Here is a 56,768-nt window from a genome sequence, read left to right on the forward strand (position 1 = left end):
GGTATGGCTCGCCTGCGGGCGGTGCTCGGCGCGCATGATGCGGTAGAGACGCGATTGCTGGCAGCCTTGGCGCCCAATGACGACACAGAGATCCGGAGGCGTGCATGAGCGGGTTTGGCGCGTTGTACCGGAAAGAACTGCGCACGGATTTCGGAGCGCCGGTCGCCCTGGCGGTAGTGGCGGTGTTCTGGGCGCTGGCGGGTTATCTGTTCAGCTTCAATCTGTTTTTTGTGAGCACGGGACAGATGGTGACCTCGTTTCACAACATGACGATCTTGCTGATTCTGGTCATGCCGCTGGTCAGCATGCGGGCATTCGCCGAGGAGGCCCGTCAGGGGACGCTGGAACTGCTGCTGACCCTGCCGTTGTCGGATGCAACGCTGGTCGCCGCCAAGTTCGCAGCCGGGCTGACGATGCTGGCGTTGATGCTGGCGGGCACCATGGTGGCCGTGTTGCCGTTGGCGTGGTACGGGCAGCCGGATTATGGCCCCATCGTGGGCGGCTATATCGGCGTGTTCCTGTATGGCGCGCTGTTCCTGTCCATAGGCATTGCCGTGTCCAGCGTCTGTTCGAACCAGATCGTGGCGGCCAGCGCCACCTGGGGCATCCTGGTCCTGCTGTGGTTTATCGATTATCCCGCCGCGCTGGATGCGCTGCCGGCGTTGTCGCCGCTGTTCCAGGCTTTGTCGCTGTCGGCCCAGCATGTGGATTTCATCCGCGGGGTGCTGCCTGGGCCGGCCACCGTCATGCTGCTCAGCTTGGCCTTGCTGGCCTTGATGGTGGCCGCGGTAAACCTGAAACGCTGGAGGCTGCGATGAGCCGCGCGTCTGGCATGCGGCGCGTCGGACGGCGCTGGCTGTTGTGGCTGCCGGTCGTGGCGACGGGCGCGGTATTGCTGGCGCTGAACCTCTGGGCGACGCGCAGCCTGGGCCGGCTGGACCTGACCGCGCAACGGGTGTACAGCCTGTCTGAGGAAAGCCTGGAGGCGGCGCGCGCCATCCGCCAGCCTATAACGGTGACTTGGTTCTATGACCTGCGCAACAAGGGCATGGTGGATGCCCTGCATCTGTTGCGCCAATACGAGCGCGCCAACCCATTGATCCAGGTAACCGGGGTGGACCCCGCGTTGCGGCCCGCGCAAGCGCGCGCGGCCGGCATCCAGTTCGCGGGTAGCGCGGTGCTGGAATCCGGCGAGCGGCGCACCACGATCAACGGTGGAACGGAAACCGACTTTACCAACGGCTTGATCCGCATCAGCCAGAACGGGTCGCAGACGATCTGCTTTACCCAGGGACATGGCGAGGCCACGTTGAACAGCCTGAGCTCGCTGGACGACCTGGAAGACCACGATCACGACGAAAACCTGGTGGCACGCGTCGAAGTGCATGAACGCAATGGCCTGGCACTGGCGCGTAATGCCTTGCGCACCTTGGGTTTCGCTACCGTGGGCGTGAATGCGGGAGGCTTGGCGCAAGCGCTGCCGCATTGCGCCGTGGTTGTCGTGGCAGGGCCGCGTGCGCCGTTCGGCGCTGAGGACCTGGGCGCGTTGCGCGACTGGACCGCAGGTGGCGGCAAGAGCCTGGTGCTGCTGGAACCCGACAGCGCTCACGGTTTGGGCGATTTGCTGGCGGATTTCGGCGTGGCGCAGGCAGTTGGAGGAATAACCGATTCGGGCAGCCACTACCGCAATGACCCAGGCAGTCCAGCGGTCAGCGACTACACCCGTCACAAGTTGACGCGCGGCCTGCCGTTGAGCTTTTTCCCCGGTGCCGCCGCCCTCGAGCCGGCGGGAGAGAGCCTGCCGCCGGGAGTCGCGGTCACCCCCTTGGCACAGACATCGCCAGAGGCGCGGCTGCCTGGGCGTGAGGCGCAGCGCTTGACGTTGTTGGCCCTGGCCACCGGCAAGGCCGGCCCAGAGGAGAGCGCCGGGCGGCCCATGTTGCTGGTCGCAGGCGACAGCGATTTTGCCACCAACCAGCACTTCGCAGCGCTGGGCAACGGAGCGCTGTTCGTCAACGCGGTGACGTTGCTGGCCGGCGCGGACCCACTGCTGGATATCCGGCCTCGGCATTATGAGCAGGGGCGTGTAGAACTGACCAACCGCCAGATGCAAACGGTGTTTTGGACCAGCACCGTGGCCTTGCCGGCGCTGGCGCTGTTGATCGGCTTGATGATGTGGTGGAGGCGCCGATGACGGCCACGCGATCCTGGCTGGCGGTGCTGTTGGCGGGTGTGGCTCTGTCGATATGGCAATGGAATGAACTGCGCGAGGGGCCAGAGCACCACGACGGACACAGCCATCTGCATGACGAGCGCGGCAAGCCAGCACGCTTGTACGACTGGGATGCCGCCGATGTAGCGCAGGTGATACTGTCGACCCCGCAAGCGCAGATCACCATGGATCGCGAACCAGGCGGCTGGCGCAGTCCTTCGGCCACGGATTTCGACGTGGCCGGCTTCGTCAAGCTGTTTTCGCAACTGCGCAGCGAGCGCCAATTGACGCCCGTCGCGGGACAACCCTATGGTTTGTCGCCGCCTCATCTGCGCATTGCGCTGCGGGACACGCAGGGCAATGCGCTGGCTCTGATGGACGTGGGCGATTTGGCGCCAGATGGCTTTAGCCGTTATGTGCAGGTGCCCGGCGAGCCGAGCATGCGCATGGTGCCGGACTACCACGTGCGCGAGCCGTTGGCGAAAACACGCCTCCTTAATGATCGACCGACGCGGGCACCCTGAACACGAGGACCAACCCAGCCAGGATTGCCACCATACCCGCCATGGCCAGCGCAGGCATCGCGTTACCCAGGATCAGATAATCAAGAAACACCGTGATCACTGGCACCAGATAGAACAAACTAGTGACGTTGACCAAGTTGCCGTTGCGTATCAGCCGGTAGAGCAGCAATTGCGCCCCGACCGAGATTCCCAGCCCCAGCCACAACAAGGGAATCAAAAATCCCAGGTTGAGCTCTACATGAACGGGCTGCAGTGGGGTGAGGCCCAGGCACAACAGCAAGGTTACGGCATACTGCAAAGGTAGCACTTCGGTGGGCGCTTGCTGAATGCGTTTTTGCAGCATGGCTCCGAAGGTCATGCATAACAGTGCAGCCAGCGCGTACCCCATGCCGAGCCCGGACAGTTTTGTCAGGACCAGACTTTGATATACCACTAGCGTCAGGCCTGCCAATGAGAGCGAGAGGCCGAGCAGCCGCCAGGTGGAGAAACGCCGTTCGGTCATCAGCAGGGTCAGGATCGGCTGTATACCGAGTAGCGTCGCCAATAGTCCAGGGGTGATGCCATTTGCCATCGCCTGGAAATAGCAGACCGAATAGCCACCGATCAGTAGCAATCCCGTTCCTGCAATCTGCCACCGTGTCCCGGGCCTGGGCAACCACCGGCGGTTTGGCAAACCGATCAGCAAGAGGGCACCGAGCGCCAGGCTGAAGCGCAGGATCAGCATAGCAAGTACGGAACCGTGGTCCAGTCCCCAGCGGGTGAAGATAGCCGCGCTGCCCCATAGCAGCACGAACGTGGACATGGCGGCGAAACCCGTCCATGTGAAAGATTTAGAAGTCATTATTTATTCACCTGTCGAACAACGAACAGGCCCCAGCCATCCGCTGACACCTCAGTGTCAGGGCAGCCTTAATGGCATCAGGGTAGGGGCCGCGAAGCGGGCTGGATCAGCCCAGGGTCATCGCGAGTGGCGGAGCCACTGCGATGTTCGCCGGAGGCGCGACAGATGAGGGCGGCGGGTTCGTAGCGCGCACGCCGCCGGCCACGATGCTCGTGGTCAAGGCGAGTGGGATATGGCGCGCAGACGAAACCATTGGTGTCTAGTCAATATCTAGAGATAATTGCGAAAGAATATAGCACGTGCATGCCCGCAATGGAGAAAACTTATGTCGGACACAAAGGCTGTCGTTTTTGACCTCTATGGCACGCTGTATGACGTCCATTCCGTCGCGCAACGATGCGATGCTTCGTATCCCGGTCGAGGCATGGAGATCAGTGCCATGTGGAGGCAGAAGCAACTCGAATACACGTGGCTACGCAGCTTGATGGGTCAATACATTTCATTCGAGCAAGCAACTTATGATGCGCTCGTGTATACCTGCAACGCCTTGAGGCTCGATTTGGATAAGGCGACCTGCGATGTGCTGTGCGAGGCCTACCTGAATTTATCGCCGTACCCAGAGGTCCCCGCCGCATTACGGCGGTTACAGGACATAGGGCTGCCATTGGCGATTTTGTCGAATGGATCTGTCTTTTCGATTGACAGTGTCGTCAAGAATTCTGGGCTGCAAGCATGTTTCTTACACCTGCTCAGTGTCGAGCGCGTCGGCGTATTCAAGCCCGACCCGCGCGTCTATGCGTTCGCGTGCCAAGCCTTGGACCTGCTACCGGCTCAGATTCTCTTTGTGTCTTCGAACGCTTGGGATGCGTCGGGTGCGCGCCATTTCGGGTTTGACGTTTGCTGGATCAATCGTCGCGACAGCACGTTTGACGAATTGGGCGTGGCGCCATCGTATGTGGTTCGCGGGTTGGATGAGCTGCCAGAGATTATCCTTGCCACATCGCCTGCTCGTACTGCGCCGGACTGATGTCTCAAAGGTCCGGCACGCGTGGATAAGTAGGAAGCTGCTGAACATGATATGCGCCGCACGCGTATCGGCATCTTTCCGAAGTTTACGCGTACCCGGCAGCTGTATCGAGGCCCAGATCGCGTCTCGAATCACGAACCGCGGATGCCCGCCTTTTGGATGACATCGGTCCACTTGGACATCTCGGCGTCGATGAACTTGCCGAATGCGGCGGCATTGCCTGGGCGAGGCTCCATACCCTGCGCCAGGAGACGCTTCCTGATCTCGGCGTCGGCCAGTGCGTCATTGATTGCTGTGTCCAGGCGTTCGACGATCGGGGCTGGTACGCCGGCTGGCGCCATAAATCCATACCAGCCCGACGCCACCACATTCGGAAGCCCCTGGCTACGTAAAGTAGGTGCCTGAGGATAGATTTCGCTTGGTTCGGCGGAGGCCACTCCCAGCACGCGCAGCTTGCCGCTCTGTATATGCGGAAGCGCTGCGGTAATGGCCGTCAGTGTCGCGTCCAAGCGCCCCGCCAGCAGGTCCGTGTACGCCATGACGTCGCCACGATACTGCACGGTCAAACCTTTTACCTGGGCATCGCGCAGGAACAGCTCGGCCGCGAGATGTGGCAGCGAGCCGTTGCCCGGTGAGCCGAACGTCAGGCCATTGGTCTGGGATTTTCCGTAGGCGATCAGCTCCTGCGCGGTCGTCGCGGGGGATTGCGCGTTGACGATCAGGAATAATGGAACCGTGGCGGACATGGCGACGGGTTGCAGGTCTTTCTTGGGGTCATAGCCCAGATCCCCGTACAGGGCCTGCAGGGTGGAATAGGGCGCGGCGGCGTACAGAATGGTATAGCCGTCGGCCGTGGCATGAGCGACAAATTCGTTGCCTACCCGGGTGCCCGCGCCAGCCTTGTTCTCTATGATGACGGATTGGTTCAGGCGTTTTGCCAGGAAATCTCCGATCAGGCGTGCCGACAGGTCATTGGGACCGCCGGCCCCGTAGGGCGCCACAATTTTCACGCTGCGGGCGGGCCACGCCTGATTGGCCAATACTCGGGGCACGACGCCAGTGCAGGCGGCCGCGGCCGCTGCGCTCAAGAGCGTCCTTCGGCTCATCTTCATGTTTGTCTCCTGAATATTCGAATAGGAAGGAGAGTTCGCCTCGGTATCCGCAAGAAGCCGGCCCCTTCGCGACCCTGAGAGGCGATGATAGATGGCGGTTTCTATTAGGACAATTTTCAAATTATTGATTACTTAAAGGCTTGGGTTATAAATCGATTCTGACTTTCCGACGGCAGTAAAGGACATCCCATGACATTCGAAGTCACGCTGCGGCAGTTGCGCGCCTTTATTACGGTATTGGAATGCGGCAGTTTTTCTGTGGCAGCCGATACCATGCATTTATCGCAGGCGGCCTTGAGCGGTCTGGTCAAGGAACTGGAAAGCCGGCTAGGCGTGCGATTGCTGGATCGCAATACGCGCAGTGTCGGCGCTTCGGTGGTCGGCAAGGCATTCGAACCCATGGTGCGTCGTGTGTTGGCAGACTTGGATGAGGCGCTGGAGAGCGTGAGTAATCTGAAAGCGCTGCGCCGTGGGCTGGTGCGAGTGGCCGCGCCAGAGACGCTGTCGTGTACGTTGCTGCCGGAGCTCGTCGCTGGCTACAGCGAGCGTCATCCGGGCGTGGAAATTCGGTTTGATGACGTGCCGATCGAACAGGTGCTCGCCAATTTGCATAACGGCAGCTCGGATATCGGTTTCGGCCCCGCGGGCGTGCTGACCGACGATGCGATACAGGCGCATCTGATTCGCATCGATCCCTTGTGGGCCGCACTGCGTCCTGACGATCCGTTGGCGACGGGAAAACCGGTCAGCTGGAAAGACCTGCGTGAACGTCCACTGATCAACTACATGCCCAACCTGGCGACGAACGTGCTGAGCAATGTGCCGTCACGACGGCATCCGGAGCAGATCGTGCCGGTGCATAGAGTCAACACGGCGCTGTCGTTGTTGCGTGTGAGGCCTGGCTACGTAATCTGTCCGTCTATGGCGCGATCGTTGGTCGAAGGCTTTGGTCTGGTTTTCGTGCCATTGTGTCAGCCCGCTGTGAGCTGGCGCATCGCTTTATTTACTCGCGCGCGGGCCGCATTGTCTCCTGCCGTGGAGAGCTTTCTCGACTATGCGTTGGAAGCCGCCCAGGTCGATGAAGCTGCCCGTGCGCCGGCTGTACGCCCCGCGGTCGCGCGCAGTCGGCGTGGACTTGGATAAATAAGATAATCTGATAAAACCCTCAGAAATCTCGTCTTGTCCGATAAAACATGGGCGCGTATCTTAGGCGGCCAGCCTCGGGAATTCGCAGCGTGCGGATTCCACTTGCAGTTTGCAGAGGCTTTTCCAGACCCTCATGCGCCGCTTATGAATTTGCCCGACCTAGATTCTTTCCTGTCACCGCGTTCCATCGCTATCGTGGGCGCTTCTACCAATCCCGCCAAAGTCGGCGCCGTGGCGCTGCGGTATCTGCTTGAACATGGGTATCGCGGTGAGGTGTACCCGATCAATGCTGGGGCACAGCGGATCGAGGGGTGTCTGACTCACCCCTCGATCCGCGCTGTGGGCAAACCGATCGATCTGGCGATCTTCGCCATTCCCGCCTCGGGTGCGGATGCTGCACTCGACGATGCCATCGGCGCAGATGTGCGAAACATCGTCATGTTCTCGGCCGGCTTTGCCGAGCTGGGAGCGCAAGGCGCAGTGGGGCAGCGTCAGTTTGTAGATAGGGCGCGTGCAGCAGGAATCCGCGTACTGGGGCCCAACTGCCTGGGGTTCATGAATGTGGCGCAGTCTGTGTACGCCACATTCTCACCAGTGGTGTCTACCGGTCTGGTCAAGACAGGCCATATCGGCTTGGTCAGCCAGAGTGGCGCGTTCGGCGCATACGCCTACGCGATGGCGCGCGAGCGCGATGTCGGACTTTCCGCGTGGGTGACCACGGGCAATGAGTCAGACATTGACGTGGCTGATTGCATTGCGTGGATGGCACGCGATCCCGCGACGCGAGTGATCATGGCGTATCTCGAAGGATGCCGCGACGGTGCAAAGCTGCGGCGAGCGCTGGACCTGGCTCGCGCAGCGAGCAAGCCGGTGATCGTGGTGAAAGTCGGCCGCACGGCACTGGGAGCGCAAGCCGCCGCATCGCATACCGCGGCGCTGGCGGGCGACGATGCGGTGTATCAAGCACTGTTTCGCCAACATGGCGCCTGGCGCGCCCGTTCCATCGAGGAATTTTTCGACATCGCACATTGTCTCGCGGTGTCTGGCCGACCGAGCAATGGCCGTGTGGGCCTGCTGACAGTGTCGGGTGGCGTCGGTGTGATGATGGCAGATGACGCGGCCGAGGCGGGGTTGGACGTCGCCGAGCTGCCGGCAGCCGCGCAAGAAATCATCCGAGCTCACGTGCCGTTTGCCGCGACACAAAACCCAGTCGATCTGACGGGGCAGGTCACAGCCGATCCGTCGCTGCTCGATACTGCAGCTCGTGCAATGTTGGAGCATGGCGACTACGGCAGCTTGTTGATTTTTCTGGCCGCGTTCGGCAGTACTCCTGCCATGCAGATCAGGCAACAACAGTTGGCTCGGGATTTACGGCAGGAATTCCCCGGTCGTCTGGTGATGTTCAGCGCACTGGCCGACACCGGGCAGCAACGTGCGCTCGAGGAGCAAGGGTGCCTTTGCTATGGCGATCCGGCCCGAGCAATCCGTGTGCTGGCCGCGATGGCGTTCTTTCACGAACAGCAGTTGCAGGCCAAGCCCGTGCCGGCCGTTGCGATCCCGTCGATCGCGCTTCGGCCCGGCCCCTATAGCGAAGCCGACGCGATGCGAGTCTTGAGCGAAAACGGCATCCCCGTCGTACCGACACGTCATGCGCATTCTCGTGAAGACGCGGTGGACCACGCATGCGCGTTGGGATTTCCGGTGGTCATGAAGGTCGTATCTGCCGATATCACGCACAAGAGCGATATCGGCGGCGTGGTGCTGGATATCCGTGATGGGCAGGCGGCTGCCGGCGCCTACGATCGTATTCTGTCGACGGTGGCCGGTGCGGCGCCGCACGCTCGCGTGCAGGGAGTACTGATTGCACCGATGTTGCGCGGCGCTGTTGAGTGCATCCTCGGGGTACGCCGGGATCCTGTCTTGGGGCCGGTCGTGATGTTGGGGACGGGTGGTGTGAATGTCGAGTTGTTGAGGGACGTGGCATTGCGGCTGGCGCCGATCGACATCCAGCAGGCCCGCGAGATGATCAGCGAGCTAAAGATCGCCCCGTTGTTCGCCGGGTTTCGCAATGCGCCCGCTGCAGATGTGACCGCCTTGGCCGAATGCATGGTGCGGCTCTCGCAGTTTGCCGTGGCGGTGGGCGATGCGCTCGACTCGGTGGAGTTGAATCCGCTGGTGGTATTGCCGCAGGGCAAAGGCGTATGTGCATTGGATGCGGTGTTGTTGACGCGAGTCGAGACTGTGCCGTCACCTGCTGCTCGGCAGGCAGTGATCGCCACTTTGCCGCTCTTCGAGATGGCGCGCATGCGTGCTTCAAATACCGCACGCAAGCACACTGTGGCCGGCTTTGCCGGCGACAGTCCCGTGTCGACGATGCGTTGGGTGAATCAGTTCACCCATACGCGCAGACTGCGCGGTCCGGGCGACAAGGAAGTGGTGACGCCAAACAACGACACGCTGTTCACCAATGCGTGGTTGGATCTGTCGAAAGGACCATTGGTCATTGACGTTCCACCGATGGGGTCACGCTACTGGGTGCTGGGATTTTTGGATGCGTGGACAAATCCCTGGGCATATGCCGGGCGACGTACCACCGGTGGAGCCGCACAACGTCTATTTGTGCATGGCCCGGGCTGGCAAGGCACCGTACCGGCGGGCATGCATCGGATCAGTGCTCCTAGCGACGATGTGTGGGTCATCGGCCGTATTCTGGTGGATGCCGATCCGGCAGACTTGGCGCAGGTGCATGCGCTGCAAGATCGTTTCGCCATTTGTCGACTCGATGGGACGCCCGCGTTGTCGCGTTTGGACGTGTTGCTCGACAACCGCGATACCGGTATACCCGAGGCACACGAGTATCTGCGTGTGCTGGACAACATGCTTGAACGCAATCCGCCGTCCGAGCCTCTGCCATGTTGGCCGCCGGAGGTCGCTGATCTGCAGGCAGCTTTGACCGAGGTCTATAGCGAACTGCGCGACGTGGCGCAGCCCTCTGCATTGGGCGGTGGGTGGACCACGGCGGTGGCGGTGCGCACGAGCTTTGGCAACGACTTTCTGACGCGCGCTCGAGTGGCGCGTAATTGGATAGGCACGCTCGGTGTCGACGAGGCGATGTACATCATGGCCGAGGTAGACGCCGACGGTGCGCCGTTGACGGGTGCACAGCGTTATGTGCTGCGTTTTGCCCCGCAAGGCGGGCCGAAAGTGGACGCGTTCTGGTCGATCACACTCTATCGTCGCAGCGACTGTCTGCTGGCCGCAAATCCCATTGGACGGCATTCCATCGGGGATCGCACGCCGGGCCTACGGTACGACGAAGACGGTGGCTTGAGCATCTCGATCCAGGCCGATGATCCCGGGCCGACGAAAAACTGGCTTCCTGCACCCGCGGGGGCCGGGTTCTATCTCACGCTGCGACTATATCAACCTCAATCGACTCACCTGGACGGCGAGTTTCGTTACCCTCCTGTTCAGCGCGTGGGCTGAGCGGTCGGCGCATGAACGAACATGATGACGTTTATCAGGAGCAGCGTATGTTGAAGCGACTAACGGGCCGGGTGGCGATCGTGACTGGCGCGGGTGGCGGCCTGGGACGCGCCCACGCCATGGAGCTGGCACGGCACGGTGCGCAGGTGGTGGTCAATGATCTCGGCAGTGCCGCTCAAGACGTGGCTGATGCGATCTGCGCTGCTGGTGGACAGGCCATCGCAGTGATGGGCGACGTGACGCAATATGCCGACATGGAGGCCATGGTTGCACGCTCGATAGAGGCTTTCGGGCACGTGGATATCTTGGTGAATAATGCGGGCATTCTGCGAGACCGCAGCTTTGCCAAGATGGATTTGGACGACTTTCGCCTCGTGCTGGATGTTCACGTCATGGGCGCCGTCAATGCCACCAAGGCGGTGTGGCCCCACATGTGCGCGCAATCCTACGGACGGATCGTGATGACGACCTCGTCGTCGGGCTTGTATGGCAATTTCGGGCAATCAAACTATGGCGCGGCCAAAATGGCGCTGGTCGGTCTGATGCAGACGCTCTCCCTCGAAGGTGCCAAACATAACGTTCGGGTGAACTGCCTGGCGCCTACTGCCATGACTGCGATGACCGAGGGTTTGCTGGATCCGCAGGCGGCAGCGATCTTGACGCCGGAAAAGGTCAGCCCGGGGCTGATTGCATTGATAGACGAGGGCGCCCCGACGCGCATGATTCTGTTGGCGGGAGGAGGCAGTTTTGAATGCTCGCACATCACGATGACGCAAGGCATCCACCTGGGTGACGCAGAGGCACCAGTCGATGCGTTGTGCGAACAACTCGAACAGGTACAAGCGCAGGCCGATCAACGGGTTCCGGCCTCAGGCTGGGACCAGTCCCGGCATGAACTGGCAAAGGCCCTTCAACACGCGAGCTGAAGCGTTGTGCGGATATCGCCGATAATGCAGGGTAACTGACAATCCCGGCCTCGGCCTTGATGCGCGACCCATGAGAACTGATAGCCGCCTTTCCCGCATGCTGCACGTACTGTTGCACATGGCACGTGCCAACGAGCCCATGACATCAGAGCAGATCGCGCGCATGTTGGGCACGAATGCCGCCGTTGTCCGTCGCACCATGGCGGGCCTGCGCAAGGCCGGTTATGTGCAATCCGACAAGGGCCATCATGGCGGCTGGCGCCTGGCTTGCGGGCTGGATCGCATTACGCTGCTCGACGTACACCAAGCGGTCGGCGGCCCGCGTATTTTTGCGATCGGCCCCGACCGCGACAATCCCGACTGCGCCGTAGAGCGCGTGGTCAACGCAGCAATTGCGGATGCCTTGCAACAGGCCGAGACCCTGCTGGTTCAGCGGCTGGGGGCTGTCAGTCTGGCCGATCTGGCCGGACAGTTCGACGCATTGTGCCGCGCGGCTCCCTCCAGCTCGCAAGCAAAATCGGGTCATCGGCGACAGCACTGAATCCTCGTCGGGTGCCTGACCGAAGAGATAAATATCGCCGGAGTTTGCGGTTTAATGTATCATTAAAAGATACGTGATATTAAACGCATACGAATGAGGTTTCCGATGGAATTCGACGTGATCATCATTGGGGGCAGCTATGCCGGTATGTCAGCCGGGCTGCAATTGGCGCGTGCGCGCCGTAACGTGTTGGTGATTGATGCTGGACAGCGTCGTAATCGCTACGCTGCCCATTCGCATGGCTTTCTCACGCAAGACGGCAAACCTCCTGCGGAAATTGCCGCCGCAGGTCGAGCAGAACTCATGCGCTATGCCACCGTGCAGTGGTTGGATGACTGGGTAGAGACCGCCGAACCTGTGGACGGTGGATTTCGAATCGTTGCGCGGCAGGGGACCGTGCATACCGCACATCGTCTCATCCTCGCCGCGGGGGTGCAGGATGAACTGCCGGAATTGCCCGGTTTGGCACAGCGTTGGGGCAAGCACGTGTTCCATTGCCCCTATTGTCATGGCTATGAATTGCAGCAGGGGCATATCGGTGTGCTGGCCGTGTCGGCGATATCATTGCATCAGGGGCTGATGCTGCCCGATTGGGGGACGACGACGTTGTTCCTGAATGACGCATTCGAGCCTGATGCCGAGCAGTTGGCACATTTGAAGGCCCGGAATGTGCAAGTAGAGCCGGGCAGGGTGGCGCGTTTGGACGGTGAGGCCGTCGATGTGGTGATGCAGGACGGCCGCGTATTCTCGCTGGCGGGCTTGTTCGTCGCCACGCGCGTGCGTCCGGGCGCATTGGCGGCTCAGCTCGGGTGCGAGCTGGAAGAAGGCCCGCTAGGCCCCTATGTGAAAGCCGATTTCACACGGGCGACGACAATACCTGGCGTATTTGCTTGCGGCGACCTGGCCCGTCCGGCGGGGTCGGTGGCACTGGCAGTGGGCGACGGCGCTATGGCTGGGGCTGCCGCACATCGTTCGCTGATGTTCGGTTTGTGATGTCGCGTCGTCGTCCGACGCAGGCCACGCGTGTGGCTTGATGCCTTGTGCATGGTCTGTATCGGGCCTCTACAGCGGTACTGTATCGTCGCCGCTGGTCTGCGGACCCGTATCAGCCAGCAGCGGGCCGGGCGCTGGCGCGTGCGGCTTCGTATTCTGCGAATGGCCGCAACTGGTCGGCCAGCGCCTTGCGAAATGCCGGCCGTGCCTCGCAGCGCGACTGATAAGCCTGTAGCGCGGGCCGGTCGCTGACGAGCGAGGTGTTGCGCAAGATGCGCAGTACCGTGGTCATCATCAAGTCTCCGACGGTAAAGCGGTCTTCCAGATAGTCGCGCTCACCCAGCCATTTCGCCAATTCATCCAGGCGCTTGCACACGGCCTGCTCCGCAGTCGGGAGGGCTGGCGCCGCCCAAGGCTCATTGACATGGAAAATCATCAGCCCGCCGAGATGCGTGATAGGGGGCTCCACAGTGTTCAAGGCCGCCAGTGTCCACGCGCGCGCACGTGCGCGGCCTTGTGCGTCGGCGGGCAGCAATGCATCGCTGCGCTCGGCGATCTCCAGCACGATGGCTCCGGATTCGAATAGTTTGAGGTCGCCATCTTCGATGGCGGGGACCTGCCCGAAGGGCTGCAACGTCCGGTATTCCGGGCTGGCTTGGTCTTTCACACCGATCAGCTTTTCGTTGTAGGGGATGCCGGCTTCTTCGAGTGCCCAGCGCACGCGTAGATCGCGCACCAGGCCTTGCGCAAAAGGTGGTACCCAACGGAATGCAGTAAGAGTGATCATGGGGCGCTCCCACTGACTTCGGCGTTCGTGCCGAGCAGGAAAAGGGCGCAGCTGCAAAGCTACGGGATGGATGTGGTCCGGGCTCAGCCCGCAAAATGCCGCACGAGTTTGTCCAATGCGCCACCCCAGCCCTCTTCGTGACCGGTGCGCGTGGCTTCGTCTTGCAGGCCGCTGTGTGTGAGCGTGAGTTCGGTACCGGTGTCAGTGGCGCGCAACGCAAACTCGACGCGCGACTCGCCGCCATCTTCGTCATCGGACCAGCGCCAACTCATCGCCAGATGATGTGGAGGATCGACACGCAGGTATTCGCCGCTGCTTTCATGTTCGCTGCCGTCGAGCATGCGAAATCTCACTCGAAAATGGCCGCCGACCCGGACATCGGTTTCGGCGATGAGCACCGGCCCGCCGTCCGGGCCCCACCAGCAGGCGATGCCATCAGATGTGGTCAAAGCCTCGAATACCGTAGCGGGCTGTGCCGCGATGCGTCTTACAAGAGTCAGGCTGGTCATTTTTCGGGTCTCCGTTGGGCTTCCTGGCTTTCTGCGTAGGCCGCCAGGCGATCGAGGCTATGGTTCCAGAAATGCTCGTAGCGACGTAGCCAATCCATCGCTGCCTGCATGGGAGCAGGCGATAGGTGAACGGTAACGGTGCGCCCGGCCTTGGTGCGGACAATGAGTCCGGCATCGTCAAGGACGTCCAGATGTTTCATGACCGCTGGCAGCTTGATGGAAAAAGGCTGCGCCAACTGGCTGACGGTCGCACTGCCTTCTTGCTCGAGTCGTGCCAGGATGGCGCGGCGAGTTGGGTCTCCCAACGCTGCAAACGTCCGATCCAGGGTTTGATAATAGTTCACCATATGGTGAAGTATTCGCCGAATGACGTCGCTTGTCAACTCACGCGGCTTACCCGTGAGGCTTGCATTGAGTGCGCTGCGTCGTGATCGGCGCTTTACTTCCCAGTAAAGATCGCCGCTCGCTTCTCCAGAAAAGCGTTGATTCCCTCCTGGAAGTCTGCGCTCTCGTAGACCCGCCGCCGCATATCCTGGATTCGTTCGAACACTTGTGCTGCGATCGGCTGATAATCCGCGAGTACTCGGAGTTGTTCCTTGATGATCGCCATCGCAAGGGGGGCCTTGGTCGTCATCCCCTCTGCCAATGCCATGGTGAAGCTGTCGAGTTCGCCAGACGGGACAAGGTGATTCACGATGTGCCAACGCTCGGCCTCGGCTGCTTTGAGCGGGGCAGCAGTGAAAAACATTTCCTTGATCAGGTTCATGGGCAGTCTGCCCATGAAGTGCAGCAGACCTGTCGTGTTATAGGGGAGCCCCAGGTTGACCGGCGTGATGGCGAAGCTGGCCGTCTCGTCGGCGACAATCATGTCGCAAGACAAAACCAAATCCAATGCGCCGCCCCAGACGCTGCCATGCACCATCGCAATGACGGGCAGCGGCAGCTCGCGAATGGCGCGCAGTGCTCTTTCGAGCGGATCAGAATAGCCCAGTGGGTCCTCATGTCCTCTGGGTAATTCCTTGATATCGTGGCCGGCGGACCATACCGAGAGTCCCGGTGCGGCGCGCAGGATGACGGCGCGCACCTCGCCGGTATCGAGACCGTTCAATCCTGTGATCAACGCATCCAGCAATGCTGCACTCAATGCATTGCGTTTGGCGACATTGTTCAGCGTAAGCGTTGCCACGCGATTCTTGATCTCGACGGTCAGTATGTCGGATTGCATTGCGCTGCTCATGGTTTTTCTCCGGCAAACTCGGCCAGAATCGCTGCCCGATGGGCATCGAGTTCAGGGGGCGGTGCATAGGTAGACGGCTCAGGGGAACCAACGACCTTGATGGGATTTCCTGCGACCTTGATGGTCCCGGCGACTGGATCCTGCACCGAGATGATCATATTGCGCGCAGCGACCTGGGGCTCTTGCATCATGTGGGGAATATCGTTGATGGGAGCACAGGGCACGCCTTTCGCGTTCAGTGCTTCGAGCCAGGCTGCGACAGATTTAGTACGCAGCACTTTCTCCATTTCCGCTTGCAATGCATCGATGTTGAGATGGCGTAAATCATTGGTGGTAAATCGGCTGTCGGCCGCCAGATCGGCGCGATCGAGCGCTTCGGACATGAGTTTGAACAGATGGTCGTTGCCGGCGGCAATCACGACGTTTCCGTCTTGCGCGGCGAACGACTGAAAAGGCGCAACGGAGGGATGGCGCGTGCCTTTGGGGCCGGGCAATTCGCCGGTCTTGTCATAAGCGGTGACCGCGTCTTCCATGATGGCGACCTGGCAATCCAGCATGGCGACGTCGATTTTGCTTGCGATACCTGAGACAGCGCGCTTGTAGAGCGCGGCGCTCAGTCCGGTGGCGAGATAGATCCCTGCGGCCATGTCGCCAATAGAGACACCGACGCGCGCTGGCGGCTGGTCCGGATAGCCCGTCACGCTCATGATTCCTCCCATGCCTTGGACCACCATGTCGTAAGCGGCCCGCTGGGAAAGGGGGCCACTGTCTCCGAATCCGGAGGCAGCGCCATAGATCAAATGGGGATACCGTTCATGCAGGACGTTCCAGCCGTATCCGAGTTTCTCCATCGTACCGGGGCGGTAGTTTTCAACGAGCACATCGGCTTTTTCGAGGATCTTTTCAAAGATGGCGCGATCGTCGGTGTTTTTCAGGTTTAGAGCGATGCTCTCTTTGTTGCAGTTGATGGCTGAAAAATAAAGCGACTTGCCATTGTGGAAAGGACCGAAGGCCCGTGCATCATCGCCTGTGTCGGGAATCTCGACTTTGATCACCCGTGCCCCCATGTTGGCGAGTGTCATGGTGCAAAACGGTCCAGCCAGCACGCGCGACAGGTCGACAATCGTTATCCCCGCCAAGAGGGGGGTGGAATCGGCTGCATTGGCCATGATGAGCTCCTCGTATGCGAAACCGCCTTGCTTGCCGCAGGCGGGCAATCGGCAAGGCTGCGCTTTTTTTCAGGTAGGAATTGCGGCTATCGTGCGAACTGGGGTTCTCGGCAGCGTGCCATCGGTGGCGGACGAGGAATGGCGCCAGCGCTATGGCAAGAATTCATATATTCGCCAGGTCGGGTGGCCGGTGATTTGCCTAGCAGGATCAGCAAGGCTGAGTGTGGTTGCCGGGCTCTATCATTTGAATGAGTGCCCGGGCGGCCAGGAGGCTGTCGTGGTTGGCGAAAATGAGTGGTGACGTCATATGCCAGAGCGAGTACTTTCCCCGGATAAATCTGATCCCGGAGAACGGTGATGAAACTGCCTTGCAGCACATCCGTCAATCGCGCCATGGTATGACACTCGCAATCGCCTCGAATGTCGCTCCACTCAGAGTCCAGTAGGCGATGGTGAGGCAGGGACTTGGTGACGCCGATAATATCAAGAATCCTGTGAAATCATCGAGCTGTTTTTTTCAACGCGGCCTTGTCAGGTCAATCAGTCTGTCCAGATAGCCGAGACAAGCCGATTTCCTTCTTCGGAAACGGCTTGAACGTCAGGGCGATCAGAAAAGCCCCCGTACCGAGTGCAAATGAACCCACATAGAGCCAGATGTAGCTGCCGGTGACGTCATGGAGGAAGCCGCCTGCCACAGGCCCGGTTGCCATGCCCAGACTGCCCGCCATAGTCGTGCCGCCGATCACTGTACCCATCATATGCAGCGGAAAATTTTCACGGACAATGACCGCATACAGTGGCATGATGCCGCCGTAGATGAAGCCGAACACCGCTGCCGCGGCGTAGAAGGTCCCAAGATTGCTGGCGAAGGCGTAGATCAGCGCACCAAAGGCCTGTGCGAGCAGCCCCCAGACGAGGATCCGTTTTGCGCCGAGTTTGTCGCCTAACAGGCCAAAAGCGACGCGGCCGCCCAGGCCGGTCAGGCCTTCCAGGCTGTAGATGGTCGCCGCCGTGATCACCGGAATACCGCACGTCACGGCATAGCTGACTGTGTGAAAAATCGGGCCGGAATGGGTGGCACAACAGAAAAAGTTTGTCAGGGCCAGGATGATGAACTGTCGCGACTTGAGCGCCTCTGCCAGAGAGAGGGAGGGCTGCTCAGTCATTTCCGGGGATGCCATCGCAGGTTTTGCCAGCGCGGGCGGACGCCGGATCAGAAACGAGAGCGGGATCATCGAGACGGCGACGATACCGGCGATGATCAGCATGGCGCTGCGCCAATCATGGCCGTCGACTAACCAGGCAGCCAGGGGAGACATCGTCATGGGCGCGACGCCCATCCCAGCGGACACCAGCGATACGGCGAGACTGCGATGAGTATCGAACCAGCCGGTGACGCTGGCCATGATAGGCACCATGATCGCAGCACCCGCGGCGCCGACCAACAGGCCAAAAGCCAGCTGAAAGACCAGGAGCGACGGTGCTTTACTGGCCAACGCCAGGCCCGCTGCCAGCAGTACGGAGCCGGTCAGTATTACCAGACGAGGGCCTAATCGGTCCGACAGGGTGCCCCAGAGGGGGCTCGCAATGGCCAAGGCAAGAAAGCCGATGGTCATGGCGGTGGAAATACCGGTCGTCGACCAGCCAGTATCCTGGGCAATCGAAAACAGAAACACCGGCAGGCAAAACATCGCGCCAATCGCGATACAGCCTAGCAGACCGCCGGCCGCGACGATCACCCACCTATAGATTTGGTTCTGCAGCATGGGAATTCCTCAGCGAAGGGGTTCAAGAGCACGACGAACGAACGCGCCGGAAATCGACATTGCTCCGAAAATATTTTTGGGAGCGTAATCCCGGCATGGTGTTGCGACCGAGTTTGTCCGACGAGACAGCGGTGTCTTGGCCACGGCTCAAAAATGGTTCGACCAGTTGGTGCGTATCAGGCAACACAGTGAGCACCGTCGCATGCCTACCGGCCAATCCTCCCCCTACCTACCATGACGACATGCGGCCTTTTGCCGTGTGGGCCCAGGCGATTGGGCCGCCACCTTTAGGAGGGTTCATCATGTTAAGCGTAGACAACACCGTGGAATCAGATAAGCAGCAGTTCGACGAACAGGTCCCTTCACGTTATGCACTGCGGATTGGCGAGATTGAAGCGCTGGTGATCAGCGATGGGGTACTCTTGCTGCCCGCTGAAACCATGTCGACGAATGTAGACCCCGTCGATCGGGCCGTCTGGCTGGACGACATGTTCTTGCCGCCGGATGCGTTCGATTGGCCGCTGAACGTGATGATGGTGCGTCGCGGCGATCGGAATATTCTGATTGATAGCGGTCTGGGCGCAGAATACCCGGACTTCCCGCGCGCTGGGTTGCTACCGCAGCGACTGGCCGCCGCAGGTATCGATCTCGGAGACCTGACCGACATCATCATCACTCATATGCACATGGACCATGTGGGCGGTTTGCTGGTCGAGGGAATCAAAGAACAATTGCGTCCCGATCTGCGGATCCACGTGGCGGCCTCGGAAGTCGAATTCTGGAAATCACCCGACTTCTCTCAGGCGAACATGCCGGAGCCCATACCGTCCGTGCTGTGCTCGGCAGCAACGCGATTCTTGAACGAGTACGGCAGCTATCTGCAGACGTTCGACGAGGAATGTGAGGTGGCGCCGGGCGTCACCGTCCATCGTACCGGAGGCCACACCGCCGGACACTGCGTGGTATGTCTGGAGTCTAGAGGTGATCGGCTGACGTTCGCAGGCGACGCGATATTCCCTGTCGGATTCGATCATCCTGATTGGCATAACGGTTTTGAGCATTATCCCGACGAGTCCGCCCGCGTCCGGATTGACCTGTTGAAAAAAATCGCCGCGACCGGAGAGCTATTGGTGGCGACGCACCTGCCGTTTCCCTCCGTTGGGCACGTGGCCATCGACGGCAACGGTTTTCGTTGGGTGCCGGTTATTTGGGACTTCTGATTCCTGAGGATCGATTCGTTACGCGCTGCGCCGCGTTTCACCATGCGGCGCAGGCGCGCCGGGATAGAGCTTGCCCGCATGCAGCAACTCCAGCACCAAATCCCGTTTACGCTGCAAGTGCTCGAGCAATATCGCGCGCATTCCTGCCGAGTCACGCTCGGACAATGCCTGCATCATTTGCTCGTGTTCCTGGATGGCGTGCTTCCATTTGGCCGCGTCCTGGTTGGTACGATAGCGTAGCGACTGCACGCGCGCGTTGATCGAGTGATAGGTGCTGGTCAGCACAGGGTTGTGCGCGGCCGCGTTGATGGCGTTGTGGATTTTTGCGTTGAACTCGTAATAGCCGGGCAGATCCTCCCGCTCATAACAAGCCAGCATTTCGTAATGCAGGGCGCGTAGTTCGGCGAGCTCTTCCTTCGAGATGCGTCGCGCGGCCAATTCACCGGACGTGGCTTCGAGCATTCCCAGCATTTCAAAGGTATGCAGGACGTCGGCCTCGGTCAACCGTACGGCCACGGCCCCACGATTAGGGATCAGATCCACCAATCCCTCGGCGGCCAGCAGTTTGATCGCTTCGCGTAATGGCGTACGCGATACGCGCAACTGTTCGCACAGCTCACGTTCATTCAGCTTGGCACCCGGGGCAATGCGGCCCTCGATCAGCAGGGTGCGCAACCGGGTGATAACTTGATCGTGGAGTGCCTGGCGAGAGATTTCGAGAACTTCGGCCATAGGGTGGTCCGGACGGCGGTCCAGCTGAATTGCGTCGATTGTCGAATTATAAATACAAAAATTCTGGGGATTTTAGAACGGTATAGGGTAAACCATGACGCAAAAATGTATTTTGAATGCAAAAATGCATGAAAGCGGCTAGTCTCTGCCGACGTTCTTGCTATTCACCACCTTGATCATTCGGAGGGGCGCCCCATGATCCCACTCGATTTCCATCCTACAGGCCGTCATTTTTTGCAGATCCCCGGCCCCAGTCCGGTGCCGGATCGTATCCTGCGCGCGATGAGCTTGCCGACAATTGACCATCGTGGTCCGGAATTCGGGGCGTTGGGCCTGAAGGTGCTCAACGGCATCAAAGATGTCTTCAAGACCAAGCACCCCGTCATCATCTATCCCGCCTCGGGCACGGGGGCCTGGGAGGCGGCGTTGTCCAATACCCTGAGTCCCGGCGATCAGGTCTTGATGTATGAGACCGGCCATTTTGCGACGTTGTGGAACCGGGTGGCGACGCGCTTAGGCTTGTCTGTTGAGTATTTGACCTGGCAGGGCGATGATGCCGAACTGCCGAACGCGGCGGGGTGGCGGCACGGTGTGCAGGCTGATCTGATCGAAGAACGCTTGCGCCAGGACACGCAGCACCAGATCAAGGCTGTCTGTGTCGTGCACAACGAGACCTCCACTGGCGTGACCTCGGATATTCCTGCCGTGCGTCGCGCGATTGATGCGGCCAAACATCCTGCGTTGTTGATGGTTGACTCTATCTCAGGCCTGGGCTGTGCGGAATTTCGTCATGATGAGTGGGGCGTGGATATCACCGTCAGCGGCTCGCAAAAAGGCCTGATGCTGCCGCCAGGAATCAGCTTTAACGCCATCTCTCCACGCGCCTTGCAGGCCGCACAACAAGCGAAACTGCCGCGCTCGTTCTTTGCGTGGGACGAGATCATTGACATGAACGCTACTGGCTATTGGCCCTATACGCCCAATACGAATCTGCTGTATGGCTTGTCTGAGGCTCTGGATATGTTGCAGGACGAGGGGCTGGATAACGTATTTGCCCGTCACCAGCGCTGGGGCGAGGGGGTACGCGCCGCCGTCAATGCCTGGAGATTGCCGATCCAGTGTGCCGACGCAGAGGTGTATTCGCCCGTATTGACCGGCGTGATCATGCCCGAGGGCATCAACGCTGATGATGTGCGCCGATTGATTTATGAGCGCTTTGATCTGTCATTGGGAACGGGGCTGGGCAAAGTCAAGGGCCGCATGTTCCGCATGGGGCATTTGGGCGATAGTAACGACCTGACGTTGCTGGCCATGGTCGCCGGTGTGGAAATGGGGCTGAAGCTCTCCGGCGTCAAGTTGCAGCAAAGCGGCATTCATGCCGCCATGGATTATTTCGCGGCGCATCCGGTCCAGCGTAGCCTGAACCAGGCAGCCTGATCTCTGGTACCACGGGGGAACGTCAATCGAAAGGCTAATTGCGCAGCTCTCTGCGCAGGCTATGCAGGCGCAGCGCCACATGCAGTTCCAGAAAACGCCCTTCACGACGCCATCCTGTGAGCAGGTCGTCGACGATTTCCAGGCGCTGCCGTAGTGTGTTCACGTGTATCTGCAGGGCATCGGCGGTTGATTTGGCGTTTTGCGCGTGCTCTAGGTAAACCAACAGCGTGCCGGCGAGATGAGTGTTGCGACGCTCGTCGTGAGACACGAGTTTGCCAATCGTCGCATCTATGAAATCCGAGATGTCTTCAGCTTGCCGTTGTTCGAACAGCAGCGAGTACATGGATAACGTCGCCTCTGGCACCATTTCCCGCGAGCGGCCGAGCGCACTGAGGATGTTGATGCCGCGTTTAAGTGATCGAAAACGACTGGGCAGAACCTCTACGTTGGAAAGTGAATCTGAGACAACCCCTAGCGTTGTCAGGCGCTCGTCTGTCAGCAGCGTCCTTTGAAGTACGCGCTCCAGAGAGGCAAACTGATCTGCGTCACCAATGGCGACGATGAATCCATCGACGGTTTCCAACAGGATTCCACGAGCGATCTCGGTGCGTACCCGGCGTAGCGCATATTCGATGTCTCGTTCCTCGACACGTAGAACGGCCAGGCGCAGGGGGCGGGATAAATCAATGCCGAATGGCTTGGCCCTGGTTTGCAGGGCCGCGATACTTTCCTGCTGCCAACTCACCAACGCACGGATGGTGGCGGCGGATTCGTTGCTGACGACCAGTTCGCTGCGCTCTTGCGACAGCAGTACGACACCGGCCACCAGGGCGCCGCGTTCGAACGTTCGGATTTTGGTGGGGCTCATGGGCTGATCAGACGCGATTAGCATGGCCCCCAGCAGACGGTCCGCACCCATCAGTGCTGCGATGCGGACGTGGAGGCCTTTATCGCTTTCCACTGCTTGCGATCGGCCTGTCTTGCGGCATGCTGACAGGGCGAGGTGGACAGCGTCCTGCATCTTTGTATGTTGCAGCCTGTCCGCCAATTGACGGCCAACGCTCAGGACGGCCTCATGTGCGTGCGCTTGTTGGACGATTTGTTCTGCCTCGTTCAACAGCATGACGTGTCCGTCGACCAACGATGCCACCATGCTCAGAAAATCCCGCATAGTGCAGCCGCGAGCGACCAGCTTGGTCATCTGCTCCTGGGCTTGCGCTGCCACCTCGATTTCCTCGGCTTGGCGATGTAAGGAGGCGTTGGCTTCGCTGGCGCGCTGCAGCGCGACTTGAGCTTCCTGGAACAGGCGGGCGTTTTCGATAGCGATGGCCGCTTGCGCGGCCAGGGTGGAGAGCATCGCGATTTCCCACGGTGCATGGTGTCGCGGATGCCTGTCGCAGATACACAGCACGCCAATGCAATGATTGCCCACCATGAGTGGCGCACCCAGCAGGGATTGGACACCTTCGTCCCTGATTGCCAAGTCGATCCCGCGATCATGGACGAAGCCATGGTCGGTCTGGTAATCCGTGCAGTGATAGGGCGTTTTGTGCTTGAGGACGTAACCGCAGATACCATGATCGATTGGCACTCGCACGTTTTTGAATCGCTCGGAGATCGCTCCGTCTGTCGCACGAATATAAAAGTCGTTTCTTACGCGGTCGAAGTGGGTCAGATATCCAATGTCTGAGGCGAATATCTGTTTGGCACGGCGAACGATAGCCCCGAGCACGAGTTCCAGGTCGCGGATGGCGGTCAGGTCGTTGGCGCTTTCGAGCACAACGAGCAGGTTTTTCTCCCGGCGTTGCTGTTGTGCATGTTCCTCGGAGATGGCGATAGCGGCGCGGATACTGCCGACAAGTAACGCGCGCACGCTGGCATCCTGCACGGTGGACTCGACGCGGACCAGCATCTGGTAGTAGTCCGGAGTCGTGGCATTGCGCTGCAGCATGGTCAGCAGTTCGGATTGCAGCTCGCCAGGGTCCAAGAGGTTTGTCTTGGCATCAGTATGCTTTTCCGGCTCGGCGATCATCGTCTCTTGTCTTTTCGGCATGGGGTGGCGCTTTCGTTCAGTCTGCAAGACGGCTTCAGTGAAAACCCTGGATGGAGGTGCTGCACAGTCTGGGTAATGTAGTTTGATCACATAAATAAAGTCTATTTATGTTTGCATGATCCATGGAATCCTCGCCAGTTAACACGCATCATGCGGTCACTACAACATGATCAGTCACTCGGCTGAGGAGACAACAGATGAAATTGCTGGCCAGAATACTGGGCACAGGCTTGCTGGCCGCTTCGGCGGCTTCGATGGCGCAGTCGGACCGTCCTGCGGAAATCAAGCTGGGCATGAGCACCTTCATGACAGGCGCGGCCTCGGTGCTGGGGGCGCCCGCGAAAGTGGCTGCCGAGATGTGGATAGAGGAGTTCAACGCCGCAGGCGGCATTGACGGCGTCAAGCTCAAACCAACGTGGATCGACGAGGGGCAGGGCGCGGAAAAGTTTCTGTCCGAATACCGGCGTCTGGCCTCCGAGCCGGGCGAAAAGTTGATGCTCTCGGCGATCTCCAGCGGCTATTGCAACGCCTTGGCGCCTGTCGCCGAGGAAATGAAGGTCATCAATATTCTGTGGGAGTGCTCCAGCGAAAAGGTCCTGGAAGCCCAACGCTATCGTTATGTATTTCGCACGGGGCCGAACGGCACCATGGAAATGGTGGCCGCCGTCTTGCACCTGTTGCGCACCAAGCCTGATTTCAAGACCCTGGCCGTGGTCAATCAGGACTATGCCTGGGGACGGGACTCATGGGAGATATTCCGCAATACCCTGCTGGCGTTGAAGCCGGACGTCAAAATTGTGGCCGAACTCTTTCCCAAGTTCGGCGCGGCGGATTTTTCCAGCGAGGTGACACGCTTACAGGCATTGCATCCCGATGTGGTGCTGTCGACAGCGTGGGGCGGGGATCTGGACACCTTCTTGAGACAGGCCTCGCAGCGCGGGTTATTCAAGCGGTCGCAATTCATCCTGCCGTTGGCGGATTCGTCGTTGGAACGCTTGGGTAATGCTGTGCCGCCTGGCGTCATTATCGGTTTTGTCGGTGATGGTTATTTCGCTGATCCGGCGTTCGCCAACGATCCCGAAGTACGGGATTTCGTACAGGCGTTCAAACAGCGCACGGGGGCTTATCCCAATTTCGCCGTCTACCACATGATCCAGGCGCTGAAGGCCGCGACCGGAACCTACAAGAAAGCCAGCGCGGACAACGGAAGGAAGTGGCCGACGACCGAGCAATTGGTAGATACCTTGCATCAGTTTGAATATCGAGGCCTGTCGCGCCCCATTCGCATGCGCGAGGATGGGCAAGCGTTGCAGGGGCAGCTCTTGGGAGTGACCCGTCACGACAGTTCACAATCGTTTCCTATCGTAGGCGATCTGACGTTTTATCCTGCGGATATTGTCGCGCCGCCGGTGGGCCAGATATCGGCCGAATGGGTCAAGACGCTCAAGCCTGAGCTGTTGCAAAGCAAGCAGATTCAGCACGTAGGCGGGGCAAGCCAATGACGCACGATGTGATGCCGTTGCCGTTAGGTGAAGGTCCCTTGCGGGGGCTGGTGGTAATCGATGTGACAAGAGTTGTTGCGGGCCCGTATTGCACGATGATGCTCGCAGATCTGGGCGCGACGGTGATCAAGATCGAGAATCCGGCTGAACCCGATTATGTGAGGAGTTTTCCGCCGTTCGTACAGGGATCCAATGGCCAGGCCAGCGCATTTTTCGCGCAATACAACCGGCACAAATTGGGGGTGAGCCTGGATTTGAAATCTGAACAGGGACGGGCACTACTGCGGGATCTGGTCGGCAAGGCCGATCTGCTGGTGGAAAATTTTCGTCCAGGCACCATGGCAAAAATGGGGCTGGACTACGACACGCTGAAAGACACCAATCCGCGCTTGATCTATGTGTCGATCAGCGGGTTCGGTCAAACGGGTCCCAATGCACGCCGCCCTGCGTATGACAACAGCGCACAGGCGACAGGAGGCTTATGGTCCATGAATGGCGACAAGGGAAAGCCCCCGCTGCGCGTGGGTACCATCATCGGAGACCTCTCGGCGTCGTTTTATGCCGCAATCGCCGCATTGGCGGCAGTTATCGACATGAAGCAGACCGGTAAAGGGCAATGGGTGGACGTGGCTCAGCAGGATTCTGTGGTGACGTTGACCGAGCACGCCGTGGTGAACTACACCGTCGACGGCGTTATCGCAGCGCCGCTGGGCAATGATCATCCTTTCGTGCGGCCTTATGGCCAATACGCGTGCAAAGACGGTTTTGTCTTTTTCGGCGCGTATACCGACAAGTTCTGGACCGAGGCATGCCGGCTCTTTGGCGAGCCGCAGTGGCTCACCGATCCCGAAATCGATACGATGGCCAAGCGTTTCGATCCTGAAATCTATGCCAGGCGCGTTCAGCCTATCGTGCAGCGTTGGTGCGCGACGAGAACGAAGGCAGAGCTGGAGGCCTTGGCCAGTGACCTGATTCCCATGACACCCATCAAGACGATGGCCGAGGTGGTCGATGATCCCCATCTGCAGGCTCGGGACATGTTTGTGCCGGTGCAAGTAGACGGCGTCGAGGTAAAGGCCTTTGGCAGTCCGATGAAGCTGTCTCGCACTCCCGTTCATGTCCAGGGGGCGGCGCCGAATTTCGGCGAGCACAACGAGGTCGTGCTCAAAGGGTGGCTCGGTATCGACGAGACTGACTACCAGCGTTATGTGGGGGAGGGCGTTGTCTGATGAGTATCGCTTACGAAGTCAAGGATGCCATAGCCCATATTCGTTTCAATCGGCCCGAGAAACTCAACGCGCTCACTTTGGCGATGTACGAGGACCTGGGTGTTGCATTTCGCCGTGCAAACGAGGACTCGGAAGTGCGGGTCATCTTGTTGGGCGGCAATGGTGATCGTGCCTTTTGTGTCGGCGCCGATCTGGAAGAATCGATTCCCGCGTTGGCAGAGGGCCGTTTTGATATATCGGAGTGGGACGGCGCGCACATCAAGCAGCCAGGGTTCTATAAACCTGTTGTCGCGGCCATCAATGGCATGTGCATGGGTGGCGGCTTTGAAATCATGTTGGCTGCCGATATACGCGTTGCTGCGGATACGGCGGTGTTTGCGTTGCCGGAGGCGTCGCTGGGGTTCGTTCCTGCAGGCGGCACGCTAGTGCGATTGGTGCGCCAGATTCCGTTTGCGTGGGCGATGGAGCTCATGCTGACAAGCGAGCGTTTTTCCGCGTCGCGCCTCGCGGAAATGGGATTGCTCAATCGTGTGGTGCCTTTTGCTCAACTGGAATCAGTGGCGCTGAGTTATGCGCGTGCCATCGCGGAAAAAGGCCAAGTCGCTGTCTCGGTGATCAAGGAGGCAGCCTTGACGTTGGGACATTTGCCGTTGGACGAGGCGTTTCGCCGCGAGGCGATACTCGGGCAGCGCGCGTTTACGTGTGATGCGGCCAGAGAAGGACTGCAGCGGTTTATGGCTCGCAGGCCAGCTCGGTGACCAAGGTGGACACCAGCTCTGCCGCCGGCAGCTCTCGCGCCAGAGGCGCGCCCTGGCCCGCCCATTGGGCTGCAAATTCGTTGTTGCCTTGTTTTGCTGCGGCGGCATTCAGTTGCTTTGCCGCGTCATACGCATAGGGATACGCGGCGGGCCTCGGGCTGCCCGCCGTTTCGCCAAACTCGATGAATCGATTGACCATTCCGCGCGCTGGTCGTCCCGACAACACAGGCGTCAACCTCGTGGTGGCGGCACGCTCGCTTTTCAGGTTTTCGCGATAGCTGGCGTTTGCGGCAGACTCCGGGCATAGCACGAATGCCGTGCCGAGCTGCGCGGCAGCGGCTCCCAGGTTCAATACCGACTTGATGCCTTGGCCATCCATGATGCCGCCGGCCGCAATGATGGGCAATCGAATGCGTTGCACCAGCAAGCGGACGAGCACCGAGGTGCTGAGCCGTTCGTCGTTTGCCTCTGGGTCGAACATGCCGCGATGACCGCCTGCTTCGATGCCTTGGGCCACGATGGCGTCAATGCCGGCTTGTTCAATCAGTGTGGCTTCGTGCAGATTAGTCGCGCTCGCGATGGTATAGATACCCGCTTGGCGCAGCGCCTTGATATGCTCGGCTGTCGGCAGGCCAAAATGAAAGCTTACGACAGCGGGACGCTGTTGCAGCAGCATCTCAAACACCGTGTCGTCTTGCAGGAAGCTCTTGTAAATTTCCTTGAGCGCCGTGGGTGGCGCAATACCGGCCTCTGCAAACAGCGGGCTCAGATGACGCAGCCATGCATTGTCACGCGCGGCGTCATAGGCTGATGGTGCGTGGCAGAACACGTTGACGTTAAAGGGGCCGTCCGTCAATCGACGGGTGTCTTCGATCGCTAGTTGCGCCTGGTCGGCGGTGTTGGCGCCAATACCCAGCGACCCCAGGCCACCCGCGTTCGACACGGCAGCGGCCAATTGCGGGGTGGACGTGCCAGCCATCGGGGCTTGAATGATGGGATGCTTGATGCCGAGCCGGCTCAGAAATGATGCGGACGTGTTCATGCAGAGATCCTCGATGTTTTAGGCAGAATGGCGGTATAGCAGTCGGTTTAAGGACGCCGGCCCATGAGCAAGGTGCAAAGTTTTATAATTTCAGTATTGGGAATATAATACATAAATTATTCTCTAATTGGGAATTGAATGGATTCGGAATCGCTCAAGATTTTTTGTTCGGTGGCCAGTGAGCTGAGCATCACCCAGGCTGCTGTTCGCCTGGGTCGTGCGCCATCGAACGTCACCACGCGCATCCAGCAACTAGAGGCGGATGTGGGTACGAATCTGTTCGTGCGCACGGGAAAACGCATGGCGCTGTCGGCAGCGGGCGAGCGCTTTCTGGATTATGCGAAACGCTTGCTGGCGCTCGAGGACGAGGCGCGCCATGTCGTGACTGGCGGGCGAGAGGGCGGTGCTTTGCGCATCGGCAGTATGGAAAGCACCGCGGCCAGTCGTTTGCCTGCGTTGTTGGCACGCTATCACGCGTCCTATCCGACCACGCGCCTGACGTTGAGTACGGGGCCGTCGCGCACATTATTGGAACAGGTGAGAACAGGCCGATTGGACTGCGCGTTTCTGGCGTTGCCGCCGTCGTTGCAAGACGCCGCCGCATTACAGGAGACTGGCCTGCGGGCCCAGCCGGTGTGGCGCGAGGATCTCGTGCTGCTGCTGCCCGCGAGCGAATCCCGGGCGCGCAAGCCCGCCGATGTGCAAGTCCGGGCCTTGGCGGCGTTTCCGCAGGGATGCACTTATCGAGGCATGGCCGAAGAGCTGCTGGGAATGAACGGCGCGGCTGAATGGACGGTCCTGGAAATGGCCTCGTATCACGCCATGATTGCCTGCGTGGCGGCAGGCGCGTGTGTGACGTTGTTGCCGCAAAGTGTGCTGGCGCTCACGAACGCGCCGGGTACGTTAAAGACGCTGTCCGCTGGGCAGGCTGATACGGTGTTGGTGTGGCACGAGGGGTTCGAGGCGCCAGCATTTCAGCACTTGCTGCAATTGCTGGATTAGAACCCGCGATGGTTTATTTATAGGGGTTTATACCTAATTGTAAGATAAGCTGATAGCGACGTATGCTGTCCATTCAAGATGGCGGCGAACACTGATCGACGGTCAGTTCGCACGCTGCGATAACAACGAGAGACAAGCATGCTTCTGTCAGAGTCGAGTGACCATCGGTCCCGGTCGTTGCCGCCGGATCGCGAGGTGGACGGCCAGCCGGACACGCAGCGCCCAAGCTACTACCCAGGCCTGGCCGGGAAAGTCGTCGTGTGCACGGGCGCTGCGGCCGGTATCGGGTTGGCCATGGCGCGTGCTTTTGCGCGGCACGACGCGCACCTGGTGCTGTTGGATGTGAATCCGGACACCTTGTCCGTCGCGCAGGCTTCGCTCAGGCAGCAATATCCGGACATCAATGTCGATGCGATCTGTGTGTCCGTCGTAGACAGCGAGGCGGTCGAACGCGCATTCCAGGATGTCGATGCTCGCTATGGCCGGGTCGATGTGCTGTTGAACAACGCGGGCATTTCGATGAACCGGCCCACGCTGACGTTAGCGCCTGACGATTGGCGGCGAGCGGTCGATATCAATCTGAATGGGCTGTTCTATTGCTGCCAACAGGCGGCTCAGCGTATGACTCGCGACCGCAGCGGGGTCATCCTGAATACGGCATCGATGTATGGCATCGTGGCCGCACCCGAACGCGCTGCGTATTGCGCCTCCAAGGCCGCCGTCGTAGCGCTGAGTAAATCATTGGCCTTGGAATGGGCGCCGCACGGCGTGCGAGTCAATGCGATTTGTCCGGGCTATATCCGCACCGATTTGGTCAACGATCTGGTGGCGCGCGGTGCGCTCGACGCCGACGTGCTGGCCGCCCATACGCCGATGCGGCGATTGGGTACACCGCAGGAAATTGCCGAGGCAGCCTTGTTTCTGGCGTCGGATGGCGCCGCATTTGTGACGGGCCATGCCTATGTTGCCGACGGCGGATGGACTGCCAACGGTTATCTTTGACTCAACACGACGATCACGCTTATGTCTGAACTTTGCCGCTTGACTCCTCAGTCTCCCTGGTGGGAATTGACAACGACAGATCAGGATTGGGATGAGGCTGACCCGCAATTGCTGGGTACCTTGCTGGCGCATTGTGCGCTGATAAGAGGGTTCGAGGAAACTGTACTGGATCTGGCGGCGCAGGGTCTGGTGCATGGTCCGGCCCACTCAAGTATCGGCCAAGAAGGCGGTGCGGCAGGATCCATCGTGGGCCTGAAAGCGAGTGATGGCGTCAACGGCTCGCATCGGGGGCATCATCAGTTTTTGTCGAAAGCGTTGGCGTATATCCATCCGCACGGAATCGATCCGAAAGCGGAAATCGATGCGGCCGTGCAGAGTCTGCTGCAGAAAGCGTTGGCAGAGATTCTGGGCCTGGCACAAGGGTATTGCCGTGGACGTGGCGGGTCTATGCATTTGCGTTGGGCTGAGGCCGGCGCGCTAGGCACGAATGCCATTGTGGGGGGTGGTGTGCCGATGGCTGCGGGCCAGGCCTGGGCCTATCGCCACGCCGGTACGGACGATGTCATGATTACCTACTTTGGTGATGGCGCGGTCAACATCGGTTCGGTGCTGGAGACGATGAACCTGGCAGCTGCCTGGAAACTGCCGCTGTGCTTTTTTATCGAAAACAATCGCTATGCGGTCTCGACGGCGATCGAGGACAGTACAGCGGAGACGCGATTGTCGTCACGCGGCTCGGCGTTCAATATCCCGAGTTGGAAGGTCGACGGCATGGACCCGTTGGCGGTGCATGTGGCCATGCAGCAGGCATTGGCACATATGCGCTCGGGGCAGGGGCCGACGATTGTCGAGGCAGACGTGTATCGATTCTTTCATCAGAACGGCCCCTATGCAGGCAGTGCTTTTGGTTATCGCACAAAGGAAGAAGAAGCCGCGTGGCGCCAGCGTGACCCGTTGTCGTTGCTGGCGCGCCGTATGACGGCGCGCGGACTGTTGACGGAATCGGATGTACAGGCCTTGCATGATCGCGTCAAGGCGGCCATGGATGACGCGGTACAGGCCTTGACGGTTCTAGAGGGGCAGGCCGCACGGGGCGATGAGGCGCGAAATGTCTCTGGCGCCAACGGCACTGCCACGCGTCAAGCTGGCAAGCGCCAGATACGCGCCGAGTTGTGGCCCAGTCCGGATTTTCGCGATGTGGGTATTCTGGGGGATCTCTCTGAAATGCAGGATGTGCGCTACGCTGCCGAGCCGGACATGGTAGAGGAGGCGAGCGGTTTTCCGGGCAGCGCTGATGGATCGAATCATGTCGCGGTGTCCGATCGCAAATTTATCGACGTCGTGGCCGATGTGATGGCGCGCCGCATGCAGCAGGACGCGTCAGTGGTCGTGATGGGCGAAGACGTCCATCGCCTGAAAGGAGGTACCAACGGTGCGACCCGTGGTTTGAGCCAGTTGTATCCGGATCGATGCCTGGGTACGCCCATCAGTGAAAATGCCTTTGTCGGCTTGGCCGGCGGGATGGCGCTGGACGGCCGCTATAAGCCGGTGGTCGAGTTCATGTACCCCGATTTCATGTGGGTGGCTGCCGATCAGGTCTTCAATCAGATCGGCAAGGTACGTCATATGTTTGGCGGCGATAGCGATGTGCCGCTCGTGTTGCGCACCAAGGTCGCAATGGGAACGGGATATGGTTCGCAGCATTCGATGGACCCTGCGGGTATCTTTGCTACCAGCCCGGGGTGGCGCATTGTTGCGCCGTCCACGCCGTTTGATTATGTCGGGTTGATGAATACGGCGCTGCGCTGCAAGGACCCGGTATTGGTCATCGAGCATGTCGATCTATACAACGCCACGGCCCTGGGGCCGGTCGATGATTACGACTATTGTTTGCCTGTAGGCCGAGCCTGTGTGCGTCGAAGCGGGACCGAGCTGACGGTCATCACGTATTTATCTATGGTCCAGCATGCCGCCGAGGCTTTAGACGAGACCGGCATATCAGCCGATTTGATTGATCTGCGCTGGCTGGATCGTGCCAGCCTGGATTGGGAGACGGTGGGGGAAAGTATTCGAAAGACAAACAATGTGCTCATCGTCGAGCAGGGCGCGCGCGGGACCTCGTATGGCGCGTGGCTGTCCGATGAGATCCAGCGCCGTTTTTTTGATTGGCTGGATCAGCCTGTACAGCGTGTGACAGGGGGCGAGGCCGCGCCCAGTATTTCCAAAGTGCTGGAGCGTGCCGCCGCCGCACGGACGCAAGAGGTCATCGAAGGGTTGCGTTGTGTCATGCAGCAAAAAGGAGCCGCATAATGGCCAGTGTTGTCCGTATGCCTGAAATCGCTGCAAATGCCGAGTCCGCGACGCTCTTGTCGTGGGAAGTCGATAGCGGTGCCTCCGTACGTGCAGGGGATACCTTGGCGCTGATAGAGACCGACAAGGCGACGGTAGACCTCGTGGCCGAACATGATGGAACGTTGTCGCATATCCTTGCGCCGGCGGGGCGAGATGTCGCCGTGGGGGCTGCCGTTGCGGTGTTATTGGAAAATGGTGAATCGGAGGTGCAAGCTCAGGCGCTGTTGGCTTCTCTTTCGGCCGAGGGTGTTTCGTTTGCCGCGGACGCTGCAGATTCAAAACCGCAGACTGCGCCCATGCAGGCAGCAGAGAGCGCTCAACATCGGCAGTTCGCCAGTCCTTTGGCGCGCCGCTTGGCGGCCGAGCGCGGTATTGACTTGGGCGGTGTGCAGGGTTCGGGTCCAAATGGGCGTGTGGTGAAACGTGATCTGCCACAGGCTGCATCGCAGCCTGCTGCACAGGCAGAGGGCGGCACGGCTATAGGGAACAATGTACGAAGCGGGCCAGGTGAGCACCCTGCCGCTATTCCGAATGCCGTCGTTCGTGTGCCGCATTCCAAGATGCGCAAGACCATCGCGCGGCGTTTGTCGGAAAGCAAAGCCACGGTGCCGCACTTTTATCTCGATGCAGAATGCCGCGCCGGAGCATTGCTGAGCGTGCGGGATCAAATCAATGGCTCGATAGAGGGAAAAATCTCGATCAACGATTTGATCATCAAGGCTGCGGCTTGCGCGTTGAGAGACTTGCCTGAGATGAATGTCACGTGGACAGAGGAGGACATGCTGTGTTATCGCGATGTCGATATCAGTGTCGCGGTGTCAACTGACAAAGGACTGTATACACCGGTGCTGCGACAGGTAAAAAAAATGTCTCTGACCGAAATCAGCCAGACGGTGCGTACATTGGCGCAACGGGCACGTGATGATGCGTTGTCGCCCCACGAGTATCAGGGCGGCGCGTTCAGTATCAGCAATCTAGGCATGTATGGCGTGTCTCGTTTCAGCGCCATCATCAACCCCCCTCAATCCGCTATTCTCGCAGTCGGCACAGTGCAGCGTGCCCCGGTAGTGGTGGATGATCAGCTCTGCATCGAACCTGTACTGAAATGCACGCTGTCGGTCGATCACCGTGCGATTGACGGCGCACTGGCGGCCCAATGGTTGAGCCGCTATACACGATACATCGAGCAACCCTGGGCCATGCTGGTCTGAATATCAATAAGGGGTTGCATCATGGCTATCTACGATTTTTCGGGGCGCACATTGGTGGTGACGGGAGCGGCAGGCGGTATTGGACGTGCCGTGGCGGAACGCTTCTTTCGTTCCGGCGCCAATGTGTTCCTGTTGGATCTGGATCAGGGCAGGCTGGAGGCCGTTGCCGCGAGCTTGCAGAACGGCACTGAGGCAGCCCATTCACCGGCCATTGCCACCTTTGCCGCAGATTTATCCGATGCGCAATCGGCCGCTCGGGCGGCGAGTGAGATTGAGCACACGTTTGGGGGCGTTGATTTTCTGGTGTCATGTGCGGGCATCTATCTGGCCGAGCCGTTGGCGCAGATGACAGATGAACAATGGCGGCGCACACTGGCGGTGAATCTGGATGGGGTGTTTTACCTGACCCGCAGGCTGGTGCCGTTACTGCGCGAGAACAGTGCGATTGTGAATCTGAGCTCTATGGCGGCGCATCGAGGCGCGTTCTACAACGCACACTACAGCGCCTCAAAAGGGGCGCTGTTGAGCTTTACGCGCAGCATCGCACGCGAGCTGGGGCCACGCACACGTGTCAATGCGGTTTCGCCTGGTATCATCGAAACCCCGATGACCTCGGCATTGCTGAAAACTCGCGCGGCCGAGTCTATCGATCAATCCATCGCAAAGCGCCTGGGGCAGGCCCACGAGGTCGCGTCGGTCGTGGCGTTCTTGTGCAGCGATGATGCCAGCTTTATTACTGCCGAGGTCTTGCACGTCAATGGTGGACTGTATGTCTCAGGATGATCCCGTAGTGTTGCCAGATCCTTTGCGAGAGAGCCTGATTCCTCGCCCGGCAACCTTGCCGAGCGAGGTCGCCGATCGTTTGCGCGAGGCGATTTTTCAGGGTGACATCGTCGATGAAAACCATAAGTTGCCGTCAGAGGCGGCGTTGGCATCGACCTATGGCGTGAGCCGGCCAGTGATCCGCGAGGCGATCTTCATGCTGAAATCGGATGGCCTGATCATCTCGCAACAGGGCAGGGGACAGTTCGTCAATCCGCATGGCAGCAATGTATTCCGCCTGGATACGAACATGGGCAACGGCGACGAGATCGATGCGTTGTTCGAGTTCCTGTTGTCCGTGGAGGTGTCAGCGACGCGTTTGGCTGCACAACGCCGTACGCCTGATGACTTGCAACGTATTCGCCAATGCTATGAGCGGCTCTACGATGCCACGCGAGAGCTGGCCGACGGGACAGAAGAGGACGGGCAGTTTCACAGGTCTATTGTGCTGGCCAGTCACAATCAGCATTTCATCGCTTTTGCCGGGTTTCTGGATGGGCAAGTCCGCAGGCTCATACGCACGGCGCGCAAGAACACACGTAATCTTTCACACGATTTAATGTGGCAGGTGCAGGCCGAACACGAGGCTATCTTTAACGCGATCGAGGCAGGCGATGCAGAGCAGGCCGCGCAGGCGGCCAGTACTCATCTGCAAAATGCATCGGCCCGATTGGCGTCGTATCGTTCGTAGAAACGTTTGTCTTGCGGTGGCGGCCGCGCGGGATATAAGGCCGTGAACCGATCCCGTACGGCTCGATGCAGTCACGGGCAGTGTTATGTCATCAGCCATCCACCGGCGACATCCAGTACTTGGCCTGTGACGAAACGGGCTTGATCGGATGCGAAATAGAGGCATGCATCGGCCACTTCCTGGGGGGTACCCAGGCGGCCCAACGCGGTGACCTTGACCACGGCATCGTTGATTTCCTGAGGGACCGTCTTTAACAGGGGCGTGGCGATACGCCCGGGCGCCAGCGCATTGACGGTGACCTGATATGGGCCTAGTTCGGCTGCCCAATGGCGAGTCAGGCCGATCAGTGCTGCTTTGGTCGCAGCGTAGTGTGCCGCGACGATATCGCAATACGCCCGGCCTGCGACTGACGACATATTGACGATGCGGCCGGTATTTTGCTGAACCATGTAGGGCGTGGCCAACCGCGTCATGTAGAACACGCTGTTGAGATTCACATCCACGACCTTGTCCCATTCCTGAGGGGCCATTTCCCAGACATTCAATGCACGGCCATTCGTCTTGGGAGAAATCCCGACATTGTTGACCAGAATCGTCGCCGCACCGAGTGCAGCCGTAATGGTTTCATAAGCCGCCTGGCATTGTTCAAACTGCGAAACATCTGCCTGCACAAAGTGGACGCGGTTTCCTTGTTCACGCAGCTTGTCGGCATATTCCTGCCCCGCCGCCGCATTGGCATCGATCAAGCCTACCTGGGCACCTTCGGCCAATAGCCCCTCGACGATGGCGCTGCCGATGCCGCCCACGGCGCCGGTCACGATCGCAATCTGATCGTTAAAACGCATGATGGTCAGTCCTTGATCTTTAGCATGATCTTGCCAATATGCTTGCTGCTTTCCATCAGTTCGTGCGCCTGAACGACTTGGTCCAGCGTGAACACCTGATGAATCAATGGCAGGCAACGGCCCGATTCCATCAGGGGAAAGACGCGCTCCTGCAGTGCCTGGCCGATAGCCGCTTTGTCCTCGTCGGTTCTGGGGCGCAGTGTGGAGCCGGTGAATGACAATCGCTTCAGCATGATAGGCATGGCGTCGATCTGCGCCTTGCTGCCCTCCAGAAAGGCGATCTGTACCAGGCGGCCGTTCAGCGCCAGGCTGCGCAGGTTCTTGTTGATATAGTCGCCGCCGACCATATCCAGAATGACATCGACTCCCTTGCCTTGCGTGACCTCGCTCAGCACTTTTTCAAAGTCCTGGTCGCGATATTGGATCGTGTGATCGGCGCCGGCTTTTGTGCAGGCCGCGGCCTTGTCGGCGTTGCCTACCGTGGTCCATACAGTGGACCCCAAGGCGTGCGCCAATTGGATTGCTGTCAGGCCAATGCCACTGGATCCACCGTGCACCAACAATGTCTCTCCGGGTTTTAACGCCGCGCGTTCGAATACGTTGGTCCACACCGTGAAGTAGTTTTCTGGAATCGCCGCTGCGTGCAACAAGTCCAGGCCCTTTGGGATGGGCAGGCATTGCCGTTCGTCGGTCAGGCAATATTGCGCGTAACCGCCTCCGGGCGTCAGTGCACATACGACGTCATCGACACGTCGATCGCGTACATCTGGGCCTATGGCAATGATGCGGCCAGAGATCTCCAGGCCCAGGTGAGGCGATGCGCCGGGCGGCGGAGGGTACGAGCCCGCACGTTGCAGGATATCGGGGCGATTGACGCCAGCGTATGCGACTTCGATCAAGACCTGCCGTCCCTGGGGTTCCTCCATGGGGCGGGTGGCTATTTTCATGCAATCGGGCGTGCCGCCCTTGCCGTGGTCGATATAGGTGCAGTTCAGCGCCATGACACCGGTCCTTATAGGAAAAAGATTGACGATCAGTGGCCCAGATAGGCTTTCTTCACGTGAGGATTGACCAGCAGTTCTTCGCCAGTGCCAGAAAGGACAATGGCGCCATTCTCCAGGACATAGCCGCGATCTGCCAGGCGCAGGGTGCGAAACACATTTTGTTCGACCAGCAACACGGTCATGCCATGCGAGGTGACGTTGCGGATCGTGTCGAACATCTGTTGCACCAGCAACGGCGACAGGCCGAGCGATGGCTCGTCAAACACCAGCAGTTTCGGGTCAGCCATCATGCCCCGTGCAATCGCCACCATCTGCTGTTCGCCGCCGGACAGTGAGCCGGCGTATTGACTCAGCCTCTCCTTGACGCGGGGAAAAATGGTGAGGACTTCTTCCAGCTTGCGATTCACAATCGGCCTGGCCGCACGTTTGTACGACCCCATCAGCAGGTTGTCACGCACGGTGAAATGGGGAAATAGCTGGCGGCCCTCGGGAATCATGGTGATGCCGGCATCGACAATGTCATAGGGCGTCAGATTGGTGAGGTCTCGGCCCTCGAATTCCACTTTGCCCGCCGTGCTGCCAATGACGCCGCACAGGGTTTTCAAGGTCGTGGTCTTGCCCGCGCCGTTCGCGCCGATCAGCGTGACGATTTCACCGGCATGGACTTCAAAGTCCAATCCATTCAGGACCTGAGTCTTGCCATAGCCCGAGGTCAGGTTCGATACCTTAAGCATCTTGGTACTCCTTGCCGAGATAGGCTTCGATCACAGCGGGATTCTCGACGACTTCTTTAGGGGAGCCCGTCACGAGTACGGCGCCTTCGTTCAGGACAATGATGCGATCAGACAGCGCCATCGTGGCCTGCATCATGTGCTCGATCAATAGCACTGATACGCCGGAATCGCGAATGCGCTTGATCATTTGAATGGCTTTTTCGATGTCGGTGGGATTGAGCCCTGCCATGACTTCATCCAGCAACAGTATCCGTGGCCGTGTGGCCAATGCGCGGGCGATTTCCAGGCGTTTCATGCCCCCCACGGTCAGGCTGCGGGCTTCTGTGTTCAGGTGCTTTAGCAAATCCGTCTGTTCGGCGACGGACAAGGCGATTTGTTCGGCTTGCTCGCGATCACGGGTGTTGATGAACGCGCCCAGCATGATGTTTTCCAGCACGGTCAGGCCGGTGAACGGCTTGGCAATCTGAAAGGTGCGCCCCAGGCCTTGGTGCGCAAAGGCGTCTGGCGTGTTGCACGATATCCAGTTGCCGTTCTTGTCGCGCAGCGTGACCGAGCCTTTGTCCGGCGACAAGAAACCGGATAGCAGGTTGAACACCGTGGTTTTCCCCGCGCCGTTCGGGCCTATCATGCCCAGAATCTCGCGTTCATTCAGCTGCAGCGACACATCGTTTGTCGCACATAGGCCGCCAAAACTTTTGAACAGGTTCTCTGCGCGCAGGACGGGCTCGCCGCGATGGGGCGTGTCCGTGTGTGCCAGACCATGCTGCATCGGCGGTTTCGATTTTGGGGTGCCGAGATAGGGCAGACGTGCCATCAGGCGCCCCAGCGCAGGGCCGAACGCGCCAGCCAAACCGCGCGGAATCGTCAACACTACCGCGACCAGGATCAGGCCATAGATCAATCCGTGCATGCCGCTGCCGACACTGCTGAGCCAGCCGCGGGCCAGCTCTGCAATCGGCAGCACCAGGAACGTACCGGCAATGGGGCCGCCTACGGTGCCCAGCCCTCCGATCAGTGCAAACATGGCAATCTGTATGGAGAGATCCAACGAGAACGCCGAGCTCGGATCTACAAAAGTCAGATAGGTGATGTGGAACGTACCGATCAGGCTGGTCAGCATGGCAGAGACCACAGCTGCCACGATCTTGACACGTACGGTATGGATACCGACTGCGAGGGCCGCATCCTCGCGCTCGCGAATCGCGATGAGGTAATGGCCTATGCGAGATTTGCGTATGAACCAGGATACCCAGACGACAAAGAGGAACAGCGAAAACGCAATGATGACGTAATTGATTTTTTCGCGGAAGACGATCCAGGTCCAGCCGATGTTCAACGGTAGACTGATACCGCTCGATCCACCTGTCCAGCTTTCTTCGTGGATGACGAGCAACCGCACGACCTCGAGGATCGCGATCGTCGCCAGGGCAAAGAACGGGCCTCGCAGACGCAGTGTGGGATACGCAATCACGATGGCGACCACGCCGGAAATCAGCGCGCCGGTCAACATGCCGATCCAGGGCGTAATGCCAAAGTTCTGCGTCAACAATGTGGCGGTATAGCCGCCTATGCCATAGAACACGGCATGGCCCAACGACAATTGGCCTGCATAACCACCTACGATGTTCCAGGCAACGGACAACGAAGCATAGACAAACAACAGGACAAATAGATTGGTCCAGAATGGCGTGCCCATGATGACAGGCACGAGGAACATCACCAGGAACAGGATGAGGCTGGTGTAAACCTTGGGATGACGGATATCGGGAAACACGGCGGGCTCCTTGTTATTCTGTGCCGATGCCAAACAGGCCGGTGGGACGCAGGACAAGGATCAACAAAAAGATCCCGAAATACACAACCTCTTTGAGGTCGGGCGCGATGTAATAGCCCGCCAGCGTATCGACGACACCGAGGATCATTGAGCCGACCACAGCACCATAGAGACTGCCTAATCCGCCGAGCACCACAATGACAAATGCCGTGAGGACAAAATAGGTTCCCACTGTGGGAAAAACGGGATACTGCGGCGCCAGCAGTCCGGCGGCGACCCCGACAAATGCGGTGCCCAGTCCAAAAGCGATGGCATAGACGGTATGGACGTTGACGCCCATCAGCATCGCAGCGTAGCGATGCTGTGCGACGGCGCGCAGTGCCCGGCCCAGGTAGGTGCGATGCATGAATAAATGCAGCAGCACTGCCAGAGTCAGGCCAATAATGAAGGTGATCAACTGCCCCGTCACCACGGTGTAGGGTCCGACATTCATCGTGGTGGTGCCGAGCTCTACGGGGGCACGATAGACATTGGCGCCAAAGATCACCAGGGCCAGGTTCAGCAGTATTGTCGATACGCCTACCGTGGCAAAGATCTGTATATGTTCATCGGCGTTGAGCAGCGGTTGAATAATCGCCTTTTGTGTCATTGCGCCCAGCGCAAACAGAATCACCGCAACCGGAATCAGGCCGGCATAAGGGTGCACGCCGAAATGCGTGGCGATCAGATAGACCATGTACATGCCTATCATGAGGAATTCGCCGTGCGCGAAATTCACTACTCGCACCACACCGAATATCAGCGTCAGCCCCAGACTGATGATGGTGTAGGCGCCGCCTAGCAACAGGCCATTGATGACCAGTTGAACAAAAATGTCCATTGTGCAACCTCTGTGATGAGAAGCCTCCCGGTGTCCCGCGCGGACCGGGAGGCTTTTGAGGGGCAAGGAAACGTGAGGCGGTCCCGCATTTCCTTGAGAGCCGCGGGCCGTTTCTTTTGAACGGCGCCGCGGCGGCAAATCGTTTACTTGTTAAAGATGGGCTTGCCTTGGGCGAGATTTGATGGCGCGATCGTGACGAGTTTGCCGTCCTGCCATTGCATCACGTAGAACGTGGAGGCCTTGTTCTGGCCGTCTTCGCCAAACTCAAAGCCCCAGCCATTGGCGGTTTGTCCCGCGGGTTTCTTATAGGCCAGCACAGCCTCGCGGATTTTTTCGGGATCCGTGGATTTGGCATTGCCGATGGCTTCGAAGAATGCCTTGGCGCCCACGTAGTTGGTCAGGCTGTGGCCCGATTGCGGGTCGCTTTTATAGGTGGTTTTATAGGCCTGCAGGAATTTGTCCAGCCCCGGAGCGCCTGCCGGATTGATCGAGGATTGCGGGAAATCCAGATCAAAAACGCCGTTCATATCGGCGCCCACGGCCTTTGCGGTATCCGCCAGCGAATAGCCGCCGCCTGCGCCGATGACGACTTTGGGTTTGAACCCGCCAGCACGTGCCTGGCTGAAATACAGGATCGCGTCGTTCTGATAAGCCGTTTGCAGCACGACATCAACCTTGGCGCCCTTCAGGCGCAAGATCAGTGACGACAGATCGACGGTCTTGGCCGAGTAGGGCAGGACTTCTGCCACGGTATAGCCCAGCTCCTGGGCACGTTTTTTCTCGGTGGCTGCGACGTCCGTGCCGTATGGGCCGTCTTCGTGAATGATGCCTATGCGGATGTCTTTGGGGTTCAGGCCCATCCCCGGTGCGACGATGTCATGCAAGGCATCGATCACTGCAACCCCATACAGCGCCGTGTTCGGATTGCTGCGGAACAGGTACTTGTAGCCGCGAGTCGTGATTTTGTGCGCGGTCGCGCCCAGTTCGAAGTAGGGGATGCCGGCGAGTTCGGTCACCGGTGATGCGGCATAGGAAATGCCAGATGCGTAGCTGCCGAAGACTGCCGCCACACCGGAGGAGACCAGGCGTTTGGTCTCGGATACTGCCTGGGTCGGGTCGACCGCGTCAGCCTTGAGGATTTCGATCTTTTCGCCGTTGATGCCGCCTGCGGCATTGATCTCATTGACCGCCAGCTCCAGGCCTCGATAGCTTTCCTGACCTAACAGCGCCAGGGCTCCGCTAAACGGAAACAGGGCGCCAACTTTGATATCCGCCCATGCGGTAGTGACTGAAAGCGCGCTGCATAACCCCAGTGCCAATGTGAATTTTTTGACGCCGGGCCGCCCCAAGGCAAAAACGCCCCCTTGGGGGGCAGCAAGCCGAAGGCGCGGCGTGGGGGCTTCTTTTTTGATTTTGAACATTGTCTCGCTCCATGCGTTGATGTGGGAGTGTGTGGGACTTTTTAGGGAGTCCGTTTTGGTTTTTATAATATATGATATATGAAATTATGGGCTAAAAATTGCCCTGGTTGATTCTAGTGGTCGAGGGAATGAGACGAATCGGGGATTTCCCTAAACCCTCGTAAATGCCCGATTTTGAATGAATTTTTCGCATTTTTTGGCACTTTCGGTTGCTACGGCCATAGCCGTCTGCCATGATCGGTGCTGAAGAAATTTTTCTGAGCATTAAGTCAGATAATCATATATCGTATATCTAGAATAAGGCGATGTATGTATAACAATTCGGAGACTCAGGTATGTTCGAAGAGGTCAATTACGCCGGCAAAAAGGTGCTGATCACCGCGGGCGCGGATGGGCTGGGCCTGGAGATGGCCAAAGTCTTTCACCATGCGGGCGCGACCGTGTTTATCTGCGATGTGAACGACACTCGACTGGCTGAGGCGGCGAGCCAATTACCCGGACTGCATGCGGCGCATGCGGATGTGTCCGATGAGGTCAGTGTCGAGAGGCTGTTTGCCCAGGTCCGCAATGAGTTGGGCGGACTGGATATCCTGGTCAACAATGCGGGCGTGGCTGGGCCGACGGGCTTTGTCGAGACGCTGAGCAAAGCCGATTGGGACCGCACGCTGGCGGTGAATATCACGGGGCAGTTCCTCTGCGTCCGGCAGGCGGTGCCGCTGCTAAAGCAGTCGCAAGCTGGCGTCATGATCAATCTGTCGTCGGCGGCAGGGCACTTGGGCTTTGCCGGGCGTTCTGCTTATTCTGCGTCGAAATGGGCGGTGATCGGCTTTACCAAGACGCTGGCAATCGAATTGGGCGCTTATGGCATACGCGTGAACGCCATATTGCCTGGCGCCGTCGAGGGGCCGAGAATCCGGGCAGTGATCGAGGCCAAGGCCAAAACGCTGGGGCGTCCGGTCGCAGAGATCGCCGAGCAATACGAGAGTCAGGCGGCGTTGGGCCGTATGGTGAGCGCGCGCGATATCGCCAATATGGTGTTGTTCAATGCCAGTGAGGCGGCGCGCAGCGTCAGCGGGCAGGCCATCGTGATCGATGGCTTTACGCAAAAGCTCTATTGACCGAGGATCTCTCATGCGCACTGTTGCCATTATTGGAGCCGGCCTGATAGGACAGGGCTGGGCCATTGTTTTCGCGCGCCGCGGCTGGAATGTCAGGCTGTACGACGTGCAGACCCAAGGGTTGGGCCAGGCTCGAGAATTGATTGTGCAGCAATTGGCCGAGCTGCAACGCTATGGTTTGTTGGACGATATGCAGGCAGCTGCCGACCGTGTCAGTATTGCCGAGTCGTTGCAGGCTGCATTGGCGGGCGCCGATTATGTGCAGGAAAATTCACCGGAACGGCTGGAAATCAAGCGCGCCGTCTTCACCGAACTGGACCGGTATGCCGAACCCCACGCCGTAATCGGCAGCTCGACGTCCAGCCTGCCGGCCAGTGAATATACGGAGTCGTTACCCGGCAGACATCGCTGCCTGGTAGTGCATCCCGTCAACCCGCCGTATTTGATTCCACTGGTCGAGTTGTGCGGGGCTCCGTGGACCTCGCCGCAAACGATAGAAACCGCACGGCGGATCATGCAGGAGCTGGGGCAGAAGCCCATCACGGTCCGGCACGAGATCGAAGGTTTTGTGCTGAATCGTCTGCAGGGAGCGCTATTGCACGAGGCGTTTCGGCTGGCAGCAGCAGGGGTGGCCAGCGCCGAGGACATCGATACCACGATCAAAGACGGCCTGGGCCTGCGGTGGTCGTTCATGGGGCCATTCGAGACTATAGATCTGAATGCGCCTGCGGGCCTGGCAGACTACTGCGCCCGTTATGGCGGCCTGTATCAGTCGATCGGTGCGACTCAGTCTCAACCCGTGCCGTGGGACGAGGCATTGGTGGGATCGCTGGAGCAACAGCGACGAGAGCAATTGCCGGCGAGCCAATTGCAGGAACGCCGATTTTGGCGCGATGATCAGTTGATGAAACTGATGCGTCACAAGAACCAAACTGGAGACGAGCATGGCCAGAGCTAAACCAAAGATCGTTATTACGTGCGCCGTGACGGGCGCGATTCATACGCCCAGCATGTCGCCGCACCTGCCGGTGACCGCTGACGAGATTGCCGAGGCGGCGATTGGCGCAGCCGAGGCTGGCGCAGCGGTGTTGCACTTGCATGCGCGCGATCCCCAGACCGGCAAGCCGTCCCAGGACCCGGAGCTGTTCCGGCCGTTCCTGCAGAAAATCAAGGAACGCACCAACGCCATCATCAACATCACGACGGGTGGCAGCCCGCATATGACGGTAGAGGAACGCATGCGTCCGGCGACCACGTTCAAGCCGGAGCTGGCGTCGCTGAACATGGGGTCGATGAATTTCGGGCTGTTCCCGATGCTGGACCGGTTCAAGGAATTCAAGCACGACTGGGAGCGCGAGCATCTGGAAAACAGCCGCTCGCTGATTTTTCGCAACACCTATCAGGACATCGAATCCATCCTGACGCTGGGCAATCAGAACGGCACGCGTTTTGAGTTCGAGTGCTATGACATCAGCCATTTGTATAACCTGGCGCATTTCGTCGACCGGGGTCTGGTCAAGTCGCCGCCGTTTATTCAGTCGGTGTTCGGCATTCTGGGTGGTATCGGCCCTCATCCCGAAGACCTGATGCACATGAAGCGCACGGCGGATCGCTTGTTCGGCAGCGAATACGAATGGTCCATTCTGGGAGCGGGGCGCAATCAGATTCCGCTGGCCACTATCGGTGCCGCGATGGGATCGAACGTGCGTGTGGGGCTGGAGGATTCGCTATGGATCGGGCCGGGTCAACTTGCCGAATCAAATCGTCTGCAGGTAGAACGGATCCGCACGATCGCAGAGGCCCTGAATCTCGACATTGCCACGCCTGACGAAGCGCGCGAAAAATTGGGATTGAAAGGCGCAGCCAACGTGGCGTTCTAGCGCTGGGCAGGGCGCAGAGAATGTTGTCGAAATATCCTCTGCGCTATGACTGGCGAGGATGTTGCAACGTGGGACTTGCGTAAAGTAATCGTGCAAGTAGCGGGACGTGTGTCCCGCTACAAGATCCTGCACGCTAGCGCCGCCGTAGTGCGTCAATCAGTTCTTGTTCTGTCAGCGTGCGATCGAAATTGGCAGCGTGGCGTGCGGCCAATGTCAACGCGGCGGCTTCGTGCAGCACGGCGTCGTCGATGACGTCTGCCGCGCCCAGTTCGCTCAATCGCGTTGGCAATCCCACCTGCGCATACCAAGCCTGTAAATCGTCCAGCATGGTGTCGGAACGATGTTCCAGATCCAGTTGTACCAACAGCCCCACGGCCACTTGCAGGCCGTGCAAAGCCTGGCCCACGCCTGGAATGCGTGGCAGACCGCGCGTGAGCGCATGGGCGATCGACAGACCGCCGCTTTCGAATCCGAGTCCGCTCATCAAGATCATCGCTTCGACGACTCGCTCAAACGCCGCGGTCGGACGGCCTGTGCCAGCCGCATCCAGCGCCGCCTCGCCATCGGCCAGCAGCGTGCGCATGCAGCCCTCGGCAATCAGTTGCGCCGTCAGCGTGGACGCCGCGCTGAACATGTTCTGTCCTTGATTGCGGAAACACTGCTCGGCCTCGAATTTTTTCGAGATGGCATCGCCCATGCCGGCGCGGAAGAACAGGGCAGGGGCGGTGCTGATGACCTCGGTGTCCACCAGCACAATCGTGGGATTGAACAGCATGTGTTCGACTGCCAGCAGATTGTGATGCGCGTCGTACACGACGTAGTTCTTGCTGGTGGGGGCGTCGTTAGAGGCGACGGTGGGCACAGTGATCAAATGCTGGTGCTGGGCTTTGGCCACGGCCTTGCCCGCGTCCAGCGCCTTTCCCCCGCCCACCGCGATCACCATATCCACGGACTGCGCCTGCGCTCGGGCTCGCAACGAGGCGATCGTGTCCGGCGTCATTTCGCCCTCTACGATGAGGGGAATCAACTCCACGCCTGCCGGCTTGCAGAGATCGGTCAATCGCTCATGCAGTACGCCATAAACATAGCTGTCGATGACCAATGCGGCGCGCCGCCCGAACAACACAGCCGTTTCGCCGAGCGTGCGCAATGCGCCGGGCCCCTGGAAATAGCGGCCCGGACCTCCGAAAACCTTCAGCATGGTGTCTCCCTATTTGCGTGGTGTCGCGCTGAGAAATTGTTGTTCTTTCTCTTTCTCGACCAGCCAGTCGATCATGATCTGTCCGCCCCATACCAGGTCGGCCTGGATCGCTGTGCGGGCAGCTTCGGGATCGCGGGCGATCAAGGCGGTCAGCACGGCCTCGTGACGGTGTTCGTCGGTCGAATAGTCCAAGCCGGCGGTCTTGATATGAAAGACCTTCAGAATGGGGCCCGTGATCACCCAGAACGACTCCACGGTGGCGCGCAGGATGGGTTTGTTGCTGGCCTCGAGGATCGAGAAATGGAATTTGCGATTCAGGGCGCTGGCGCGTTTAGGGTCGGTCGAAGTGCAGGAAATGAATTCCTTTTGCAGCGCGATCAGGTTGTCCAGTTGTTTGCGAGTGATGTTTTTTGCTGCTTCGGCCGCTCCCATGCCCTCGAGGTGAAAACGGATCTGCTGGATTTCCCGCAGCTTTTCCGAGTTCACATAGGGCACGTAGACCGCCGTCGCGGCCTGCATTTCCAGGCCTTGTTCGCTGATCAGACGAAAGATGGCCTCGCGTACAGGCGTAATAGAGACCCCCATTTCCGCGGCCAGTTCGCCGATGATCAGGCGTTCGCCAGGCTCGTATTGCCCATTGATCAGGGCGTTACGGATCTCGTTGTAGACCTTGACGGAGAGGTTTTCTTTTTTGACCGGTTTCAGGCTCGACATGACGTGAAAGCACTTGCAAGTGACGGGACGGGTGAATTCTAGCTTGCCATAGCGCATTATCCGAATTTGGGTATATTATATATCATATATCCTAAAGGGAAAGAGGAGACAGGTATGTCATTGGATGAGCAGAGCCCAGCGGCGCAGCCGCCCACAGCAGAGCAAATTGCGCTGTTGCGTGAAAAGGCGCGCTATATACGCCTGGAAACGATCCGATTGATCGAGATCGCAAAAGTCGGTCACTACAGTTCAGTGTTTTCCTGCGCCGAGATATTTGCCGCGCTGTACTACGACGTGATGCGCCTGCGCGCGGGCGAGCCCGATTGGCCGGATCGCGATCGATTCCTGATGGGCAAGGGACATGCGGCCGTGGGTCTGTTCCCCGTGCTGGCGGATCATGGATTCATCTCGCGCGAATTGCTGGATGGCTATACGCGGCTGGGCAGCCCGTTGGGAGACCATCCGGACATGACCAAGGTGCCGGGCATTGATTTCAGCTCGGGCTCGATCGGACATGCGCTGTCCAACGGCATTGGGATGGCCTTGGGGGGCCGCATGAACCAGCGCTCCTATCACGTATTTGTCATGCTCGGTGATGGCGAGATGCAAGAGGGCCAGGTATGGGAGGCAGCATTGTTCGCCGGCCACAACAAGCTCTCGCGCTTGATCGCCATCATTGACCGCAACGGCTATCAACTGGACGGCAAGGTCGATGATGTTGTAGGGGTCGAGTCGTTGCGCGATAAATGGACCGCGTTTGGATGGGAGGTGCACGAGGTCGATGGCCATGACCTGAATGCCTTGACGCACACCCTGCGCAAGCTCAAGGCCGATGGCGCACGTCAAAAGCCTGCGTGCCTGATTGCCCGGACGGTCAAGGGGCGAGGCGTGTCGTTCATGGAAACCGAGCCCGGTTGGCACTTGGGCTATCTGGCGCCCGCCGATGCACAGATCGCCATCGACGAAATCCAATCGCAGGAGATCTGAACATGCCGCACACCTTGAGTCCAGAGTCTTGGCAGTATCGCGCCCTGAATGCGATGAATCCCGGACTGAGCTATCTGTCCAACGCCCTCATTGACTTGGCCCGCGAAGGCCATCCGGTCGTGGCGGGATCCGCCGACTTGCAGTATTCGAATGGCCTGAATCGTTTTGCCGCCGCATATCCGGATCGCTACGTGCAGTTTGGCATTTCCGAACAAAACATGGTGTCGGCCGCGGCCGGTCTGGCGACAACGGGGATGATGCCGTTTGTAGCGACATTCGCATCGTTTCTGGGATTGCTTTGCTGCGAACAAATTCGCATGGATGTCGCGTACACGAAACTGCCCGTGCGGCTGATCGGCCATCATACGGGGATCAGCCTGGGATTCTACGGAACGTCGCATCACGCCACAGAGGACATTTCGACCATGCGCGCGATCGCCGGACTGACGGTGGTGTCGCCAGCAGATGGCGCGCAATTAGCGTCGGCCATCAAGGCCTCGGTTCATTGGCCGGAGCCGATTTATTTCCGGATCGGCCGTGGCCGAGATCCCGAGGTGTATCCGGATGGCGTTCCGTTCGAATTCGGCCGTGCCATTGAGCATAGCTTGGGCCGTGATTTGAACATCATTGCCTGCGGTATTACCGTCAGCGCGGCTTTGCAGGCTGCGCAGGCGTTGCAGGGCCAAGGCTATTCCGTGGGAGTGATAGATATGCCCACGATCAAGCCGCTGGACCGTGATGCGGTACTCAAAGCCGCAAGCGCATCATCGTGCTTGATGACGGTAGAGGAACACAATGTATTGGGCGGGCTCGGATCGGCCGTCGCAGAAGTCCTGGCCGATATCGGGAGCGCGACGCGTCTGCGCCGGCACGGTATCTATGATGAATACAGCTTGATTGCGCCGCCGACCACCTTGTATGCCCATTACAAGCTGGACGCTGAGGGGATAGTAGCCGTGGCGTTGGATCAATTACGGTCTTGATGTTTCGATCTTGGTTACGCCATGCGTTGTATCGCTGTATGGCGTGCGCCGACATTGATAAGTGCACAAAGGAATGACAACGTGAAAGAAATCACCGGTACGACTCGTCTGTACGGCATTTTGGCCGATCCCATTCATCACGTGAAAACACCTCAGCGATTGAATGAGTATTTTGCGCAGCTTGGTCATGATGGCGTGTGTGTGCCGTTTCATGTGACGCCAGACACCTTGGCGACTGTGGTTGCGGGCTTGCGGCAATTGCGCAATCTGGGCGGGTTCATTGTCACCGTGCCACATAAAACTGCCATTTTGCAGCTGGCGGACTCGGCCTCCGATGCGACGGCATTGATAGGCGCGGCCAATGTGGTGCGCCGCGAGCCTGATGGACGATTGGTGGCGGACATGCTCGATGGCGAGGGCTTTGTGCGCGGTGTGCTGACAGCCGGTCATGAGCTGCAAGGCAAGACCGCCTATATGGCCGGGGCAGGGGGCGCGGCAAACGCGATTGCTTTTGCGTTGGTCAAGGCGGGCGTGGCCAGCCTGACGATCGCGAACCGCACGAGTGCCAAGGCGCTCGATCTGAAGCAGCGTATTTTGACGCTGTATCCCGATGCGCAGATTCAGGTGGGCACACCGGACCCGTCAGGTCATCAGATCGTGGTCAACGCCACGTCATTGGGGTTGGCCGATGGCGATGCCTTGCCGCTGGATGTCAGCCGCTTGACGCCGGACCAACTGGTGTGCGAGATCATCATGCAGCCCAAGGACACGGCTTTGCTGCAGGCCGCACAGGCGCGGGGATGCCGTGTTCATTATGGAGCCCCCATGTTGGCGTGTCAGATTCCGCTGATGGCTCAGGCGCTGGGCGTGCCGGGGGCCGGGCAGTGATGCATCAGTACGACTTCATCATCGCAGGCGGCGGGACGGCCGGCTGTATCCTGGCCAATCGATTGACGGCCGACGGCAAGTATCGCGTGCTGATGCTGGAGGCTGGCACGGACGCTCGCAGCATGTGGATCTCGATTCCTGCCGGCTTTAGCAAACTGCTGGTGAATCCGGTATTCAACTGGCGATTCCAGACCGAGCCAGAGGACAACGTACTAGGTCGAACCATCTCTGTGCCGCGAGGCAAGGGCATCGGTGGCTCTACCCTGATCAACGGCATGATCTATGTGCGTGGCCAACCGCACGATTATGACGCCTGGCGCGATGACGGCGCCGAGGGATGGGGCGCGGCGGATGTCGCGCCATACTTTCAAAAAATCGAGAACTATGCGTTGGGCGGCCCGAATCGGGGTACATCCGGACCCATGCATATTGAACAGGTATCCGAGCGCTATCCTATCGCCGATGCCTTTCTGGCGGCTGCGCAAGAGGATGGCCAGCCCATTAATGCCGACTACAACAGTACCGATCAAGAGGGCTTTGGCTATTATCAGGTCGTGCAGCATCGCGGCCGTCGCTGGAGCGTGGTCGACGGCTATCTGAAACCCGCATCAGGCCGCAAGAACCTGACAGTGATCAGCGGTGCGCACGTGTTGCGCCTGCTGTTTGAGGGGCAGCGCTGTGCGGGCGTGGTTTACCAGAAAGATGGCCAGCAACACACTGTGCGTTCGAACCGTGAGACGCTGCTGTGCATGGGGGCGATTCAGACACCGCAGGTGCTGGAGCTGTCTGGCGTAGGTGACCCCGAGAGATTGCGAAAGCTGGGCATCGACGTGGTGCATGCGCAACCTCGCGTTGGAGAGAACTACATCGATCATTTCGCCACGCGAATGAACTGGCGTGTACGTGGCACGGTGACACTGAACGAAATGTCCAGAGGGTGGCGCCTGGCCAATCAGGTCCTGCGGTATTACGCGTCGCATAAAGGCATACTGACGCTGGGTACCGGCCTGGTGCATGGCTTTGTAAAGTCTGCACCGGATCTGCCGGCCCCCGACGTGCAGTACTTCTTTGTGCACGCCAGTTATGCGAACGCGGCGGAGCGCATTCTGGATCGTCATCCCGGCATGACGATAGGTGTGGCACAACTGAGGCCCCAGTCCGTGGGCAGCATCCATATCAAAAGTGCTGATCCATTCGCGGCGCCCGCAATACGCCCCAATTTTTTGAATGCCGAAGAGGATCGCGCGAGCTTGGTGCGAGGGATGCAGGTGGCGCGGCGCATTGTGGCGCAGCCTAGTATGCAGCCATATATCGAACAGGAAACCAGCCCGGGGGCGGCGGTGCAGACGGACGATGAATGGCTGGATTTTGCGCGCCGGAACGGACAAACCATTTATCACCCGATAGGCACATGCCGCATGGGGACAGACGCCACCGCGGTGACGGATCCCCGTTTGCGGGTACGCGGAATAGCGGGCCTGCGCGTAGTGGATGCGTCAGTCATGCCGCGCATGGTGTCCGGTAATACGCAGGCCGCTGTGATGATGGTGGCGGAGAAAGCGGCGGATCTTATTCTGGAGGATGTCCGGGCACGATAATTCCTAATGCGAGAGGGATTGCGCGGCCGTCGCTCCCTGCTTGTCATGCGTCGCGTATTTCTCGATCATCGTCGCGCTGGCGCGGTTCAGTCCTGTGACGGTCATGTCGATACCGTTGCGGCGGAATTTATGAACGATGCGATCCAATGCCTCGATCGCGGTGATGTCCCAGAAATGGGCATGCGACAGGTCCAGGCGTACGGATGAAATCGTTTCTTTGAAATCAAATTCCGATACCAGTGCTTCGGACGAGGCAAAGAAGACTTGGCCGCGTACTCGGTAGTGGCGCTCCCCCGTTTGCGGATCTACGGTGGAGTCCACCGTCAGAATCCGGCGAGCTTTTTCGGTGAAGAAGATCGCACTCAGCAGTACGCCCAGGCCTACGCCAATGGCGAGGTTATCTGTCGATACTACTGCAGCGACCGTCGCCAACATGACCACCGACGAGGTCTTGGGATTGGTTTTCAAGCGGGTAATGGAGCGCCAGTCAAACGTGCTGATCGACACCATGATCATCACGGCAACCAAGGCGGCCATCGGAATCTGTTGGACCCAGGGGCCCAGGAATACAACGAGCACCAGCAGGAAAGCGCCCGCGACAAAGGTGGACAGACGGCCGCGGCCACCCGATTTCAGGTTGATGACGGTCTGGCCGATCATGGCGCAACCGGGCATCCCGCCTAAAAATCCCGCGACGATGTTGGCGCAGCCCTGGCCGCGGCATTCGCGGTTTTTGCTGCTGGGCGTATCGGTGAAATCATCGACGATGCTGGCCGTCATGAGTGATTCGAGCAGACCGACCAGAGCGATACTGACCGAATAGGGAAAGATGATGCCCAAGGTATCCAGCGAGAACGGGACCTCGGGAAAGGCAAAAATTGGCAGCTCGTCCGGGAATGCCCCCATGTCGCCGACGGTGGGCACATCCAGATGCAGCGTCATGGAGATCGCTGTCAAGACGATGATGCAGATGAGCGGCGACGGCACGGCCTTGGTCAGGCGCGGCAAGAGATAAATGATGGCCAGGCCGCCTGCGACCATGGCATAAACGTAGGGCGGCACGTTGTGCAGCTGGGGCAACTGAGCCAGAAAGATCAGAATGGCCAGCGCATTGACAAAGCCGGTGATGACGGAGCGTGACACGAAGCGCATCAACGATCCCAGTCCCAGAAAGCCTGCGCCGATTTGCAGCAGTCCGGCCAGGATGCCCGCGGCCAGGACGTATTCCACGCCGTGATTCTTGACCAGGGATCCAATCAACAGCGCCACAGCGCCGGTCGCCGCAGAGATCATCCCTGGCCGACCACCCGCGATCGCGGAGACGACGGCAATGCTGAACGCGGCATAAAGGCCGACTTTAGGCTCAACGCCTGCAATGATGGAAAAGGCGAGAGCCTCGGGGATAAGCGCCAGCGCGACCACAATGCCGGCCAGGATGTCGCCTCGAATGTTGGAGAACCATTCGTCGCGTAGAGAATGCGTGTGCATGAAAGGGCCTAAAGAGAAAATATGGAGCAGGCCGGCAGGAAGGCGTGATGGGACGTGAGTTGCGCAAACGAAGTGATTTCGTCACAGAGGGCGGCAAACGGCCCTGAAACACATCAGATGCTGAGGGAGAATCACGGCGGCGCCAATATAGGCGCACGCAAACCACGAACGTCCTGTCCGGTCAGGGAGATGACAGAAAAGGGTTCGTGGCGCAGTTACATGGGTAGAAGGGGCTGGCGGGTTGGATCGCACGCGGCGCGGTGAGCGCCAGCGTTTTCAAGTGGGCCGAATTTTAGGCGATTGTTTGCAATGCGTCCAATTCAGTCTGGCGAGCAGAGGTATTCCGTCAGTCGAGACAGCATCAAATCGCAGGCCGCGATTTGCGAAATTTCCACGTATTCGTCGGCTTTATGTGCGACTTCGATACTGCCGGGGCCACAGACCAAGACGGGTGTCTGATCCCATTGTTGGCGAAACAGGCCGCCTTCGGTGCCAAAGGCAACCTTGGTGCGCGCGGTGTCTGGAGGCAGCAGGGACGTGAGCAAGCGGACTGCCGATGAGTCTTCGTCAGTGGCGAGGCCTGGATAGGCGTTGATCAGTCGAACATCCGGCGGGGCGGCGTCGGGATGCGAGTTATTGGCCGTCATCCGTGCTCGCGTGACTTCCAGAATGTGGGACAGGATTTGCGCGGGGTCGTCTTCTGACACGTTGCGGATTTCGAAATCGAGTTCGCATTCTTCAGGAACAATATTCAGCGCACGTCCTCCGCGTATCGTGCCAACGTGCACGGTCGAGTAGGGAATGGCATAGCCGTCTTCTTGAGGGCCTGACTCGGCAAGTTCCTGCTGGACTTCGCGCAACGCGGTAATGAGATCGGTTGCGGTATGAATGGCATTGACAAATCGCGGCGCCAAGCCGGAGTGGCCAGCTTGGCCGCAACACATTGCACGATAGGCGGCTTTGCCCTTATGACCTGTACCGATTTTCATGAGTGTCGGTTCGCCGACGATGCACAGCGAGGGAGCGGGCAGTTTGCCTTCCAGTGCGCGCAAGAGATGGCGTACGCCTACGCAGCCGATTTCCTCATCAAAGGACAGCGCCAGCAATAGTGGGCGTTTCAAGGGTTGACGCGCCGCATTGATCATGGCGACGACGGCACAGGCGACAAAGCCTTTCATGTCCGAACTGCCCCGCCCATAAATGCGGCCATCACGTTCGGTAGCCTCGAAGGGCGGAAAAGTCCACGGCTGCCCCTTTGCCGGGACGACGTCGGTATGGCCTGACAGCAGGACCCCGGCGGTATCCTGTGGCCCGACACTGGCGAATAAATTGCAGCGCGAGGCGTCTTGTGGATCCGATACCAGAGTTGATGCGATGCCGGCCTCGCTCAATAACGCCTGTACGCGTGCCATCAGATCAGCATTCGGGGTCAAGGATACTGAGGGAAAGGCAATCAGTTCGCGCAGCAAGTCAAGGCTGCTCAAGGACGAAGTGTTGTTCATAGAAGGGCGCGTAAAGGATGATGGGGCGTGAACAGTACCGTGATGATAGATCAGGTTTTTTGGCTTTCGGTCCTGTTGGATAAATGGGGGTCAAAGAAACTCGCCGCGCTCATCCCGGGAATGTATTGATCGGAGATATAGGCGCGGCAGCGTTGCATGAAGGCTTGTGTCAGGCGGGATGGCTTCATCGGCTTGTAGGTGGCGAGACCGAGCAACATCGGTCGTTGTTCGCCGACCAGGCGCAGGCGTACGAGCCGTTTTCCATCCAGAGATTGTGTGGATTTGGGGCGCACGTTGAACAAGGCGTAGCCGATGCCATTGGCGACCATGGATCGGACGACGTCCTCCGAGCGGGAGCGTGCGACGATATTGGGCTCGACGCCGGCCTTGGCATAGAGCGACGTGAAATACTCCTTGCTCATGGGCAGGTCCAGCAGCACCATGGGTTGCGGGGCCAATTCCTCAAGCGTGACCGCCAGTTGCTGTGCCAGCGGATGCAATTCGCTAACCAGCACGTGCGGTGGCAGACGTGCCAGGGTTTCAAAGCCGATTTCGTCGCCCAGTTGCAGGTCATAGGTCAGGGCGACGTCGATTTCCAGCGTGTGCAGCTTTTGAATCAGGTCTTGCTGATTGCCTTCGGCCATATGTAATTCGACCGTGTCAAAGGCGCGCGAAAAGCCAAAAATGACTTCAGGCGCGACCATGGCCGCCAGCGACTGAAAACACCCCACGCGGAGTACGCCGCGCAGAGTATCGCTGGAATCCGACGCGATTTCGTAAAGGCGAGAGGCGCGCTCCAGCAGGTCTTCGCATTCCTGCATCACTTGAGTGCCTACTGTGGTCAGCGCCAGGCCCTTGGACGGATGCCGTACAAATAACTGCGTGCCTAATTCGGTTTCTATGTGCGCAATAGCGGCCGAAATAGAGGGAGGCGAAATATGAATCTGGGCGGAGGCCGCAGCAATGCTGCCGTGTTTGGCAGTGGCTACAAAGTACTCCATCTGGCGCAGAGAAATGCGATTGAGCATGATAGCAACGGAATGGAATCGAGTTGAGTGAATACCAAGCGGTATCCGCGCTGTGGCTGAGATGTCATCAGCGTTGGCGCCGGACCCCGCCGGCTGCGATATCGCAGTGTATCCACTCCGTCCGGTCCGAGGTGATAGCGAGCCTCATGTGCGACAGGCGCTGCAGGCTATCCGCACGATCAGAGATCGCCGGGCACGCCAAAGCTCGGCGCCGCACGAGGATCGTGCGCTCGTGTGATGTAGTCTTGTACCTGCGGTTCATAGACTTTCCACGTCGCGTATAGCGCCTGGACGGGGTCTGCTTCTACCCAATCCAGGCGCAGGTCTACCATGGGCCAATCCAGTTCACCATAGACCAGAAGGCCCGCGGAATGGACCGGACCCTCTTCTCCGCCTGCCTCCTGCCCGGCCAGCATGGCCTGCATCAGCCGTTCGGCCAACGAGCCTGGCGCGCTTTCGAAGGCGGAAAGCATGGCAACTGGTACTTCCAGCGACGCTAACATGTTGCCCGCGCAAGCAGCGTGTTCGCCTGCCGCGCTGGACAAGGTGCCCAAGGCGCTTTCGCCTGTAAAAATAGCCGGTGGGTGGGTCGCGTCGATGGCCATTAATTGACGGTAAGCGATGAAAGGGCGTTGTTGCAGCGCTTTGAGAGCGAGCTCGGGCGTTTTCCCCGCGGCCATCAAGTCCAGGGCGAGAGGCCCCAGGCTCGGATCAGTAATGTTCTGACTGACTGCGGCACCCACCCCGGATCGGGCACGGATACAGCGTGACGCGACCGCAGGGGAGGAGGAGGCGACGGCCGCGCCGAATTGGCCCGTGGCAGGACACCGCGCAATGATCGAGAAAGTCATAATCGGAGCCTGGATCGAGGTTAATCGGGGATGACGGCGGTGGCGTCGATTTCTACCAGCCATTCCGGACGGGCCAGGGCAGAGACAACAATCCCCGTGGAAACCGGGAACACACCTTTGAGCCAGCGTCCAACGACTCGGTACACCGATTCGCGATAGCGAGGGTCAATGAGATAGATGGTGATTTTGCAGATGTGCTCGAGTTCGCCGCCGGCTTCCTTGAGCAGCATGGCGATGTTTGCCATCGCCTGTTCCGCCTGGCCGGCGGCATCACCGATGCATACGCTTTCCGAGGTCTCCAGGTTTTGCCCGATCTGACCGCGTAGAAAGACCGTACTGCCACGTGCGACAACGGCCTGGCAGAGGTCGTTATCCAGATTCTGTTCGGGATAGGTTGCCTTGGTATTAAAGGTGCGGATACGGGTGTGTTTCATAGTGGTCCACGATGAGTGAATGCGTGCCATGCGCGTTGTCGGGCGGGGGTGCCGCTCAGGCGAGGGTCTTCATAGTCAGCCTCAGCGAGGATCACGCCAATTTGTTTTT

52 protein-coding genes (1 of these 52 only partly in view) are annotated in these 56,768 nt (G+C 59.2%); 28 read left to right on the forward strand and 24 right to left on the reverse strand.

Annotated elements, in window-relative coordinates:
• The 4 genes in view from ACNA0I_RS13910 to ACNA0I_RS13925 are tightly spaced (each overlapping or abutting the next) and all read left to right on the forward strand, a layout consistent with a single transcriptional unit that may run on beyond the window.
• A protein-coding gene (locus ACNA0I_RS13910; protein ID WP_415806594.1) for an ABC transporter ATP-binding protein crosses the window boundary here: on the forward strand, positions 1–108 show its 3' end. Its footprint begins 852 nt before the window's first position; the window shows 108 of its 960 coding nt (coding positions 853–960); its start codon lies off the left edge, out of view; the stop codon is at positions 106–108.
• Positions 105–818 (forward strand): ABC transporter permease, encoded by a 714-nt coding sequence (locus ACNA0I_RS13915; RefSeq protein ID WP_415806595.1) that lies wholly within the window; start codon positions 105–107, stop codon positions 816–818. Before ACNA0I_RS13910 ends, ACNA0I_RS13915 begins: the two co-directional genes overlap by 4 nt.
• Positions 815–2,194: a GldG family protein gene (locus ACNA0I_RS13920; protein ID WP_415806596.1), complete on the forward strand. Its 1,380-nt coding sequence runs from the start codon at positions 815–817 to the stop codon at positions 2,192–2,194. The genes ACNA0I_RS13915 and ACNA0I_RS13920 overlap by 4 nt, the downstream gene beginning before the upstream one ends.
• Positions 2,191–2,736, forward strand: coding sequence for an electron transporter SenC (locus ACNA0I_RS13925; protein WP_415806597.1), 546 nt, complete (start codon positions 2,191–2,193; stop codon positions 2,734–2,736). Before ACNA0I_RS13920 ends, ACNA0I_RS13925 begins: the two co-directional genes overlap by 4 nt.
• Here ACNA0I_RS13925 and ACNA0I_RS13930 read toward each other — a convergent pair.
• Entirely contained in the window at positions 2,708–3,577 is an 870-nt protein-coding gene (locus ACNA0I_RS13930) for a DMT family transporter (RefSeq protein WP_415806598.1), read from the reverse strand. The genes ACNA0I_RS13925 and ACNA0I_RS13930 overlap by 29 nt on opposite strands.
• Before the next feature lie 325 nt (positions 3,578–3,902).
• Here ACNA0I_RS13930 and ACNA0I_RS13935 point away from each other — a divergent pair, with 325 nt between their 5' ends.
• Complete coding sequence (locus ACNA0I_RS13935) at positions 3,903–4,604, forward strand: haloacid dehalogenase type II (RefSeq protein ID WP_415806599.1); 702 nt, start codon at positions 3,903–3,905, stop codon at positions 4,602–4,604.
• A 131-nt stretch (positions 4,605–4,735) separates the two neighbouring features.
• Here the strand turns inward: ACNA0I_RS13935 and ACNA0I_RS13940 are convergent, their stop codons facing one another.
• Entirely contained in the window at positions 4,736–5,716 is a 981-nt protein-coding gene (locus ACNA0I_RS13940; protein WP_415806600.1) for a Bug family tripartite tricarboxylate transporter substrate binding protein, read from the reverse strand.
• Between the two features lie 189 nt (positions 5,717–5,905).
• On the opposite strand from ACNA0I_RS13940, the gene ACNA0I_RS13945 reads away from it, so the two are divergent.
• The 5 genes from ACNA0I_RS13945 to ACNA0I_RS13965 all read left to right on the forward strand — a co-directional run bounded on the left by ACNA0I_RS13945 (position 5,906) and on the right by ACNA0I_RS13965 (position 12,808).
• On the forward strand, positions 5,906–6,859 hold the full coding sequence (locus ACNA0I_RS13945; RefSeq protein WP_415806601.1) for a LysR family transcriptional regulator: 954 nt from the start codon (positions 5,906–5,908) through the stop codon (positions 6,857–6,859).
• 147 nt (positions 6,860–7,006) lie between these two features.
• Positions 7,007–10,348, forward strand: coding sequence for an acetate--CoA ligase family protein (locus ACNA0I_RS13950; protein WP_415806602.1), 3,342 nt, complete (start codon positions 7,007–7,009; stop codon positions 10,346–10,348).
• 47 nt (positions 10,349–10,395) lie between these two features.
• Positions 10,396–11,274, forward strand: coding sequence for an SDR family NAD(P)-dependent oxidoreductase (locus ACNA0I_RS13955; RefSeq protein WP_415806603.1), 879 nt, complete (start codon positions 10,396–10,398; stop codon positions 11,272–11,274).
• A gap of 70 nt (positions 11,275–11,344) precedes the next feature.
• Positions 11,345–11,815, forward strand: a complete 471-nt coding sequence (locus ACNA0I_RS13960) for an Rrf2 family transcriptional regulator (RefSeq protein WP_415806604.1) — start codon at positions 11,345–11,347, stop codon at positions 11,813–11,815.
• Positions 11,816–11,920: 105 nt separating this feature from the next.
• Positions 11,921–12,808 carry an NAD(P)/FAD-dependent oxidoreductase gene (locus tag ACNA0I_RS13965; RefSeq protein ID WP_415806605.1) on the forward strand — a complete coding sequence of 296 codons (888 nt, stop codon included), beginning with the start codon at positions 11,921–11,923 and terminating at the stop codon, positions 12,806–12,808.
• Between the two features lie 112 nt (positions 12,809–12,920).
• Here the strand turns inward: ACNA0I_RS13965 and ACNA0I_RS13970 are convergent, their stop codons facing one another.
• The 6 genes from ACNA0I_RS13970 to ACNA0I_RS13995 all read right to left on the reverse strand — a co-directional run bounded on the left by ACNA0I_RS13970 (position 12,921) and on the right by ACNA0I_RS13995 (position 18,276).
• Positions 12,921–13,595 carry a glutathione S-transferase family protein gene (locus tag ACNA0I_RS13970; RefSeq protein WP_415806606.1) on the reverse strand — a complete coding sequence of 225 codons (675 nt, stop codon included), beginning with the start codon at positions 13,593–13,595 and terminating at the stop codon, positions 12,921–12,923.
• An 83-nt stretch (positions 13,596–13,678) separates the two neighbouring features.
• A complete protein-coding gene (locus ACNA0I_RS13975; RefSeq protein WP_415806607.1) occupies positions 13,679–14,104 on the reverse strand; it encodes an SRPBCC family protein in 426 nt (141 codons plus the stop codon).
• Positions 14,101–14,451 carry an ArsR/SmtB family transcription factor gene (locus tag ACNA0I_RS13980; RefSeq protein ID WP_415806608.1) on the reverse strand — a complete coding sequence of 117 codons (351 nt, stop codon included), beginning with the start codon at positions 14,449–14,451 and terminating at the stop codon, positions 14,101–14,103. The genes ACNA0I_RS13975 and ACNA0I_RS13980 overlap by 4 nt, the downstream gene beginning before the upstream one ends.
• A 92-nt stretch (positions 14,452–14,543) precedes the next feature.
• Positions 14,544–15,341, reverse strand: coding sequence for a methylmalonyl-CoA decarboxylase (scpB, locus tag ACNA0I_RS13985; RefSeq protein ID WP_415806609.1), 798 nt, complete (start codon positions 15,339–15,341; stop codon positions 14,544–14,546).
• Positions 15,338–16,510 (reverse strand): CaiB/BaiF CoA transferase family protein, encoded by a 1,173-nt coding sequence (locus ACNA0I_RS13990; RefSeq protein ID WP_415806610.1) that lies wholly within the window; start codon positions 16,508–16,510, stop codon positions 15,338–15,340. The genes scpB and ACNA0I_RS13990 overlap by 4 nt, the downstream gene beginning before the upstream one ends.
• 536 nt (positions 16,511–17,046) lie before the next feature.
• A complete protein-coding gene (locus ACNA0I_RS13995) occupies positions 17,047–18,276 on the reverse strand; it encodes an MFS transporter (RefSeq protein WP_415806611.1) in 1,230 nt (409 codons plus the stop codon).
• A 302-nt stretch (positions 18,277–18,578) separates the two neighbouring features.
• On the opposite strand from ACNA0I_RS13995, the gene ACNA0I_RS14000 reads away from it, so the two are divergent.
• The gene (locus ACNA0I_RS14000; RefSeq protein ID WP_415806612.1) at positions 18,579–19,496 is read left to right on the forward strand and encodes an MBL fold metallo-hydrolase; all 918 of its coding nucleotides are present in this window, start codon (positions 18,579–18,581) and stop codon (positions 19,494–19,496) included.
• An 18-nt stretch (positions 19,497–19,514) separates the two neighbouring features.
• On the opposite strand, the gene ACNA0I_RS14005 is transcribed toward ACNA0I_RS14000, so the two are convergent.
• A complete protein-coding gene (locus ACNA0I_RS14005) occupies positions 19,515–20,228 on the reverse strand; it encodes a GntR family transcriptional regulator (protein WP_415806613.1) in 714 nt (237 codons plus the stop codon).
• Between the two features lie 195 nt (positions 20,229–20,423).
• On the opposite strand from ACNA0I_RS14005, the gene ACNA0I_RS14010 reads away from it, so the two are divergent.
• A complete protein-coding gene (locus tag ACNA0I_RS14010; RefSeq protein WP_415806614.1) occupies positions 20,424–21,665 on the forward strand; it encodes a pyridoxal-phosphate-dependent aminotransferase family protein in 1,242 nt (413 codons plus the stop codon).
• Between the two features lie 34 nt (positions 21,666–21,699).
• On the opposite strand, the gene ACNA0I_RS14015 is transcribed toward ACNA0I_RS14010, so the two are convergent.
• Complete coding sequence (locus ACNA0I_RS14015) at positions 21,700–23,718, reverse strand: helix-turn-helix domain-containing protein (protein WP_415806615.1); 2,019 nt, start codon at positions 23,716–23,718, stop codon at positions 21,700–21,702.
• Positions 23,719–23,915: 197 nt separating this feature from the next.
• Between ACNA0I_RS14015 and ACNA0I_RS14020 the strand changes: the two genes are divergently transcribed.
• From ACNA0I_RS14020 to ACNA0I_RS14030, 3 genes are read left to right on the forward strand one after another with little or no spacing between them, the layout of a single operon-like run.
• Positions 23,916–25,220, forward strand: coding sequence for an ABC transporter substrate-binding protein (locus tag ACNA0I_RS14020; protein ID WP_415806616.1), 1,305 nt, complete (start codon positions 23,916–23,918; stop codon positions 25,218–25,220).
• A complete protein-coding gene (locus tag ACNA0I_RS14025) occupies positions 25,217–26,449 on the forward strand; it encodes a CaiB/BaiF CoA transferase family protein (protein WP_415806617.1) in 1,233 nt (410 codons plus the stop codon). The genes ACNA0I_RS14020 and ACNA0I_RS14025 overlap by 4 nt, the downstream gene beginning before the upstream one ends.
• Entirely contained in the window at positions 26,449–27,207 is a 759-nt protein-coding gene (locus ACNA0I_RS14030; protein WP_415806618.1) for an enoyl-CoA hydratase/isomerase family protein, read from the forward strand. Before ACNA0I_RS14025 ends, ACNA0I_RS14030 begins: the two co-directional genes overlap by 1 nt.
• Here ACNA0I_RS14030 and ACNA0I_RS14035 read toward each other — a convergent pair.
• Positions 27,182–28,249: an NAD(P)H-dependent flavin oxidoreductase gene (locus tag ACNA0I_RS14035; RefSeq protein WP_415806619.1), complete on the reverse strand. Its 1,068-nt coding sequence runs from the start codon at positions 28,247–28,249 to the stop codon at positions 27,182–27,184. The two genes, ACNA0I_RS14030 and ACNA0I_RS14035, sit on opposite strands and share 26 nt — an antisense overlap.
• A gap of 138 nt (positions 28,250–28,387) precedes the next feature.
• Here ACNA0I_RS14035 and ACNA0I_RS14040 point away from each other — a divergent pair, with 138 nt between their 5' ends.
• The 6 genes from ACNA0I_RS14040 to ACNA0I_RS14065 all read left to right on the forward strand — a co-directional run bounded on the left by ACNA0I_RS14040 (position 28,388) and on the right by ACNA0I_RS14065 (position 35,329).
• Positions 28,388–29,251, forward strand: a complete 864-nt coding sequence (locus tag ACNA0I_RS14040) for a LysR substrate-binding domain-containing protein (protein ID WP_415806620.1) — start codon at positions 28,388–28,390, stop codon at positions 29,249–29,251.
• 138 nt (positions 29,252–29,389) lie between these two features.
• Entirely contained in the window at positions 29,390–30,253 is an 864-nt protein-coding gene (locus ACNA0I_RS14045) for an SDR family NAD(P)-dependent oxidoreductase (protein WP_415806621.1), read from the forward strand.
• A gap of 21 nt (positions 30,254–30,274) precedes the next feature.
• Positions 30,275–32,563, forward strand: a complete 2,289-nt coding sequence (locus ACNA0I_RS14050) for an alpha-ketoacid dehydrogenase subunit alpha/beta (protein WP_415806622.1) — start codon at positions 30,275–30,277, stop codon at positions 32,561–32,563.
• The gene (locus ACNA0I_RS14055) at positions 32,563–33,816 is read left to right on the forward strand and encodes a 2-oxo acid dehydrogenase subunit E2 (RefSeq protein WP_415806623.1); all 1,254 of its coding nucleotides are present in this window, start codon (positions 32,563–32,565) and stop codon (positions 33,814–33,816) included. The genes ACNA0I_RS14050 and ACNA0I_RS14055 overlap by 1 nt, the downstream gene beginning before the upstream one ends.
• Positions 33,817–33,837: 21 nt before the next feature.
• Positions 33,838–34,599: an SDR family NAD(P)-dependent oxidoreductase gene (locus ACNA0I_RS14060; protein ID WP_415806624.1), complete on the forward strand. Its 762-nt coding sequence runs from the start codon at positions 33,838–33,840 to the stop codon at positions 34,597–34,599.
• The gene (locus ACNA0I_RS14065; RefSeq protein WP_415806625.1) at positions 34,586–35,329 is read left to right on the forward strand and encodes a FadR/GntR family transcriptional regulator; all 744 of its coding nucleotides are present in this window, start codon (positions 34,586–34,588) and stop codon (positions 35,327–35,329) included. The genes ACNA0I_RS14060 and ACNA0I_RS14065 overlap by 14 nt, the downstream gene beginning before the upstream one ends.
• A gap of 83 nt (positions 35,330–35,412) precedes the next feature.
• On the opposite strand, the gene ACNA0I_RS14070 is transcribed toward ACNA0I_RS14065, so the two are convergent.
• The 6 genes from ACNA0I_RS14070 to ACNA0I_RS14095 form a co-directional block, all read right to left on the reverse strand.
• Positions 35,413–36,174 (reverse strand): SDR family oxidoreductase, encoded by a 762-nt coding sequence (locus ACNA0I_RS14070; protein ID WP_415806626.1) that lies wholly within the window; start codon positions 36,172–36,174, stop codon positions 35,413–35,415.
• Between the two features lie 5 nt (positions 36,175–36,179).
• Entirely contained in the window at positions 36,180–37,175 is a 996-nt protein-coding gene (locus ACNA0I_RS14075) for an NAD(P)H-quinone oxidoreductase (RefSeq protein WP_415806627.1), read from the reverse strand.
• Positions 37,176–37,207: 32 nt separating this feature from the next.
• On the reverse strand, positions 37,208–37,912 hold the full coding sequence (locus ACNA0I_RS14080) for an ABC transporter ATP-binding protein (protein WP_415806628.1): 705 nt from the start codon (positions 37,910–37,912) through the stop codon (positions 37,208–37,210).
• Positions 37,905–39,686: a branched-chain amino acid ABC transporter ATP-binding protein/permease gene (locus tag ACNA0I_RS14085; RefSeq protein ID WP_415806629.1), complete on the reverse strand. Its 1,782-nt coding sequence runs from the start codon at positions 39,684–39,686 to the stop codon at positions 37,905–37,907. The genes ACNA0I_RS14080 and ACNA0I_RS14085 overlap by 8 nt, the downstream gene beginning before the upstream one ends.
• Before the next feature lie 13 nt (positions 39,687–39,699).
• A complete protein-coding gene (locus ACNA0I_RS14090) occupies positions 39,700–40,566 on the reverse strand; it encodes a branched-chain amino acid ABC transporter permease (protein ID WP_415806630.1) in 867 nt (288 codons plus the stop codon).
• A 143-nt stretch (positions 40,567–40,709) separates the two neighbouring features.
• Positions 40,710–41,987, reverse strand: coding sequence for an ABC transporter substrate-binding protein (locus ACNA0I_RS14095; protein ID WP_415806631.1), 1,278 nt, complete (start codon positions 41,985–41,987; stop codon positions 40,710–40,712).
• 335 nt (positions 41,988–42,322) lie between these two features.
• On the opposite strand from ACNA0I_RS14095, the gene ACNA0I_RS14100 reads away from it, so the two are divergent.
• The 3 genes from ACNA0I_RS14100 to kce are packed head-to-tail and all read left to right on the forward strand — an operon-like array spanning position 42,323 to position 44,985.
• Entirely contained in the window at positions 42,323–43,105 is a 783-nt protein-coding gene (locus tag ACNA0I_RS14100) for an SDR family oxidoreductase (protein ID WP_415806632.1), read from the forward strand.
• Between the two features lie 13 nt (positions 43,106–43,118).
• Complete coding sequence (locus tag ACNA0I_RS14105) at positions 43,119–44,063, forward strand: 3-hydroxyacyl-CoA dehydrogenase (RefSeq protein WP_415806633.1); 945 nt, start codon at positions 43,119–43,121, stop codon at positions 44,061–44,063.
• Positions 44,050–44,985 carry a 3,5-dioxohexanoate:acetyl-CoA acetone transferase gene (kce, locus tag ACNA0I_RS14110; RefSeq protein ID WP_415806634.1) on the forward strand — a complete coding sequence of 312 codons (936 nt, stop codon included), beginning with the start codon at positions 44,050–44,052 and terminating at the stop codon, positions 44,983–44,985. Before ACNA0I_RS14105 ends, kce begins: the two co-directional genes overlap by 14 nt.
• Positions 44,986–45,118: 133 nt before the next feature.
• On the opposite strand, the gene ACNA0I_RS14115 is transcribed toward kce, so the two are convergent.
• Both ACNA0I_RS14115 and ACNA0I_RS14120 read right to left on the reverse strand, forming a co-directional pair.
• Positions 45,119–46,186 (reverse strand): glycerol dehydrogenase, encoded by a 1,068-nt coding sequence (locus ACNA0I_RS14115; RefSeq protein ID WP_415806635.1) that lies wholly within the window; start codon positions 46,184–46,186, stop codon positions 45,119–45,121.
• Positions 46,187–46,195: 9 nt separating this feature from the next.
• Positions 46,196–46,900 carry a GntR family transcriptional regulator gene (locus ACNA0I_RS14120; protein WP_094820772.1) on the reverse strand — a complete coding sequence of 235 codons (705 nt, stop codon included), beginning with the start codon at positions 46,898–46,900 and terminating at the stop codon, positions 46,196–46,198.
• 114 nt (positions 46,901–47,014) lie between these two features.
• Here ACNA0I_RS14120 and ACNA0I_RS14125 point away from each other — a divergent pair, with 114 nt between their 5' ends.
• The 4 genes from ACNA0I_RS14125 to ACNA0I_RS14140 all read left to right on the forward strand — a co-directional run bounded on the left by ACNA0I_RS14125 (position 47,015) and on the right by ACNA0I_RS14140 (position 51,356).
• Positions 47,015–47,887, forward strand: a complete 873-nt coding sequence (locus ACNA0I_RS14125; RefSeq protein ID WP_415806636.1) for a transketolase — start codon at positions 47,015–47,017, stop codon at positions 47,885–47,887.
• Positions 47,888–47,889: 2 nt separating this feature from the next.
• Complete coding sequence (locus ACNA0I_RS14130) at positions 47,890–48,870, forward strand: transketolase family protein (protein ID WP_415806637.1); 981 nt, start codon at positions 47,890–47,892, stop codon at positions 48,868–48,870.
• Positions 48,871–48,951: 81 nt separating this feature from the next.
• Positions 48,952–49,758: a shikimate dehydrogenase family protein gene (locus ACNA0I_RS14135; protein WP_415806638.1), complete on the forward strand. Its 807-nt coding sequence runs from the start codon at positions 48,952–48,954 to the stop codon at positions 49,756–49,758.
• The gene (locus tag ACNA0I_RS14140; protein ID WP_415806674.1) at positions 49,758–51,356 is read left to right on the forward strand and encodes a GMC family oxidoreductase; all 1,599 of its coding nucleotides are present in this window, start codon (positions 49,758–49,760) and stop codon (positions 51,354–51,356) included. Before ACNA0I_RS14135 ends, ACNA0I_RS14140 begins: the two co-directional genes overlap by 1 nt.
• Positions 51,357–51,359: 3 nt before the next feature.
• On the opposite strand, the gene ACNA0I_RS14145 is transcribed toward ACNA0I_RS14140, so the two are convergent.
• The 5 genes from ACNA0I_RS14145 to ACNA0I_RS14165 all read right to left on the reverse strand — a co-directional run bounded on the left by ACNA0I_RS14145 (position 51,360) and on the right by ACNA0I_RS14165 (position 56,659).
• Positions 51,360–52,844, reverse strand: a complete 1,485-nt coding sequence (locus ACNA0I_RS14145; RefSeq protein ID WP_415806639.1) for a SulP family inorganic anion transporter — start codon at positions 52,842–52,844, stop codon at positions 51,360–51,362.
• 320 nt (positions 52,845–53,164) lie between these two features.
• Entirely contained in the window at positions 53,165–54,346 is a 1,182-nt protein-coding gene (gene argE / locus ACNA0I_RS14150) for an acetylornithine deacetylase (protein WP_415806641.1), read from the reverse strand.
• A 50-nt stretch (positions 54,347–54,396) separates the two neighbouring features.
• On the reverse strand, positions 54,397–55,374 hold the full coding sequence (locus ACNA0I_RS14155) for a LysR substrate-binding domain-containing protein (protein ID WP_415806642.1): 978 nt from the start codon (positions 55,372–55,374) through the stop codon (positions 54,397–54,399).
• 179 nt (positions 55,375–55,553) lie between these two features.
• Positions 55,554–56,225: a DUF1028 domain-containing protein gene (locus ACNA0I_RS14160; RefSeq protein ID WP_415806643.1), complete on the reverse strand. Its 672-nt coding sequence runs from the start codon at positions 56,223–56,225 to the stop codon at positions 55,554–55,556.
• Between the two features lie 20 nt (positions 56,226–56,245).
• A complete protein-coding gene (locus ACNA0I_RS14165; RefSeq protein ID WP_415806644.1) occupies positions 56,246–56,659 on the reverse strand; it encodes a RidA family protein in 414 nt (137 codons plus the stop codon).
• Between the last annotated feature and the right edge of the window lie 109 nt (positions 56,660–56,768).

Source organism: Bordetella muralis (assembly GCF_965139205.1).
In the GTDB taxonomy this organism is placed as follows: Bacteria; Pseudomonadota; Gammaproteobacteria; order Burkholderiales; family Burkholderiaceae_B; genus Bordetella_A; species Bordetella_A muralis.

Bases quoted from the DNA above. Each gene is read 5' to 3' on its own strand.
- ACNA0I_RS14095 (WP_415806631.1), bottom strand. From the start codon at position 41,987: ATGTTCAAAATCAAAAAAGAAGCCCCCACGCCGCGCCTTCGGCTTGCT.
- ACNA0I_RS13925 (WP_415806597.1), top strand. From the start codon at position 2,191: ATGACGGCCACGCGATCCTGGCTGGCGGTGCTGTTGGCGGGTGTGGCT.
- ACNA0I_RS14025 (WP_415806617.1), top strand. From the start codon at position 25,217: ATGACGCACGATGTGATGCCGTTGCCGTTAGGTGAAGGTCCCTTGCGG.
- ACNA0I_RS14100 (WP_415806632.1), top strand. From the start codon at position 42,323: ATGTTCGAAGAGGTCAATTACGCCGGCAAAAAGGTGCTGATCACCGCG.
- ACNA0I_RS14015 (WP_415806615.1), bottom strand. From the start codon at position 23,718: ATGCCGAAAAGACAAGAGACGATGATCGCCGAGCCGGAAAAGCATACT.
- ACNA0I_RS14125 (WP_415806636.1), top strand. From the start codon at position 47,015: ATGTCATTGGATGAGCAGAGCCCAGCGGCGCAGCCGCCCACAGCAGAG.
- argE (WP_415806641.1), bottom strand. From the start codon at position 54,346: ATGAACAACACTTCGTCCTTGAGCAGCCTTGACTTGCTGCGCGAACTG.
- ACNA0I_RS13955 (WP_415806603.1), top strand. From the start codon at position 10,396: ATGTTGAAGCGACTAACGGGCCGGGTGGCGATCGTGACTGGCGCGGGT.
- ACNA0I_RS13935 (WP_415806599.1), top strand. From the start codon at position 3,903: ATGTCGGACACAAAGGCTGTCGTTTTTGACCTCTATGGCACGCTGTAT.
- ACNA0I_RS14005 (WP_415806613.1), bottom strand. From the start codon at position 20,228: ATGGCCGAAGTTCTCGAAATCTCTCGCCAGGCACTCCACGATCAAGTT.
- ACNA0I_RS14050 (WP_415806622.1), top strand. From the start codon at position 30,275: ATGTCTGAACTTTGCCGCTTGACTCCTCAGTCTCCCTGGTGGGAATTG.
- ACNA0I_RS13990 (WP_415806610.1), bottom strand. From the start codon at position 16,510: ATGGCCAATGCAGCCGATTCCACCCCCCTCTTGGCGGGGATAACGATT.
- ACNA0I_RS14160 (WP_415806643.1), bottom strand. From the start codon at position 56,225: ATGACTTTCTCGATCATTGCGCGGTGTCCTGCCACGGGCCAATTCGGC.
- ACNA0I_RS13945 (WP_415806601.1), top strand. From the start codon at position 5,906: ATGACATTCGAAGTCACGCTGCGGCAGTTGCGCGCCTTTATTACGGTA.
- ACNA0I_RS13915 (WP_415806595.1), top strand. From the start codon at position 105: ATGAGCGGGTTTGGCGCGTTGTACCGGAAAGAACTGCGCACGGATTTC.
- ACNA0I_RS13950 (WP_415806602.1), top strand. From the start codon at position 7,007: ATGAATTTGCCCGACCTAGATTCTTTCCTGTCACCGCGTTCCATCGCT.
- ACNA0I_RS13930 (WP_415806598.1), bottom strand. From the start codon at position 3,577: ATGACTTCTAAATCTTTCACATGGACGGGTTTCGCCGCCATGTCCACG.
- ACNA0I_RS14070 (WP_415806626.1), bottom strand. From the start codon at position 36,174: ATGCGTTTTAACGATCAGATTGCGATCGTGACCGGCGCCGTGGGCGGC.
- ACNA0I_RS14075 (WP_415806627.1), bottom strand. From the start codon at position 37,175: ATGGCGCTGAACTGCACCTATATCGACCACGGCAAGGGCGGCACGCCC.
- ACNA0I_RS14120 (WP_094820772.1), bottom strand. From the start codon at position 46,900: ATGTCGAGCCTGAAACCGGTCAAAAAAGAAAACCTCTCCGTCAAGGTC.
- kce (WP_415806634.1), top strand. From the start codon at position 44,050: ATGGCCAGAGCTAAACCAAAGATCGTTATTACGTGCGCCGTGACGGGC.
- ACNA0I_RS14060 (WP_415806624.1), top strand. From the start codon at position 33,838: ATGGCTATCTACGATTTTTCGGGGCGCACATTGGTGGTGACGGGAGCG.
- ACNA0I_RS14140 (WP_415806674.1), top strand. From the start codon at position 49,758: ATGCATCAGTACGACTTCATCATCGCAGGCGGCGGGACGGCCGGCTGT.
- ACNA0I_RS14065 (WP_415806625.1), top strand. From the start codon at position 34,586: ATGTCTCAGGATGATCCCGTAGTGTTGCCAGATCCTTTGCGAGAGAGC.
- ACNA0I_RS14040 (WP_415806620.1), top strand. From the start codon at position 28,388: ATGGATTCGGAATCGCTCAAGATTTTTTGTTCGGTGGCCAGTGAGCTG.
- ACNA0I_RS13965 (WP_415806605.1), top strand. From the start codon at position 11,921: ATGGAATTCGACGTGATCATCATTGGGGGCAGCTATGCCGGTATGTCA.
- ACNA0I_RS14030 (WP_415806618.1), top strand. From the start codon at position 26,449: ATGAGTATCGCTTACGAAGTCAAGGATGCCATAGCCCATATTCGTTTC.
- ACNA0I_RS13975 (WP_415806607.1), bottom strand. From the start codon at position 14,104: ATGACCAGCCTGACTCTTGTAAGACGCATCGCGGCACAGCCCGCTACG.
- ACNA0I_RS14055 (WP_415806623.1), top strand. From the start codon at position 32,563: ATGGCCAGTGTTGTCCGTATGCCTGAAATCGCTGCAAATGCCGAGTCC.
- ACNA0I_RS13970 (WP_415806606.1), bottom strand. From the start codon at position 13,595: ATGATCACTCTTACTGCATTCCGTTGGGTACCACCTTTTGCGCAAGGC.
- ACNA0I_RS14155 (WP_415806642.1), bottom strand. From the start codon at position 55,374: ATGCTCAATCGCATTTCTCTGCGCCAGATGGAGTACTTTGTAGCCACT.
- ACNA0I_RS14000 (WP_415806612.1), top strand. From the start codon at position 18,579: ATGTTAAGCGTAGACAACACCGTGGAATCAGATAAGCAGCAGTTCGAC.
- ACNA0I_RS14115 (WP_415806635.1), bottom strand. From the start codon at position 46,186: ATGCTGAAGGTTTTCGGAGGTCCGGGCCGCTATTTCCAGGGGCCCGGC.
- ACNA0I_RS14020 (WP_415806616.1), top strand. From the start codon at position 23,916: ATGAAATTGCTGGCCAGAATACTGGGCACAGGCTTGCTGGCCGCTTCG.
- ACNA0I_RS14035 (WP_415806619.1), bottom strand. From the start codon at position 28,249: ATGAACACGTCCGCATCATTTCTGAGCCGGCTCGGCATCAAGCATCCC.
- ACNA0I_RS14145 (WP_415806639.1), bottom strand. From the start codon at position 52,844: ATGCACACGCATTCTCTACGCGACGAATGGTTCTCCAACATTCGAGGC.
- ACNA0I_RS13980 (WP_415806608.1), bottom strand. From the start codon at position 14,451: ATGGTGAACTATTATCAAACCCTGGATCGGACGTTTGCAGCGTTGGGA.
- ACNA0I_RS13940 (WP_415806600.1), bottom strand. From the start codon at position 5,716: ATGAAGATGAGCCGAAGGACGCTCTTGAGCGCAGCGGCCGCGGCCGCC.
- ACNA0I_RS13995 (WP_415806611.1), bottom strand. From the start codon at position 18,276: ATGCTGCAGAACCAAATCTATAGGTGGGTGATCGTCGCGGCCGGCGGT.
- ACNA0I_RS13920 (WP_415806596.1), top strand. From the start codon at position 815: ATGAGCCGCGCGTCTGGCATGCGGCGCGTCGGACGGCGCTGGCTGTTG.
- ACNA0I_RS14165 (WP_415806644.1), bottom strand. From the start codon at position 56,659: ATGAAACACACCCGTATCCGCACCTTTAATACCAAGGCAACCTATCCC.
- ACNA0I_RS13960 (WP_415806604.1), top strand. From the start codon at position 11,345: ATGAGAACTGATAGCCGCCTTTCCCGCATGCTGCACGTACTGTTGCAC.
- ACNA0I_RS14130 (WP_415806637.1), top strand. From the start codon at position 47,890: ATGCCGCACACCTTGAGTCCAGAGTCTTGGCAGTATCGCGCCCTGAAT.
- scpB (WP_415806609.1), bottom strand. From the start codon at position 15,341: ATGAGCAGCGCAATGCAATCCGACATACTGACCGTCGAGATCAAGAAT.
- ACNA0I_RS14045 (WP_415806621.1), top strand. From the start codon at position 29,390: ATGCTTCTGTCAGAGTCGAGTGACCATCGGTCCCGGTCGTTGCCGCCG.
- ACNA0I_RS14105 (WP_415806633.1), top strand. From the start codon at position 43,119: ATGCGCACTGTTGCCATTATTGGAGCCGGCCTGATAGGACAGGGCTGG.
- ACNA0I_RS14010 (WP_415806614.1), top strand. From the start codon at position 20,424: ATGATCCCACTCGATTTCCATCCTACAGGCCGTCATTTTTTGCAGATC.
- ACNA0I_RS14080 (WP_415806628.1), bottom strand. From the start codon at position 37,912: ATGCTTAAGGTATCGAACCTGACCTCGGGCTATGGCAAGACTCAGGTC.
- ACNA0I_RS14090 (WP_415806630.1), bottom strand. From the start codon at position 40,566: ATGGACATTTTTGTTCAACTGGTCATCAATGGCCTGTTGCTAGGCGGC.